Origin of the sequence: Marinomonas sp. 5E14-1 (assembly GCF_039939215.1) — a bacterium.
In the GTDB taxonomy this organism is placed as follows: Bacteria; Pseudomonadota; Gammaproteobacteria; order Pseudomonadales; family Marinomonadaceae; genus Marinomonas.
In genome coordinates this window covers 1-57,671 of the sequence record NZ_JBDXMW010000014.1, presented here as the reverse complement: position 1 = coordinate 57,671, position 57,671 = coordinate 1, and the positions used below count along the sequence as shown (strand labels likewise).

General features: G+C 42.0%; 59 protein-coding genes and 1 tRNA gene (1 of these 60 running past the window's edge). 22 read left to right on the top strand and 38 right to left on the bottom strand.

The annotated features are described in order from the left end of the window. Both mutS and fdxA read left to right on the top strand, forming a co-directional pair. Window positions 1-1,472, top strand: the 3' portion of a protein-coding gene (mutS, locus tag ABFY09_RS12805; protein WP_347984707.1) for a DNA mismatch repair protein MutS. Its footprint begins 1,126 nt before the window's first position; only the last 1,472 of its 2,598 coding nucleotides appear in the window; its start codon lies off the left edge, out of view; the stop codon is at window positions 1,470-1,472. Window positions 1,473-1,625: 153 nt separating this feature from the next. Next, window positions 1,626-1,949 carry a ferredoxin FdxA gene (gene fdxA, locus ABFY09_RS12800; RefSeq protein WP_347984706.1) on the top strand — a complete coding sequence of 108 codons (324 nt, stop codon included), beginning with the start codon at window positions 1,626-1,628 and terminating at the stop codon, window positions 1,947-1,949. A gap of 484 nt (window positions 1,950-2,433) precedes the next feature. Here the strand turns inward: fdxA and ABFY09_RS12795 are convergent, their stop codons facing one another. Beyond that, entirely contained in the window at window positions 2,434-3,654 is a 1,221-nt protein-coding gene (locus ABFY09_RS12795) for an HDOD domain-containing protein (RefSeq protein WP_347984705.1), read from the bottom strand. A 149-nt stretch (window positions 3,655-3,803) separates the two neighbouring features. Between ABFY09_RS12795 and ilvD the strand changes: the two genes are divergently transcribed. From ilvD to ABFY09_RS12780, 3 genes are all read left to right on the top strand, one after another. Then, window positions 3,804-5,651 (top strand): dihydroxy-acid dehydratase, encoded by a 1,848-nt coding sequence (gene ilvD / locus ABFY09_RS12790; protein ID WP_347984704.1) that lies wholly within the window; start codon window positions 3,804-3,806, stop codon window positions 5,649-5,651. Between the two features lie 97 nt (window positions 5,652-5,748). After that, a complete protein-coding gene (gene rlmJ, locus ABFY09_RS12785; protein ID WP_347984703.1) occupies window positions 5,749-6,591 on the top strand; it encodes a 23S rRNA (adenine(2030)-N(6))-methyltransferase RlmJ in 843 nt (280 codons plus the stop codon). A 24-nt stretch (window positions 6,592-6,615) separates the two neighbouring features. Then, window positions 6,616-7,839 (top strand): PAS domain-containing protein, encoded by a 1,224-nt coding sequence (locus tag ABFY09_RS12780; protein ID WP_347984702.1) that lies wholly within the window; start codon window positions 6,616-6,618, stop codon window positions 7,837-7,839. A gap of 71 nt (window positions 7,840-7,910) precedes the next feature. Here ABFY09_RS12780 and ABFY09_RS12775 read toward each other — a convergent pair whose 3' ends face one another. Together ABFY09_RS12775 and folA are read right to left on the bottom strand one after the other, a co-directional pair. Continuing rightward, entirely contained in the window at window positions 7,911-8,330 is a 420-nt protein-coding gene (locus tag ABFY09_RS12775; RefSeq protein WP_347984701.1) for a secondary thiamine-phosphate synthase enzyme YjbQ, read from the bottom strand. 6 nt (window positions 8,331-8,336) lie between these two features. Next, entirely contained in the window at window positions 8,337-8,846 is a 510-nt protein-coding gene (gene folA / locus ABFY09_RS12770) for a type 3 dihydrofolate reductase (protein ID WP_347984700.1), read from the bottom strand. Between the two features lie 117 nt (window positions 8,847-8,963). Here folA and ABFY09_RS12765 point away from each other — a divergent pair, with 117 nt between their 5' ends. Beyond that, window positions 8,964-9,815, top strand: a complete 852-nt coding sequence (locus ABFY09_RS12765; protein ID WP_347984699.1) for a thymidylate synthase — start codon at window positions 8,964-8,966, stop codon at window positions 9,813-9,815. Window positions 9,816-9,877: 62 nt separating this feature from the next. Here the strand turns inward: ABFY09_RS12765 and ABFY09_RS12760 are convergent, their stop codons facing one another. After that, window positions 9,878-10,198: a multidrug efflux SMR transporter gene (locus ABFY09_RS12760; protein ID WP_347984698.1), complete on the bottom strand. Its 321-nt coding sequence runs from the start codon at window positions 10,196-10,198 to the stop codon at window positions 9,878-9,880. Window positions 10,199-10,567: 369 nt separating this feature from the next. Here ABFY09_RS12760 and pseB point away from each other — a divergent pair, with 369 nt between their 5' ends. The 4 genes from pseB to pseI are packed head-to-tail and all read left to right on the top strand — an operon-like array spanning window position 10,568 to window position 14,527. After that, complete coding sequence (pseB, locus tag ABFY09_RS12755) at window positions 10,568-11,581, top strand: UDP-N-acetylglucosamine 4,6-dehydratase (inverting) (RefSeq protein WP_347984697.1); 1,014 nt, start codon at window positions 10,568-10,570, stop codon at window positions 11,579-11,581. 6 nt (window positions 11,582-11,587) lie between these two features. Beyond that, window positions 11,588-12,751, top strand: coding sequence for a UDP-4-amino-4,6-dideoxy-N-acetyl-beta-L-altrosamine transaminase (pseC, locus tag ABFY09_RS12750; RefSeq protein ID WP_347984696.1), 1,164 nt, complete (start codon window positions 11,588-11,590; stop codon window positions 12,749-12,751). Next, window positions 12,751-13,446, top strand: coding sequence for a pseudaminic acid cytidylyltransferase (gene pseF / locus ABFY09_RS12745; protein WP_347984695.1), 696 nt, complete (start codon window positions 12,751-12,753; stop codon window positions 13,444-13,446). The genes pseC and pseF overlap by 1 nt, the downstream gene beginning before the upstream one ends. 25 nt (window positions 13,447-13,471) lie before the next feature. Then, window positions 13,472-14,527 carry a pseudaminic acid synthase gene (gene pseI, locus ABFY09_RS12740; protein ID WP_347984694.1) on the top strand — a complete coding sequence of 352 codons (1,056 nt, stop codon included), beginning with the start codon at window positions 13,472-13,474 and terminating at the stop codon, window positions 14,525-14,527. 79 nt (window positions 14,528-14,606) lie between these two features. Here the strand turns inward: pseI and nhaC are convergent, their stop codons facing one another. The 5 genes from nhaC to ABFY09_RS12715 form a co-directional block, all read right to left on the bottom strand. Beyond that, entirely contained in the window at window positions 14,607-16,025 is a 1,419-nt protein-coding gene (gene nhaC, locus ABFY09_RS12735; RefSeq protein ID WP_347984693.1) for a Na+/H+ antiporter NhaC, read from the bottom strand. Between the two features lie 375 nt (window positions 16,026-16,400). Further along, the gene (locus tag ABFY09_RS12730) at window positions 16,401-16,874 is read right to left on the bottom strand and encodes an Lrp/AsnC family transcriptional regulator (protein WP_347984692.1); all 474 of its coding nucleotides are present in this window, start codon (window positions 16,872-16,874) and stop codon (window positions 16,401-16,403) included. Window positions 16,875-16,965: 91 nt separating this feature from the next. After that, on the bottom strand, window positions 16,966-17,775 hold the full coding sequence (gene lgt, locus ABFY09_RS12725; RefSeq protein ID WP_347984691.1) for a prolipoprotein diacylglyceryl transferase: 810 nt from the start codon (window positions 17,773-17,775) through the stop codon (window positions 16,966-16,968). 20 nt (window positions 17,776-17,795) lie between these two features. After that, a complete protein-coding gene (gene ptsP, locus ABFY09_RS12720; protein ID WP_347984690.1) occupies window positions 17,796-20,081 on the bottom strand; it encodes a phosphoenolpyruvate--protein phosphotransferase in 2,286 nt (761 codons plus the stop codon). A gap of 32 nt (window positions 20,082-20,113) precedes the next feature. Further along, the gene (locus ABFY09_RS12715) at window positions 20,114-20,617 is read right to left on the bottom strand and encodes an RNA pyrophosphohydrolase (RefSeq protein WP_347984689.1); all 504 of its coding nucleotides are present in this window, start codon (window positions 20,615-20,617) and stop codon (window positions 20,114-20,116) included. Window positions 20,618-20,752: 135 nt separating this feature from the next. On the opposite strand from ABFY09_RS12715, the gene ABFY09_RS12710 reads away from it, so the two are divergent. Further along, on the top strand, window positions 20,753-21,409 hold the full coding sequence (locus ABFY09_RS12710) for an HAD family hydrolase (RefSeq protein WP_347984688.1): 657 nt from the start codon (window positions 20,753-20,755) through the stop codon (window positions 21,407-21,409). A 63-nt stretch (window positions 21,410-21,472) separates the two neighbouring features. Here the strand turns inward: ABFY09_RS12710 and ABFY09_RS12705 are convergent, their stop codons facing one another. Beyond that, window positions 21,473-22,669 carry a class I SAM-dependent rRNA methyltransferase gene (locus tag ABFY09_RS12705; RefSeq protein ID WP_347984687.1) on the bottom strand — a complete coding sequence of 399 codons (1,197 nt, stop codon included), beginning with the start codon at window positions 22,667-22,669 and terminating at the stop codon, window positions 21,473-21,475. A 121-nt stretch (window positions 22,670-22,790) separates the two neighbouring features. Here ABFY09_RS12705 and ABFY09_RS12700 point away from each other — a divergent pair, with 121 nt between their 5' ends. Next, on the top strand, window positions 22,791-23,657 hold the full coding sequence (locus tag ABFY09_RS12700; protein WP_347984686.1) for an HDOD domain-containing protein: 867 nt from the start codon (window positions 22,791-22,793) through the stop codon (window positions 23,655-23,657). 22 nt (window positions 23,658-23,679) lie between these two features. Here the strand turns inward: ABFY09_RS12700 and ABFY09_RS12695 are convergent, their stop codons facing one another. From ABFY09_RS12695 to ffh, 19 genes are all read right to left on the bottom strand, one after another. Then, window positions 23,680-24,747, bottom strand: a complete 1,068-nt coding sequence (locus ABFY09_RS12695; protein WP_347984685.1) for an ABC transporter ATP-binding protein — start codon at window positions 24,745-24,747, stop codon at window positions 23,680-23,682. Window positions 24,748-24,755: 8 nt separating this feature from the next. Beyond that, the gene (locus ABFY09_RS12690) at window positions 24,756-26,420 is read right to left on the bottom strand and encodes an iron ABC transporter permease (RefSeq protein ID WP_347984684.1); all 1,665 of its coding nucleotides are present in this window, start codon (window positions 26,418-26,420) and stop codon (window positions 24,756-24,758) included. A 30-nt stretch (window positions 26,421-26,450) separates the two neighbouring features. Then, window positions 26,451-27,524, bottom strand: coding sequence for a Fe(3+) ABC transporter substrate-binding protein (locus ABFY09_RS12685; protein ID WP_347984683.1), 1,074 nt, complete (start codon window positions 27,522-27,524; stop codon window positions 26,451-26,453). A gap of 199 nt (window positions 27,525-27,723) precedes the next feature. Beyond that, window positions 27,724-28,551 carry an HDOD domain-containing protein gene (locus tag ABFY09_RS12680; protein ID WP_347984682.1) on the bottom strand — a complete coding sequence of 276 codons (828 nt, stop codon included), beginning with the start codon at window positions 28,549-28,551 and terminating at the stop codon, window positions 27,724-27,726. Window positions 28,552-28,644: 93 nt separating this feature from the next. Beyond that, window positions 28,645-29,850 (bottom strand): UbiH/UbiF/VisC/COQ6 family ubiquinone biosynthesis hydroxylase, encoded by a 1,206-nt coding sequence (locus tag ABFY09_RS12675; protein ID WP_347984681.1) that lies wholly within the window; start codon window positions 29,848-29,850, stop codon window positions 28,645-28,647. A 42-nt stretch (window positions 29,851-29,892) separates the two neighbouring features. Next, on the bottom strand, window positions 29,893-31,197 hold the full coding sequence (locus ABFY09_RS12670) for an aminopeptidase P N-terminal domain-containing protein (protein ID WP_347984680.1): 1,305 nt from the start codon (window positions 31,195-31,197) through the stop codon (window positions 29,893-29,895). Between the two features lie 40 nt (window positions 31,198-31,237). Then, entirely contained in the window at window positions 31,238-31,843 is a 606-nt protein-coding gene (locus tag ABFY09_RS12665; RefSeq protein ID WP_347984679.1) for a UPF0149 family protein, read from the bottom strand. A gap of 83 nt (window positions 31,844-31,926) precedes the next feature. After that, window positions 31,927-32,769, bottom strand: coding sequence for a bifunctional methylenetetrahydrofolate dehydrogenase/methenyltetrahydrofolate cyclohydrolase FolD (gene folD / locus ABFY09_RS12660; protein WP_347984678.1), 843 nt, complete (start codon window positions 32,767-32,769; stop codon window positions 31,927-31,929). 122 nt (window positions 32,770-32,891) lie between these two features. Continuing rightward, window positions 32,892-34,622, bottom strand: coding sequence for a single-stranded-DNA-specific exonuclease RecJ (recJ, locus tag ABFY09_RS12655; protein ID WP_347984677.1), 1,731 nt, complete (start codon window positions 34,620-34,622; stop codon window positions 32,892-32,894). Window positions 34,623-34,691: 69 nt separating this feature from the next. Beyond that, a complete protein-coding gene (locus ABFY09_RS12650; RefSeq protein ID WP_347984676.1) occupies window positions 34,692-35,798 on the bottom strand; it encodes a GGDEF domain-containing protein in 1,107 nt (368 codons plus the stop codon). Window positions 35,799-35,918: 120 nt separating this feature from the next. Further along, window positions 35,919-36,638: a 16S rRNA (uracil(1498)-N(3))-methyltransferase gene (locus ABFY09_RS12645; RefSeq protein ID WP_347984675.1), complete on the bottom strand. Its 720-nt coding sequence runs from the start codon at window positions 36,636-36,638 to the stop codon at window positions 35,919-35,921. Between the two features lie 89 nt (window positions 36,639-36,727). Next, window positions 36,728-38,113 (bottom strand): threonine synthase, encoded by a 1,386-nt coding sequence (gene thrC / locus ABFY09_RS12640; protein WP_347984674.1) that lies wholly within the window; start codon window positions 38,111-38,113, stop codon window positions 36,728-36,730. A 13-nt stretch (window positions 38,114-38,126) separates the two neighbouring features. Then, window positions 38,127-39,428, bottom strand: a complete 1,302-nt coding sequence (locus ABFY09_RS12635; RefSeq protein ID WP_347984673.1) for a homoserine dehydrogenase — start codon at window positions 39,426-39,428, stop codon at window positions 38,127-38,129. A gap of 148 nt (window positions 39,429-39,576) precedes the next feature. Next, entirely contained in the window at window positions 39,577-40,296 is a 720-nt protein-coding gene (locus ABFY09_RS12630; RefSeq protein WP_347984672.1) for a thioredoxin fold domain-containing protein, read from the bottom strand. A 101-nt stretch (window positions 40,297-40,397) separates the two neighbouring features. After that, window positions 40,398-40,760, bottom strand: coding sequence for a 50S ribosomal protein L19 (gene rplS / locus ABFY09_RS12625; protein ID WP_317005060.1), 363 nt, complete (start codon window positions 40,758-40,760; stop codon window positions 40,398-40,400). Window positions 40,761-40,829: 69 nt separating this feature from the next. Then, window positions 40,830-41,582, bottom strand: coding sequence for a tRNA (guanosine(37)-N1)-methyltransferase TrmD (gene trmD, locus ABFY09_RS12620; protein ID WP_347984671.1), 753 nt, complete (start codon window positions 41,580-41,582; stop codon window positions 40,830-40,832). 22 nt (window positions 41,583-41,604) lie between these two features. Next, a complete protein-coding gene (gene rimM / locus ABFY09_RS12615) occupies window positions 41,605-42,150 on the bottom strand; it encodes a ribosome maturation factor RimM (RefSeq protein ID WP_347984670.1) in 546 nt (181 codons plus the stop codon). 15 nt (window positions 42,151-42,165) lie between these two features. Then, window positions 42,166-42,414, bottom strand: coding sequence for a 30S ribosomal protein S16 (rpsP, locus tag ABFY09_RS12610; RefSeq protein ID WP_191595974.1), 249 nt, complete (start codon window positions 42,412-42,414; stop codon window positions 42,166-42,168). Window positions 42,415-42,591: 177 nt separating this feature from the next. Next, window positions 42,592-43,974: a signal recognition particle protein gene (ffh, locus tag ABFY09_RS12605; protein ID WP_347984669.1), complete on the bottom strand. Its 1,383-nt coding sequence runs from the start codon at window positions 43,972-43,974 to the stop codon at window positions 42,592-42,594. 128 nt (window positions 43,975-44,102) lie between these two features. Here ffh and ccsA point away from each other — a divergent pair, with 128 nt between their 5' ends. From ccsA to ABFY09_RS12590, 3 genes are all read left to right on the top strand, one after another. Beyond that, the gene (gene ccsA, locus ABFY09_RS12600; protein ID WP_347984668.1) at window positions 44,103-44,870 is read left to right on the top strand and encodes a cytochrome c biogenesis protein CcsA; all 768 of its coding nucleotides are present in this window, start codon (window positions 44,103-44,105) and stop codon (window positions 44,868-44,870) included. A gap of 82 nt (window positions 44,871-44,952) precedes the next feature. Then, a complete protein-coding gene (locus ABFY09_RS12595; RefSeq protein ID WP_347984667.1) occupies window positions 44,953-46,209 on the top strand; it encodes an HlyC/CorC family transporter in 1,257 nt (418 codons plus the stop codon). Between the two features lie 9 nt (window positions 46,210-46,218). Next, complete coding sequence (locus tag ABFY09_RS12590) at window positions 46,219-46,767, top strand: NUDIX hydrolase (protein WP_347984666.1); 549 nt, start codon at window positions 46,219-46,221, stop codon at window positions 46,765-46,767. Here ABFY09_RS12590 and ABFY09_RS12585 read toward each other — a convergent pair. The 9 genes from ABFY09_RS12585 to dinB all read right to left on the bottom strand — a co-directional run bounded on the left by ABFY09_RS12585 (window position 46,759) and on the right by dinB (window position 53,131). Continuing rightward, window positions 46,759-47,022, bottom strand: coding sequence for a DUF72 domain-containing protein (locus tag ABFY09_RS12585; protein ID WP_347984715.1), 264 nt, complete (start codon window positions 47,020-47,022; stop codon window positions 46,759-46,761). The two genes, ABFY09_RS12590 and ABFY09_RS12585, sit on opposite strands and share 9 nt — an antisense overlap. A 14-nt stretch (window positions 47,023-47,036) precedes the next feature. Next, window positions 47,037-47,546, bottom strand: coding sequence for a transcription elongation factor GreB (gene greB, locus ABFY09_RS12580; RefSeq protein WP_347984665.1), 510 nt, complete (start codon window positions 47,544-47,546; stop codon window positions 47,037-47,039). A gap of 120 nt (window positions 47,547-47,666) precedes the next feature. Then, window positions 47,667-48,488, bottom strand: coding sequence for a mechanosensitive ion channel domain-containing protein (locus ABFY09_RS12575; RefSeq protein WP_347984664.1), 822 nt, complete (start codon window positions 48,486-48,488; stop codon window positions 47,667-47,669). A 30-nt stretch (window positions 48,489-48,518) separates the two neighbouring features. Then, window positions 48,519-48,830: a hypothetical protein gene (locus ABFY09_RS12570; RefSeq protein WP_347984663.1), complete on the bottom strand. Its 312-nt coding sequence runs from the start codon at window positions 48,828-48,830 to the stop codon at window positions 48,519-48,521. A 56-nt stretch (window positions 48,831-48,886) separates the two neighbouring features. Continuing rightward, entirely contained in the window at window positions 48,887-49,300 is a 414-nt protein-coding gene (locus ABFY09_RS12565; RefSeq protein WP_347984662.1) for a DUF2489 domain-containing protein, read from the bottom strand. A 125-nt stretch (window positions 49,301-49,425) separates the two neighbouring features. Beyond that, window positions 49,426-50,241: an inositol monophosphatase family protein gene (locus tag ABFY09_RS12560; RefSeq protein ID WP_347984661.1), complete on the bottom strand. Its 816-nt coding sequence runs from the start codon at window positions 50,239-50,241 to the stop codon at window positions 49,426-49,428. Window positions 50,242-50,265: 24 nt separating this feature from the next. Then, entirely contained in the window at window positions 50,266-50,934 is a 669-nt protein-coding gene (locus ABFY09_RS12555) for a dienelactone hydrolase family protein (protein ID WP_347984660.1), read from the bottom strand. Window positions 50,935-51,015: 81 nt separating this feature from the next. Beyond that, complete coding sequence (locus ABFY09_RS12550) at window positions 51,016-51,996, bottom strand: hypothetical protein (RefSeq protein WP_347984659.1); 981 nt, start codon at window positions 51,994-51,996, stop codon at window positions 51,016-51,018. A gap of 76 nt (window positions 51,997-52,072) precedes the next feature. After that, window positions 52,073-53,131, bottom strand: coding sequence for a DNA polymerase IV (gene dinB / locus ABFY09_RS12545; protein ID WP_347984658.1), 1,059 nt, complete (start codon window positions 53,129-53,131; stop codon window positions 52,073-52,075). 344 nt (window positions 53,132-53,475) lie between these two features. Between dinB and ABFY09_RS12540 the strand changes: the two genes are divergently transcribed. From ABFY09_RS12540 to ABFY09_RS12510, 7 genes are all read left to right on the top strand, one after another. Beyond that, window positions 53,476-54,135, top strand: a complete 660-nt coding sequence (locus ABFY09_RS12540; protein ID WP_347984657.1) for an LPP20 family lipoprotein — start codon at window positions 53,476-53,478, stop codon at window positions 54,133-54,135. Between the two features lie 11 nt (window positions 54,136-54,146). Then, entirely contained in the window at window positions 54,147-55,331 is a 1,185-nt protein-coding gene (locus ABFY09_RS12535; RefSeq protein WP_347984656.1) for a flagellar assembly protein T N-terminal domain-containing protein, read from the top strand. A gap of 57 nt (window positions 55,332-55,388) precedes the next feature. Next, complete coding sequence (locus ABFY09_RS12530) at window positions 55,389-55,619, top strand: cell division protein ZapB (RefSeq protein WP_347984655.1); 231 nt, start codon at window positions 55,389-55,391, stop codon at window positions 55,617-55,619. 23 nt (window positions 55,620-55,642) lie between these two features. Continuing rightward, window positions 55,643-56,095, top strand: a complete 453-nt coding sequence (locus ABFY09_RS12525) for a hypothetical protein (protein ID WP_347984654.1) — start codon at window positions 55,643-55,645, stop codon at window positions 56,093-56,095. 197 nt (window positions 56,096-56,292) lie between these two features. Continuing rightward, a complete protein-coding gene (locus tag ABFY09_RS12520) occupies window positions 56,293-57,249 on the top strand; it encodes a ProQ/FinO family protein (protein WP_347984653.1) in 957 nt (318 codons plus the stop codon). Between the two features lie 51 nt (window positions 57,250-57,300). Next, a tRNA-Tyr gene (locus ABFY09_RS12515) sits at window positions 57,301-57,384 on the top strand. Window positions 57,385-57,476: 92 nt separating this feature from the next. Beyond that, the coding region (locus ABFY09_RS12510) for a hypothetical protein (RefSeq protein WP_347984652.1) at window positions 57,477-57,671 on the top strand (195 nt) is incomplete at its 3' end.

Genomic DNA, 57,671 nt, shown 5'->3' with positions numbered 1-57,671 from the left:
CTTTAGAAGCGACTCCAGAAATAAACAGCTTGTTAGAGAATGCAACCTCAGTTCGCCTTATTGAGCTTAATCAACGTATTCTTGCGCAACCAGAAATCACCTGCACTTTAACGAAAGCCTTAGTTGAAAACCCACCTTCGGTTGTTCGTGACGGTGGTATTTTTGCAGAAGGATACGATGAAGAATTAGATGAGCTTTTCTCGCTTTCTACTAACGCATCTGACTTCCTAGCGGAAATGGAACGCAGTGAAAAAGAGCGCACAGGCATTAGCTCATTAAAAGTCGGATTTAACCGAGTTCATGGTTACTACATCGAGATAAGCCGACTACATTCGGAGCAAGCGCCGGTTGAATATATTCGCCGTCAAACATTAAAAAATGCTGAGCGCTTCATCACACCTGAACTAAAAGCTTTCGAAGACAAGGCGTTAAGTGCAAAATCAAAATCCCTTGCGCGAGAAAAAGAACTCTATGAAGCACTGTTAGATAAACTTAATGAAATTTTGGGCGAACTGCAAACCACCAGCCAAGCCCTCGCTCAATTAGACGTTCTACATAACTTCGCAGAACGAGCTGACACATTGAATTTCGCTTGCCCTGAACTCCATAACAAAGGCGGAATTGAGATATCAGGTGGACGTCATCCAGTTGTCGAATCCGTAATTTCAGAACCATTTGTCCCTAACGATCTTCAACTAGACGACAAACGCTCATTATTGATGATCACAGGTCCAAACATGGGCGGTAAATCCACCTATATGCGCCAAATAGCTTTGATCACGCTGTTAGCTCATACCGGCTGCTTTGTACCCGCTGAAGCCGCATCGATTTCAGTAGTGGACCGCATTTTTACGCGCATGGGGTCTTCAGATGATCTCGCCGGTGGTCGCTCGACCTTTATGGTCGAAATGACAGAAACCGCAAATATTTTAAATAATGCGACCAAAAACAGTTTAGTTTTAATGGATGAAGTAGGACGAGGTACAAGCACCTTTGATGGTTTATCTTTGGCTTGGGCGGCTGTGGATTATTTAGCGAAAGAATTAAAATGCTACGTGCTTTTTGCAACTCATTACTTTGAGCTAACGGCGTTAGCCGACCAATTAGATAACGCAGCTAATGTTCATCTAACCGCGACCGAATACGAAGATGAAATTGTGTTTATGCATAAGGTTCATGAAGGCCCTGCAAGCCAATCTTATGGACTTCAGGTGGCTCAGCTGGCTGGCGTCCCACGAGACGTGATTGGTCACGCAAAACAAAAGCTAAAAGAATTGGAAGTGATAACGGGTGTCGCAGAACAAGAAAAGACGTTCACTTCAAAACCTATTCCATATCAACCTCAGCAAACAGACTTATTTGCCTTCACAGAGCAAGACAAATTAAAGAGCAGCATAGAAGAATTAGATTTAGACAATATGACACCATTAGAAGCGATGAACGCCCTTTATCGACTAAAATCTCAGCTTTAAGAAGAGCGAGTCTCAGTCAAGCACCTAGATCCATGATGGATATAAGCTAATATCAGATAAATGTAGGGGATTCGCGATTGTCACTTGCCGCGAAATAGCCTATACATCTAAAATAGTGCGCAATTATTTTTATAGCTTGTAAGGAGAAGTCAAATGGCTTTCATCGTTACCGATAACTGTATTCGCTGCAAATACACAGACTGTGTCGAAGTTTGCCCAGTTGACTGCTTTTACGAAGGCCCGAACTTTTTGGCCATCAACCCTGATGAATGCATTGACTGCGCATTGTGTGAACCAGAATGCCCTGCCAATGCCATTTTTTCTGAAGACGAATTACCTGAAGAGCAAGAAGTCTTTGTTGAACTAAACAGAGACCTTGCTTTAATTTGGCCAAACATTTCTGAAAAGAAAGACGCCCTTTCTGATGCAACCGAATGGGACGGCGTCGAAGACAAGCTAGAACACCTAGAGCGCTAAGCTAGTTCTTAGAAAAATCCCACAAAAAAGGGCGACTTCAAAGTCGCCCTTTTTTGTTTACTTCCCTTTAAACTACTCTTCCTATGAGTGAACTTCACTGTTGGCTTAATAATTAAGCACCCAAACCTTTTTAATACCATAGTCTGATCCATTCAACTACGTCGTCCATTCAAGCAATCCTTTACTCATAAACATCCCAGTTCAATCCATCACACCGTCTGTGGCGTTGTATTAATTTTCATCCGATCTACATCCATGAATGTCGTTTGGGTATAGATAATTTATCAACTTTGGATTTATTTTCAAAAACACACAAAAGACCAAAAAAATATTTTTCCTTATTAAATCAACACCTTAAAAATAAAATACAATAAAAGTAACAGTTATCTACAAAACAAACAGCAAACACTGACAGGAATGTAAGAAAAGGATGACAAGATAACAGGAAATGCAGTAGCCAAATCGGGCCATTCCAAGCTTTCATCTATATCACAGAAATAAACTCATCAGTCCATTTGATTGCATCTAGGTAGGTGGACTTTAAATCTTCGAGATCTTTGGCGTCATTAATGACAAGACCATTACTATAACTCTCTACCAAACTTAAAGTGTTTCCAACTCTTCCAGAGCGGTGCACAATCGCATTAATAAACTCTGCAGGCAAAGGTAATTCTCCAAGTACCACTTCTAGTTTCATCCCAGTACAAACATCCATCATAGACAACATGCCTGCTAAGAAGTATTTATCTTGATTATCATAGCCTCGCGCTCCAGCAAGTAACTCAGCGTGTTTTGCTCTGACCATAATATTTTCTAACAAAACATATTTGTCACTGATCATTTCAGACATTAGCAAGATATTTGTCAGAGACTTAAGGTGCTCAATACCAACCAACATGATAGCCAATCGCACAGAGTCAACCGAAGCGACAAGGCCTGTTATAGGAGAATTCAAATAGCGTAATAGTTTATGAACCAGACCAGCATCTTGACTAATAATGCGCTCCACTTCCTCAATACTCATGTCTGTAGCATTCAGTAATGAGGACATCAGCTGCAACAGTGTCATGCTGTTAACTTTTGACGCTTTACTAGAAATGACTTCAGGCTTTTCAAAGAAGTAGCCTTGAAAATATTCAACGCCTAAGAGTCGGCAAAATTGATAATCTTCCCAAGTTTCTACTTTCTCAGCGATGATCTTAAGGTCAAAACCTCGTAAAGCCGCTACTTGCTCATGAAAACTATCATGGCCTAAAGTCAGAAGATCCAACTTCACGTACTCAGCCAACTCAACGAAAGGCGTCAATTTACTTTCAAAAACAAAGTCATCCAAAGCAATCGAACAGCCTGCCTTCACCCAACGTCGTAACGAGGACAACAAAATAGCGTCGTAGCCAGCGTTCTCAAGCACCTCAATAACCACATTATCCTTGTTAACAGGCATGCTTTTTGAGTTCAGAAGATAGGCTCTTGGGTAGTTAATAAACGCCTTATTGGAACCAACAATGTTTTCCATACCCAATTCTAAAAGGCTAGTGGAAAGCACTTGTGCCGTTGCTCCCACCTCATCGAAAACATCTGCCTCAATTGCGTCTGCACTTTTCCTATACAGCAACTCATAGCCCATAACAGCAAGACGACTGTCGATAATCGGCTGCCTAGCTAATGAAACACTGAAATGGGCTGATACTTTATTTTCCGTCATCTTTTTTATCCAGGATTGAGGCACTAGTTTCGTATTTATATAGTGTCTCAATATTACCTTAAAATTGCCATTGGGCGCAGCCAATAAACTTGCTAATATAAGCAGCTATATATAGAAAAAATAAAAGCATAAATCTGTGGGGAAAAACAATGCCAGTATATCGTTCCAAAACAACCACCTCAGGCCGTAATATGGCGGGTGCTCGTGCCTTATGGCGCGCAACAGGAATGAAGGATGATGATTTTCAAAAGCCAATCATTGCCGTCGCTAACTCTTTTACTCAATTCGTTCCGGGCCACGTTCATCTAAAAGACATGGGGCAGCTTGTTGCTCGCGAAATTGAAAAAGCCGGCGGTGTTGCTAAAGAGTTTAATACTATCGCTGTTGATGACGGTATTGCAATGGGGCACGACGGCATGCTTTATAGCTTGCCATCACGAGATTTGATCGCTGATTCTGTTGAATACATGGTAAATGCCCATTGTGCAGACGCGTTAGTTTGTATATCCAACTGTGACAAAATCACACCTGGAATGTTAATGGCTGCGATGCGCCTTAATATCCCAGTTATTTTCGTATCTGGCGGCCCAATGGAAGCGGGCAAAACTAAACTTTCAGAACACAAACTTGACCTAGTCGATGCCATGGTTATTGCCGTTGATTCAGAAGCGAGTGATGAAAAGGTTGCTGAATACGAGCGTTCTGCTTGCCCTACTTGTGGTTCTTGCTCTGGTATGTTCACTGCGAACTCCATGAATTGTTTGACTGAAGCCCTAGGTTTAAGTTTGCCTGGCAACGGCACTACATTGGCAACTCACGCGGATCGTCGTCGTTTATTTGAAGAAGCAGGTCATAGAATCGTAGACATCACTCGTCGTTTCTATGAGAAAGATGAAAGTCATTGGGCACCAAGATCTATTGCTTCCTTCCAAGCTTTTGAAAATGCAATGACCCTTGATATTGCGATGGGTGGTTCTTCTAACACCATTCTTCACTTGCTTGCTTTGGCAAATGAAGCTGGCGTTGATTTCACTATGAAAGACATCGACCGATTGTCTCGAAGTGTCCCTCAATTTTGTAAAGTAGCCCCGAACTCTCCGCTGTATCACATTGAAGATGTTCACAGAGCAGGTGGGATTTTTGGTTTGTTAGGTGAAATAGACCGCGCAGGTTTACTGCATAATCAAGTTCACACTGTACATTCCAAAACAATGGAAAAAGCGCTAGAGAAGTGGGACATAATGCGTACACCGACGCCTGAAATTATGGAATTCTACAAAGCAGGCCCTGCTGGCATTCCAACACAAACAGCATTCAGTCAAGCGACTCGCTGGCCAACATTAGACGGCGACCGCGAAAATGGTTGTATCCGCTCTATCGAACATGCGTTCTCTAAAGAAGGCGGTCTGGCTATTCTTTACGGAAACATCGCTCTAGACGGTTGTGTTGTAAAAAGTGCTGGTGTTGATGAGTCTTGCCTTGTATTTGAAGGTCCTGCCCACATTACTGAATCTCAGGATGAAGCGGTTAAAAACATCTTAGACGATAAAGTAAAAGCGGGTGAAGTGGTCATTGTGCGTTACGAAGGACCGAAAGGCGGCCCAGGTATGCAGGAAATGCTTTACCCAACCTCTTACATCAAATCAAAAGGTCTAGGCAAAGCTTGTGCCTTACTAACAGATGGTCGTTTTTCAGGCGGTACATCAGGTCTATCCATTGGACACGTTTCTCCAGAAGCGGCTTCTGGTGGTGCTATTGGTCTTGTTGAGAACGGTGACATTATTCGTATCGACATTCCAAATCGTACTATCAATGTGTTGCTTTCAGACGAGGAGCTTGATGCTCGTCGAGCAATAATGAACGCCAAAGGCAAAGCGGCATGGAAACCAGTTGAGGTACGGCCAAGAAAAGTCACACCAGCACTAAAAGTTTATGCCCACTTTGCAACCAGCGCTGACAAAGGCGCAGTACGTAACTTGGACTTGTTAGAAGATTAAGCTCATTTAGTCAGTACAAAAACGTAATAGCACCTCAAAATGGCTATGAAACCCTTCGTTTCATAGCCATGTTTTTTTCATTATTTAAAGAGAATTTATGCTTAGCTATCGCCATATTTATCATGCTGGCAATCACGCCGATATATTAAAGCATTTGACTGTTAGTCAAATATGCCGTCATCTAATCAAGAAAGAGACGCCTTTTTTCTACTTAGATACACATGCAGGCATTGGACAATACTCTCTTAATTCTGAACAGGCACAAAAAAATAAAGAGTTTCATTCTGGTATTGCTCGTCTATTAACAGAAGACAATTTGCCTGAGTCAATTGATGCGCTACTCGATATCGTTAGAGAAATGAACCCTAATGATAATTTAGAGTATTACCCTGGCAGCCCAAAAATTGTCGATTACTACGTGCGTCAAAAAGATAAGCTGCATCTATGTGAGTTACACCCAAACGATTACCCAACACTGGCAGACTTATTTCCAAACAAACGAAAAGCGAACGTAGTAAAGGAAAATGGATTCACTGCAGTAAAAGCCATGCTACCGCCACCACAAAAGCGTGGGTTCGTATTGATGGACCCACCTTATGAAGTCAAAAAAGACTATCAGTATGTGGTTCAAGCGCTAGAAGACGGACATAAGCGTTTTCCTCAAGGTACTTATGCTATTTGGTATCCTGTATTAAATCGTAAACAGGCAAACGACCTAATACGAGATGTGAAAAACACAAAAATTCGCAATGTACTTTTACTTGAGCTATGTATTAGAAACACAGAAAACGAGCGAGGCATGGCTGGAAGTGGCATGATCATCGTCAATCCGCCTTGGACACTCGAAAAAGAAGCACAAGAGTTTTTACCTGTACTAAGCAAACTGTTAGCAGAAGATCATGAACCAAGCTGCCAAGTAACTTGGATCACACCTGAGTAATCTACACTACACAAGGAGAGCGTCATGAACACCCCTTTTGAATTGGCCTTTAAGCACATGCCAACACCTGCTTTTATAGTAGAAAGTAGTACAGGTAAACTGCTCTCGTATAACCAAAACTTTGCAGCCTTTTTCGATAAGTTTCACGCCACACCCGCTATGACTTGGGATGCACTTTGTGAAGATGCCTCTATATCTGCTAACTGGCAAACCCTCAATGAAACGATTAAAGCAGGAAAAATCGATCGCTGTGAAAGCTTAATTCGAGTCGGTGACAAGCTTGTTAATATGCAACTAGAATTGCAACATCTTGGGGAATCCGTACTCGTTTGCATATATGACACGGACCACATGGATCTTTCTGCTGCAGAAAATACCTTACTGAAATTTGCCCTTACTGAATCATCTGCCGGCCTTTGGATTTGGGAAACACATTCCGATCTGGTTTCCTGCTCCAAGTCTATCGCTATACTACTTGGCTGCACACCAGAAGAAACTCCAAGATCAACTCCCGACTGGCATAAGCGTGTTCACCCTGATGATGTGAAAAGACTAGATAAATTGGTAAATGAGCACATTGACCACAGCCAAGATTACTATGACGTGGAATATCGCATCCGCAAATATGACCAAAGCTACCTTTGGGTTAAAGAGCGAGGCCGAACCTATACGCGAAATGCAGACGGAAAAATCAAAAAGATCATTGGTTTTATTGTCGATATTAGCCACCAAAAGGCATTAGAAGAACACCTTAGAAACCAAGCGACTTTTGACGAATTAACAGGTTTATTAACAAGAGGCGCTGCGATTACCCATTTCACCAAACAATTAGGCTTAGCAAAGCGTCAATACACGCCGCTCACTATGGCTAAAATACACCTTGATTCCAATAACCGCCTGGCAGAACTACCGATGGAAGAACGTAATATTGCGATTCAAACCTCTGCCAGACACGTCTATAAAAAGATCAGGGAAGCCGATGTTTTAGCCCGCGTGGAAAGTGACAAACTACTGCTGCTTTTACCCAACACAAGTGTCAGAGATGCCAAGCAGCTACTTAACCATATAATCAATCCGAATGAAAAAGAGCTATCTACCTTATTAAACGGAAACGCTGACCCAATGGACTTATGCATTGGTATTGCGACCTTCCCTGAAGATGGAGAAAACATTGAAGAGCTTGCATTAAGTGCAAACCAAGCAGTAGAAGAAGGCCAAGCCAAACAACAAAAAATTGTTGTTAACTAAAACAGGGGTGGTAATGCCATAGTCTATATGGCGTTACCCTCTACAATAATGACTGACTAGCAAAAATCGAATCATTCTCCCTGTAGCGTTAAAACCATACATCTAGCACCGCCATAATCACGATGCTCTCCAAGGTAAATTCCTTGCCATGTCCCTAGATGTAATCCGCCATTTTTAATAGGAATCGTCAGAGATGAGCCAAGCATACTGGCTTTGATGTGCGCAGGCATATCGTCACTACCTTCATAAACATGCTCATAGTAAGGTTGGTCTTCTGGCACCATATATGCGAAATGACGCTCCATATCTCGACGAACAGAAGGATCTGCATTTTCATTGATGGTTAACGAAGCAGATGTATGAAGAAGCTGTATATGCAATAAACCAATCGATACTGGCTTCATATCGTCCAACGCCTTCTCTATTTGCCCAGTAATCAGATGAAAACCACGACGCATCGCTGGTAATTGAAGTTCAACTTGTTGCCACATTACTTGTTACTCTGCACTAACACGTTGATAAACGGAAAAACGGTAATCGTAAGGATTCGGTTCTTGCGCAGCAAAAGCCTCTTCGCCTATTAAAGAGTAAGATGACCAATCTACTTCTGGAAAAAACGCATCACCTTCTACATTGGCATCCACATGAGTGATGTAAAGACGATCTGCTTTTTCTAATGCCAACTCATAAATTTGTGCGCCACCAATCACCATGACTTCTTCTTGCCCATTCACCAGACAAATGTCTTCACCAAGTGAAATGGCATCTTCAAGCGATGTCACTACATCAATTCCTTCTGCCTGATAAGATGAGCCCCGACTAATCACTATATTGCGTCGACCAGGCAAAGGCTTACCAATGGATTCAAATGTTTTTCGCCCCATTATAATAGGCTTCCCCATGGTCGCTTGTTTGAAATACTTGAGATCATTCGGCAAATGCCAAGGCAGCGAGTTATTAATACCGATAGTTCGGTTAGTAGACATGGCGACAATAAGTGAGAGCATATAAAGGCCTTATTTCGAGTTTCAATTCTGATATAATTGGAATCATTTTATTATACCTATCGCGAGTCAGATTGCATTTGCTCTATCTGCCACATTCGCACTCAAAAAAGGCATCACATGAAACAATACTTAGACTTATGCCATCGCATCATAAATGAAGGCGGATGGGTAAATAACGAGCGTACTGGCAAGCGTTGTCTCACCGTCATTAATGCTGACCTAACCTACGACGTTGGCAAAGGAGAATTTCCACTCGTAACGACTCGAAAAAGCTTTTATAAATCTGCCATTGCTGAAATCATAGGCTATTTAAGAGGCTACGATAACGCCGCAGATTTCCGTGCGCTTGGCACAAAAACATGGGATGCGAACGCGAACCAAAACGAAGTCTGGTTAAACAATCCTTATCGCAAAGGTGAAGATGACATGGGACTGTGTTACGGAGCCATTGGGCGTAACTTTCCAAAGCCGGATGGCGGCCACATCGATTTATTAAAGCAGATCATCGACGACTTGAGTCAAGGTGTGGATAACCGTGGGGAAATCCTTACCTTTTATCACCCGGGCGCATTCCATATGGCCTGCTTACGCCCTTGCATGTACAGTCATCACTTCTCACTGCTTGGCGACACATTGTATCTAAACAGCACTCAACGAAGCTGTGACGTACCTTTAGGCTTAAACTTCAATATGGTTCAAGTGTATGTATTACTGGCTATTGTGGCTCAAATTACAGGAAAGAAAGCAGGTCAAGCTTTCCATAAGATAGTGAATGCTCACATTTACGAGGACCAACTGGAACTAATGCGTGATGTTCAACTTAAGCGTGAGCCTTACCCTTTACCTAAACTCAAAATAAACCCAGAAATAAAAACGCTAAAAGACATAGAAACTTGGGTCACAATGGACGATTTCAAAGTCGAGGATTATCAATTCCATGAAGCAATTGCTTATCCTTTCTCAGTGTAAGAAAAGCCGCTAAATCAAAGCGGCTCTAAGAAAGAGCTGTTTTTCTATGTGTTTGATGAAGATCAGCTCTCACTAACTAACTGCAATCCAACAACACCCCCAACAATCATGCATAAGCAAACAATCCTAGCCGCACTTGCTGGTTCGTTCATAAATATCATACCGAATAGCACCAAAGTCGATGCACCAATACCAGTCCATACGGCATAAGCAGTTCCGACAGGGATAGTCCGCATGGCTAAAGATAGCAAAACGAGGCTCACTACAATTAATATGGCGCTGATTATGGAAGGCCATAACTTAGTAAAACCATCACTCTGTTTTAATCCAATGGCCCACAGAAATTCCAGCACACCAGCTATCACCAAATACACCCATGACATAAACTTTTCCTCAGTATTCTATTTGTATTAAACCTACCCCCCCCCATTCAAATAATATTATTTCAGAGAAAAGCCAAAACACCCTTGAGAATATTTTTTTCCTATCAAGAAGTGCAAAACATTGGCCAACATTCCGTTAAAGGCTATATTTTACAAATAGAACAATGAAGTGTCTTAAATTCAAAGGATTTTTATCTCTGTAAAGTTATTAGCTCTACAAAGCAAAAATCAGAAGACATAAAGTAGCTAGGTAAGCGCACTTAACCAGAGCATAAGCAGCATTTGTGCTCTTTACAATTTCATTTGAAATTGCACTTCTCAAGGGAATAAAGGAATATAAGAAAATATTGATCATTAGGTAAGTACTATATGTTGAATGGTAAAGCGGTATTAATCACTGGCGGCACAGGCTCGTTTGGTAAAAAGTTTATTGAAACGATTTTAGACAGATACCCTGACGTCAAAAAAATTATCATTTACTCTCGTGACGAGTTAAAACAATTCGAGATCAAACAAAAATACCCTCACAATGAGTTCCCACAATTACGCTTTTTTATCGGCGATGTGCGTGACCGTAACCGCATGATTCAAGCTTGCGAGAATGTTGACGTAATCATTCACGCAGCAGCCATTAAACAAGTCGATACCGCCGAGTACAATCCAACAGAATGCATACGTACCAACATAGACGGTGCTGAAAATGTCATTCAAGCCGCGCTATCTTGTGGCGTAAAAGATGTTGTTGCTCTCTCTACTGACAAAGCCTGTGCACCAATCAATCTATATGGCGCAACTAAGTTAGCATCAGACAAGCTTTTTGCTGCAGCGAACAACATCAAGGGTTCTAAAGACATACGCTTTAGTATTGTTCGTTATGGCAACGTCATGGGTTCTCGTGGCTCAGTCATCCCTTTCTTTATGGATAAAAAAGCAGAAGGCGTATTACCTATCACACATGAAGAAATGACACGCTTCAATATCTCTCTGCAAGATGGCGTAAACATGGTGATGTATGCATTAGGGCATCATTTAGGTGGCGAGATTTTCATTCCTAAAATCCCATCTTATAAGATTTTAGATATTGCAGAAGCCATTGCACCAGAGTGTGAAATCAAAGTGGTTGGTATTCGCCCAGGTGAAAAGCTACATGAAGAGATGATCACAGATACAGACTCACTTAACACCATAGATTTAGGTAAATACTACGCTATCTTACCTTCTGTTTCCTTTGTGTATACTGAAGAAGATTACATAAAGCACCATAAAGCCCAAAAAGTCCCCTTTGGCTTTCACTACAGCTCCGGCACGAATACCGAGTGGGAAACAATCGACAGTTTGAGAGCTCAAATCAAAGAACATGTTGACGCCAATTTTAAGGTGTAAAAAAGCATGATTCCATACGGCAAGCAATCCATAACTCAGCAAGATATCGACGCTGTTGTTCAGGTTTTACAATCTAACTTTTTAACGCAAGGCCCACAAGTTCCCGCTTTTGAAAAAGCCCTAATAACATCAACGGGAGCAAAACATGCTCTTGCGGTAAACAGCGCAACCTCTGCCTTACATATTGCTTGCCTTGCCCTTGGTTTAGGGAAAGACGATATTCTCTGGACCACGCCAATTACCTTTGTGGCTTCCGCCAACTGTGGCTTATATTGTGGTGCTAAAGTCGATTTTGTCGATATTGCCCCTCATACATACAACTTATGCCCGAAGAAACTGGAAGAAAAACTGATCGCGGCGGAAAAAGCAGGGAAATTGCCAAAGGTTGTCATTCCCGTTCACTTGTGTGGACAACCTTGTGATATGCAAGCCATCTCTCTTTTGAGCAAAAAATACGGCTTTAAAATTATAGAAGATGCTTCACACGCCATTGGTGGTCGTTATTTAGAAAGCCCTATTGGTGCCTGTAAATATTCTGACATTACTGTTTTTAGCTTTCATCCGGTCAAAATCATTACCACAGCTGAAGGTGGCGCCGCGTTAACCAATGATGCAGACCTTGCGGAAAAGATGAATCTATATCGCAGTCATGGTGTTACTCGTGATGACCAACTGATGGAAAATACACCTCATGGCGGATGGTATTACGAGCAAGTGGCTCTGGGCTTTAACTACCGCATGACCGAGCTACAAGCCGCATTAGGTGTTTCTCAAATACAACGACTGGCTGAATTTGTCAGCGCACGCCACCAGCTTGCAGCTCGATACAATTCCGAGTTAAAAGCGCTTCCCATCACACTCCCTTTTCAGCTTGATGACACATACTCTGGCCTACATTTATATGTTATCCGACTCCAACTCGATAAGATAAACAAAAGCCACAAACAAGTGTTTGATGAATTACGAGCAAACGGTATAGGCGTCAACCTTCATTATATTCCTGTGCATACTCAACCCTATTATCAAAAACTTGGGTTCAAGCAAGGAGACTTTCCAGAAGCAGAAAAATATTACACCGAGGCCATCTCAATCCCTCTTTTTCATGGCATGACGGAAGATCAACAGAGCGAAGTCATCAAGCAACTGACCCAGGTATTGGTAGAGCGCTAATGAACATAGCCATCATTCCTGCACGTGGCGGAAGTAAACGAATACCACGTAAAAACATTAAACTTTTTCATGGTAAGCCGATGATAGCTTACTCAATTGAGGCCGCAAAAAAGTCAGGCTGTTTTGATCGCATTTTGGTTTCTACTGACGATGAAGAAATTGCCAAAGTGGCAAAAAAATGGGGTGCGGAAGTCCCTTTTATGCGACCTGAACACATTGCAGATGACTTTTCCACAACAATGGATGTCATGAAGCACGCCGTTGATTGGTGTGTTGAAGCAAAATGGCAGGTTGATAAAGTGTGCTGCATCTATGCCACCGCACCTTTCCTATCCAGTGCGGCATTACAAGAAGGCTTAAGCAAACTAACAGACCCAAATGTACATTATGCTTTTAGCGCCACCACGTTCGCCTTCCCTATTCAACGTGCGCTACTGGTGAATAAAAGCGGCCATGTTGAAATGATACAACCTGAACATAAAAACACGCGCTCTCAAGACTTACCAGAAGCCATCCATGATGCCGGACAATTTTATTGGGGAAAAATGAGTGCTTACCTCCAACAAAAAGCGTTTTTTGGTGAGTCTTCAAAGGCCGTTGTTTTACCGAGAAAGACTGTTCAAGACATAGACACTCAAGAAGATTGGGAACTGGCAGAAGCCTTGTTTTCAGCCATGAAGTTGGAATCTTGCTAACCATTATTACTGAGCTGAACCTACTATGAATCCATTTATTACAATAGACAATCGAAAAATTGGCGCGGACTTCCCGCCTTATATCATTGCGGAATTATCCGCCAACCATAACGGTGATATTGAACGCGCTTTCGCCATCATGGAAGAAGCAAAAAAAGCCGGTGCCGATGCGATAAAACTACAATCTTACACTCATGAAACCATTACTATTGACGGTGAAGGTGAAGAGTTTCAAATTCATGGTGGTTTATGGGACGGACAAAGCTTATATGACCTTTATAAAGGCGCTCACATGCCATGGGATTGGCACCAACCTTTATTTGAAAAAGCCAAAGAACTCGAGATAACCATTTTCAGTTCACCTTTTGACTTTAGCGCTGTCGATTTATTAGAAGAACTGAACGCACCAGCCTATAAAATTGCCTCGTTTGAGCTTGTAGATTTACCTCTGATCGCGCGTGTTGCCAAAACAGGCAAACCAATGATCATGTCCACAGGTATGGCGAATCAAATTGAGATTCAAGAAGCCATCAATACCGCACGTGACAACGGCTGCAGCGAATTAGTCGTATTGCATTGCGTTAGCGGCTATCCCGCACCTGCTGACCAGTATAATTTAAGAACCATACCTGATATGGCGTCGCGCTTTAATGTTCTTGCAGGCCTTTCTGATCACACCATTGATAATGCAACAGCCGTTGCCTCTGTGGCACTTGGTGCTTGTTTAATAGAGAAGCACGTCACATTGGATCGCACTGGCGGCGGACCAGACGATAGTTTCTCCCTTGAGCCAAAAGAGCTAACTCAATTATGCCAAGACACGAAAACCGCATGGCAATCTCTAGGTCAAGTAAATTACGAAAAAACCGAAGCCGAGAAAGGCAACATTAAATTCCGCCGTTCACTGTATTTTGTTCAGGACATCAAGGCAGGTGAAGTCATTACTGATGAACATGTCAGAAGCATTCGTCCAGGCTACGGACTCGCACCAAAACATTTAGATGACATACTAGGAAAAACAGCCTTGCAGGATGTCAGTTTTGGCACACCAGTAAGTTTTGAGACAATTCAAGAAAAGTAAATTGACATCATAAAACGGCGTAGTAATAGATTATTACCACGCCGCTTTATAAAACATCACGATCTTTTATTGATAAAGATTAACGCTTTTCTTCTTCCGCTTCCGTTGTATCAAGCTTCTTAATCGTCCAGCCCATAACACCAAACAATATGGTGACTAAAGGTGATATCCAACAGAAGAAAGCGAATGGTAGATAAGCAATGGTAGCGACGCCCAATGTAGCGGCTTGATAAGCGCCACCTGAGTTCCAAGGTACTAAGTTGGCTGTCACAGTGGCGGAATCCTCTACCGCTCTGGAAAGATTTTCTGGTGCTAACCCCCGATCACGATACGCTTGAGCATAGGTTCTCGCTCCCATCACAATCGACATATATTGGTCACATAGAATCATATTAGAGCCAATACAAGTTAGTACCGTGGACACAACTAAAGAGCCATTAGATTTCGCCAGAGTAAGCACTTTATCAGCGATGGCTTTTAATTGGTTGGTTCTTTCCATAATGCCGCCAAACATCATAGCCGCAAAAACAAGGCTAATGGTGTACATCATAGAATCCATACCGCCACGAGTTAATAAAGCGTCCACGTCTTCATTACCTGTTGCTCCTTCAAAACCACCAAAAGCAGCGTTTATCAGTGATTCATAATTCGCATCCTGCAAGCCCACGGCAATCACCACTGCGGATAAAATACCAATGGTAATACCTGGAATCGCTGGCATTTGACGATAAGAAACGAACATTACTAATAAAGGCGGTAAAAGCATCACAATATTGATGGTGAAATTCTCATCCAATAGTGTGCGAATAGTATTAATACGCTCTATATTACCTGCAGTACCAGCGTATTGAAGACTAATCACTGTTTCAATAATAAGAGTCAGAACAATGGAAACACCTGTTGTGTAGGACATGTGTTTGATATGCGTGAATAAATCTGTTCCTGCTAAGGCTGGCGCCATATTGGTAGTATCAGAGAGTGGTGACATTTTATCCCCAAAATAGGCGCCCGATAACACAGCACCGGCCACCAAAGGCAGAGGAAAACCTAAACCAGAACCAATACCCATTAAGGCCACACCAATGGTTCCTGTCGTCCCCCAGCTTGTTCCTGTTGCCAAAGAAGTAATAGCACAAATAATCACGGTTGCAGGCAAGAAGAAGCTTGGAGATAACACACTCAACCCATAGTAAATCAGAGTGGGAACCACGCCAGCCAAAATCCATATACCAATTAAGATCCCTACAAGAATCAAAATAATCGTGGCGGGAAGTGCATTAGTGATACCGCTCACCATGCCGTTTTGAATTGCGCTCCAACTAAAGCCACAACGCATAGCCACGAGCGAAGCAACTACAACCCCCATTAACATTGGGATTTGCGGATCGAGACCATAAATAACGATAGACACACTTATCCCTAAAACCAGAGATACTAAAGATATTATGGATTCCCAGAAATACGGAGCGCGGGCTCCAGAAGGAATATCAGTATTCATTGCTTTCCCCTTTTTTATATAATTTTTATAGACAATTATCCCGAAAACTATAGAAGCTATCGCAATTAAAATGCCAATATTTCAATGATTTAGGAAAAACGAAAGATTAAATTAAATTAGAAAAAAGAGAATAACCTTGAATTATGTTTTAGATTTTTCAAGAAAACCGAGGAAAATTAGACAGCTTTAAGAAAACGAAAAATGAGTAATGAAATAATGAATCCTTTTAGGTCGAGCGGCCTGAGGTTTGCTTTTATTTAGTGCGACTTAACAAAAGCATCCATGCTGTTCGCAGCTTTTATCAACACGTTCGAAGAAAATGAAAACACAGTAAATACAATCCCAAAAAAAGTGTTATCGCTATCTCGTCTTCTTTTAAATTAGTGTATCTAAATCGACGTGAGTGAAAGGCTTATTTTCTTCCATCACAACATAACTATTAATTGTTGCAAGATAGTTTGAGCTACTAATAAGCTTGTTGTTGATCTGTAAATACTCGGGCATATCTCGACAAACAATCTTTAGAATCAAGTCACATTCACCACTCACTGTATAGTATTCAACAATTTCGGGGATTGACTCGACTATTTCTTTAAAAGCTATAAATTCTTGATGTGTATGTCCCTTGAGATACACACTAGCAATGCAGGTCACAAAACGGCAGATTTTAAAGAGGTCTACTCGAGCATGGTAATTGCTGATAATCCCCTCTTCTTCAAGGTGGCGTAAACGTAACAAGCAAGAGCTCGGTGCTAAATCTACTTGGCGAGCCAGCTCCTGATTCGTCACCCTACCGTCTTTTTGTAAGATATCTAAGATTTTATAATCGATATGATCAAGCTTCTTCATGCTTAGCAAACTCCCATACTAAATTTGTTGAAATACATTTCAGGCAAAAAAGCTAATCTCGGCCTATCATGAAAGCCTTATCGTCATAAAGTTAACTTGCCGTCTGCACTTTAGGATAAATCTTGAATTTAAAACCAGCGAGAATCAATGCTAAGCCAGCCGCCACCATAGGCAAAGACAACAACTGCCCTTGGGTAAACCAATCAAAAGCAAGGTACCCAATTTGCGCGTCTGGTTGACGAACAAACTCTACAAGAATCCGGAAGATGCCATAACAAAGTAAAAACATTCCCGAAACACAGTAGCGAGGCTTGGTCTTTTGAGAGAAAAACCAAAGAATAATGAAAAGTACGACACCTTCTAATGCAAACTGATAAAGCTGCGACGGATGACGCGCCAATTGCAAAGGGTCATTTGGAAAAATCATCGCCCAAGACACATCTGTTGATTTGCCCCACAGCTCTCCACCGATAAAGTTACCTAAACGTCCAGCACCGAGCCCTACTGGCACAAAAGGCGCAAGGAAGTCAGTCACATCAACGAGGTGCTTATTGTAGCGTCGAGCAAAAATAACCATGGCAACAATGACGCCAATTAGCCCGCCATGAAAAGACATACCACCTTCCCAAATTCTGAATAAGATCAAAGGGTCAGTAATCAGGCCAGAGAATTGATAAAAGAAAACATAACCAATTCGACCACCTAAAATCACACCTAAAGCACCATAAAAAATGGCATCGCTGACCATTTCAGAGGTCCATAATTCACCAGATTTTTTGGCTCTATAGTTACCAAGCAAGTAAGCACTTGCAAAGCCAATGAGGTACATAATGCCGTACCAGTGAATGGAAATTGGTCCAAGTGATACTGCAATAGGATCAATATCTGGGTAAGCAATCATGTACAGGCCTTAAATAGAAATTATTGTATTGTCGTTTTAGTTGGACGAATTAAGCGCTCAATATTTGCTTCGCGCATTAATCGACTCATGGTTTGCGTTACTGCTTCAGCATGAGATAAATTCATTACTTCATTCAACATGCTTTGCGCTTGCTCCAAAGTAATGTTGCGTATGACAGCTTTCACTTTTGGCAAACTCGTAGAGCTCATGGATAGCACGTCATAACCCATTGCCATCAACAAAATAGCGCCCATTGGATCACCGGCCATTTCGCCACAAACGCTAAGCCCTACACCTTCATCTCTCACCTGATCAACAATGCTGTACAAGGCTCTTAAAACAGAAGGGTGAAACGAGTTATACAGGTCTGCAACCCGTGGGTTGTTACGATCAACTGCCAACAAGTATTGAGTTAAGTCATTACTACCAACAGATAGGAAGTCCACCAAGGCTGCAAGCTCTTTGACTTGATAAACCGCTGCGGGAACTTCTATCATCACACCAACGGTTGGCATCTTGACGTTGTAACCTTCTTCTTTCACCTCAGCATAACCACGGCGAATAAGAGCTAAGGCTTCTTCAACTTCTGCGACATTAGAAATCATTGGTAGCATGATTTTTAAATTATGCAGATCCGCACTAGCTTTTATCATGGCACGAATTTGTGCCATAAATATTTCCAAATGGTCAAGCGTTACTCGAATACCACGCCAACCTAAGAACGGATTTTCTTCTTGAATAGGGAAGTATGGCAACGCTTTGTCACCACCTATATCAAGCGTCCTGACCGTAACTGGGCTTGGCGCAAAGCCTTCCAATTGCATACGGTAAATCTGCACTTGCTCCGCTTCAGTCGGGAAACGATCACGAACCATAAACGGCACTTCTGTACGATAAAGACCAATACCTTCTGCACCACGATCCAATGAGCGAGTAATGTCGGCCGATAAACCCGTATTCACATACAAGGCTAAGCGATGGTTATCTAGTGTCTCACAGGGCAAATCTTTGAGTGTTTCATATTCTTCTTCTAGCAAACGCTCTTCATCAACGATTTGCTGGAAGTTTTCTTTAAGTGCTTCAGATGGCGAAGTAAAAATCTGCCCTAGATAACCATCTACAATCAGCTCAACTTTATCTAATTGAGCGTAAGGCAAATCCAAGGCTCCCATCACGGTAGGAATTCCCATAGCACGAGCTAAAATCGCCACATGAGAGTTCCCCGATCCCATAACAGAAACCAGACCTTTGATTTTATTGATTGGAATTTCGCCTAACATAGATGCAGTGAGTTCTTCACCTACGATAATCGAAGGTTCACTAAAACGTTCAGCCAGATTAGGAGCTTTTTCTTGTAAATGAGACAAAATTCGGCGACCAAGGTCACGCAGGTCAGATGCTCGCTCGCGTAAATATGGGTCGTCCATACGATTGAACTGACTTATATGAGCTTGAATAACTTGCCTTAATGCACCTTGCGCCCAGTTGCCGTCCTGAATCTTACGAACCACTTCTCCTGCAATAGAGTTGTCATCTAAGATTTTAAGGTACACGTCGAATAGTGCTTTTTCGTCAGCGGAAAGGTGTTGGCTAATGCGGTTACTTGCCTTACGAATATCCTGCCTAACGGCCTCTAAGGCTTGATAGAAATCTTCAATTTCACCATCAAAATCGCTAATTAATCGGTCTGGGATAACATCCAAATCAGCAGGAGGAAACACCACAACGCCACGACCAATGGCAACACCAGAGCTGCCTGACACTCCTTTGTAGCGGAAGTCTGCGCCGCCTTGCATTGTGTTTGCACTGAGACTCGCAATGGCACCTGTCGCTTCAGCATGAGCAATAACACCTGCTAGCTGTGCAGACAAAGTAATAAGAAAGGCTTCTTCCCCTTCGTCAAAGCGTCGCTTATCTTCATGTTGAACAACAAGCACACCTAAAACTTGACGATGGTGAATGATTGGTACACCAAGGAAAGAGCGATAACGTTCTTCCCCAGTGCCACTTAGATAATGAAAAGAAGGGTGAATATGTGCGTCTTCTAGGTTAACTGGCTCTGCTCTGCGACCAACTAAACTTACCAAACCTTGGTCCGCTTTCAAGCTCACGCTGCCTGCCACATTCTCATTCAAACCGCGCGTTGCCATTAAAACATATTCAGATGTATTGCTGTCTACTAGATAAATAGAACATACTTCAGCACGCATAGAACGGCGAACACGGCGGACAATAATATCCAACGCGGCGGACAAAGACTCCGCAGCCGTCACTTCTTGCGTAATACGTCTTAACAAACTTAACATAGTTTTCCTGTCAATTTATAGACCCAAAAAGATTAGGTCCTTGGCTTTGTCTGCTTATCTAACCAGCTGTGTGCACTTGGGATTAACTCTTTCAGCGCCCTTCTATAAACATCTTTTTTAAACGCCACTACTTGGCCTAGCGGGTACCAATAACTCACCCAACGCCAACCATCAAATTCTGGACATTCTGTTCCATCTACGCACACAGAGGCATCAGGGCAACGAATAGACAAAAGAAACCACTTTTGTTTTTGCCCTATACATAAAGGCTTACTATTGTGTCTTAGCATACGTTTAGGAAGACGATAACGCAGCCAACCGCGAGTTTTCCCTACAATTTCTACCTGATGAGGATCCAGCCCTACTTCTTCTTTTAATTCACGAAATAAAGCTTCTTCAGGTGTCTCGTCTGATTTAATGCCACCTTGGGGGAACTGCCATGCGTTTTGTCCAACACGCCTCGCCCAAAGAAGCTGACCACGCTCGTTCATCAGAATGATGCCCACATTCGGTCTGTATCCGTCTGCATCAATCACGAGCTTTTACCTTCCAATATAAGAATAAATTAGATTCATTGTTCCATAATTCGCCCACTCGCACAATTAAGACTAATGTTATTTATTATCGTCAGGGCTATAATCCATGCATATTTGAAGAATTGAGGAAAGCTTGTGACACTTGCAATATTTGATCTAGATGGCACTTTATTGAGCGGCGATAGCGATTATGCTTGGGGACAATTTTTAGTTGAAAAAGGGCTGGTTGATACACAAGTTTATCAAGAAGCCAATGACAGGTTTTTCCTAGAGTACCAAGCTGGCACATTAGACATTCATGAATACCTCGCTTTCAGTCTAGCTCCACTGACTCAATTTACCAGAGCACAACTCAATGAGCTTCATAGCACCTTTATGGAAGAAAAAGTCCGTCCTATGATGCAAACAAAAGCCACAGATTTACTGAAGCATCATAAAGAGCAAGGGCATTTCTTGCTAATGATCACAGCAACTAACCAATTTGTTACTCAGCCAATCAGTGGCGCATTAGGCATGGATCATATTATTGCGCCAGTGCCTGAAATTATTGATGGTTACTACACTGGAAAAATCGTTGGTGTACCAAGCTTCCAAGACGGCAAAGTCACGCGCTTAAATGATTGGTTAGCCGAAACAGGAAATTCGATGGAAGGCAGTTATTTCTATAGTGATTCACGCAATGACCTACCATTGCTAGAGCTTGTTACTCATCCTGTTGCGGTTGATGCTGATAAAACTCTGTCTAAGCTAGCCGAAGAACGAGATTGGCCACATATTTCTTTACGTAATTAAATTAAAAACGAATCTAAAAAAATGGGAGCCGATTCCTATCTGCTCCCATTTTTCGTTTTGCCCCTACAACCCCATATTATTATGGATTCTGTAAAATAAGGCTTTTAAGTATTCAGTCTCATCAATGGCTGGATGAACCGGATGATCTGGCGCTTGTGTACCACGATAAATCAATTGAGAAAAACGTTCTAATTGACGACTGTTACTGCGAATAATCTCGTGTAAACGCGCTGTTTCTAAATGCATAGAACATGAACCTGTAACCAAGATGCCACCTTTCGCGACCAATCTCATCGCCAATTGGTTTGCTCGGTGATAAGCCCCTTCTCCTGCTTTAATGTCTTTTCGACGAGCAATAAAAGCTGGAGGATCCATCACCACAACATCAAAGCGCTCTTTATCTTCAATCAAAGATTGCATCGCTTCAAACGCATCGCCATGCATTAAGTTTGCATCCCCTTCATATTGATTTAGTTTTAAGTTTTCATCAACATGACTTAATGCGCTTTCAGAAGCATCAATGAAAGTCACATCTGTTGCACCTGCGGAAGCTGCCTGAACGCCCCAACCACCAACATAAGAAAAGACATCCAAGACGCGCTTACCATCACAAAAACCTTGCATGGTTTTGCGGTTTTCTCTGTGATCATAAAACCAACCTGTTTTCTGACCATCCCAAACTGGCGCTTGGAATAAAACATCGTTTTCCTGCAAGAAAACTGTCTCAGGCACAGTTCCGAAAGCTTCTTCAACATAGCTTTCCAGACCTTCTATTTGGCGCATCTTGCCATCGTTTTTCATAAGAATAGCAGATGGTTTGACAACATCTTGCAGCGCTTCAATGATTTCATCTTTAACACGTTCCATACCTGCGGTTGATATTTGAACCACCAAAATGTCAGCAAAGCGGTCTACAACCAATCCAGACAAGCCATCAGAATCACCAAAAACCAAACGATAATAAGGCGAAGCGTAGGTCATTTCACGTAACGACAACGCAATTTTAAGACGGTGAACCAAAGTCGACTTATTTAATACTGTGTCTGTGCTACGGCTAATAAGGCGTCCACAAATCAATGCATTCGGATTAATCGTCGCAATACCAAGCGGTTTACCTTGTGCTGTTTCAACCACAACCTGATCACCTGGGGTAAATTGTTTTAATGGCGTTTCTGAAGTATTTACTTCATTACTATAAATCCATTGATGCCCAGCTCGAATACGACGATCAGTCTGACCTTTTAGTCGAATAACACTCACAATTATCACCCAGTAAATTAAAATACGTTATTATAGTGACTCTATACTCAATTGCTATGAATTACATACTTAGTGTAAAACTAGTTAAAGAACAGTTATTGGCTTTGAACGACGTATCTTTATGACAAACCTCTTAAACGAAAGCGAACTTAAACACATTCTGCAAGGCATCAGCATTCCACCTCAGCCTCAAATTTTGGTGGATTTACAAATGGAATGGGCCATGCCAGATCCCGATATGGGCTTTATTTCGTCCGCTATATCGCAAGATGTTAGCCTTTCTGCCGCTGTTCTTAAATTCGTCAATTCAGCGCACTTTAACCTCACAACAAAAATTACTTCCATCCAACAAGCCGTCATGATGCTAGGAACAGATCGCTTAGCAAGCATACTGAATAGCATTGCGGTTAAAAGCGAGTTATCTGACGACAACATAAAATCACTGCATAACTTTTGGGATACAGCAACAGACGTCGCAACAATCAGTGCAAGTATCGCAGATCAGCTCAACTTTAAATTTAAAGACGAATGTTACGCGCTAGGGTTATTCCACAACGCAGGTATTCCTTTGATGCTAAAGCGCTTTGACGGTTATAAAGAAGTTTTACAGCAAGGTTACCAAGATCCAAACTTCTTACTAACTGACCTTGAGAATCAAGCCTTTAAAACCAACCATTCTGTGGTTGGCTATTTTCTGGCGAAGTCTTGGGGGTTACCAAAAAGCTGCTGCTCCGTCATTGCAAAACACCACAGAATAGATCGTCTGTTCAACAACCGCGTGCCTGGCGATGGGCTTTATCTTACCTTTGCAGCCATCCTAAAAATGGCGGAACACATTGCATCTGTTCATAAACACATAGGAGAAGCCAACAAGGATTACGAGTGGCAACAAGTTGGCCACTACGCATTAGATCACTTAGATTTAACGGAATATGACTTCGAAGGGATGATAGAAGTATGCCACGAGCAAGGCATGGGAATAGCCTAATAAACTAGCGACAGAATTGACGCTAGCGGGGAAACATCACAAGATGGTCAAGGTGTACCGTCAAACCAATTTCTTGCCCTATATGATGATTGTGATGTGACGACGCAAAACAATACACAACTTTACCAGAAGACAACTTTACTCGGTACAGAAAGTGCGACCCTCTAAACCATTTACTCACAATAACACCAACAAACTCACTGTCGTCATCATGTAGAATATCATCTGGTCGAATCAATAAATCCACATCCGTATTGTCTGCAAAGCCATGATCTAAATCACCATGAATGTTGCCTAAATCAGAATGGACACAATCTGGACCACAAACCGTCGCGGGTAAAAAGTCACCGTGTCCAATAAAACTCGCCACAAAACGCGTTTCTGGTTGATGATAAACTTCATAAGATGAACCTGTTTGATGGATCTCACCGGCATCCATGACAGACACTTGATCCGCCATCGCAAAGGCTTCCATCTGATCATGCGTTACCAACAATGCACTCATCTTCTCGTGCTGTAATATTTCACGAATATCAGGCACTAGCTCTTCTCTTAATTTAGCATCGAGGCCAGAAAAAGGCTCATCCATTAAAAGCAGCTTTGGTTTCGGCGCCATAGCACGAGCTAAAGCCACACGTTGTTGTTGACCACCTGAAAGAGAATGCGGATAGCGGGCTTGAAAGCCAGATAAGCCAACCAAATCTAATAAATAATTCACTCGTTCGCTTGCCGCTTTCTTTGGCCAAGTCGTCAAACCAAAAGCGATGTTCTGGGCAATAGTCAGATGGGGGAATAAAGCAATATCCTGAAACACCATACCAATATGACGCTCTTCCGGATTAGTGGTAATAGATGGACTAGAAATAATCTCTCCATCTATTTTAATTTCACCAGTCATCAAAGACTCGAAGCCAGCAAGAGCACGTAATAATGTCGATTTCCCGCAACCACTTGGTCCAAGCAAGCAACCGATTTGGCCTTCTAAAAGTTGAAATGACGCCCCTTTAACAATCGCGCCACCGTCATAACCCACAGTCACATTGGTTAAGGTCATTTCTTTTAATTTCTCATGGACAGGTAACGATGTCATATACAAACCTATTTAGAAAATTCAGCACGAGAGGAAATGGAACGGCTCAAGAGTATGACTGGCGCCAGTCCTACCAGCACTATCATTAAGGATGCTGGCGCAGCATCAACTAACCTTTCATCCGACGCTAATTCAAATGCTCTAACAGCCAAAGTGTTAAAATTAAAAGGTCGCAACACCAAAGTTGCAGGCAACTCTTTTAATACATCAACAAAAACAATCAACATAGCCGTTAGTACAGAACCTTTCAGCAAAGGCACATGGATTCGAACCAATACTTTTGCAGGCGTCGTACCTAATGAACGCCCAGCCATATCCATACTCGGCTTTATCTTACCAAGCCCATTTTGTACAGCGCCTAATGACACCGCCATGAAACGTACTGTATAAGCAAACAAGAGTGCGACCAATGTACCAGAGAAGATCAGACCGACTCTTTGGTCTGTATACTGTTTCATGAAATCAATAATTCTATGGTCAAGCCAAGCCAATGGCACAATTGTTCCGATTGCGATAATGGTCCCAGGCAAGGCGTAGCCCATTCCAGCAATACCAATAGAGGTTCTAACACTCACACCTCGGTTTAGACGTATTGCATAGCTCAAAACCAGTGCAAGCCCTACGGCAATCATGGCAGCTAAAGCGGCTAAATATAAAGAATTCCACGCCAACTGAACAAATTTTGAATCAGGCACTTCTGCCTTAAACAGCGCCCAATACAACAAGATCCCCGTGGGAATAAGAAAACCAAACAAAATTGGCAACCAACAAACAAGGTAGGTGAAAAAAACACGACTCCCTGTTAATTGAATTCGTCGATTACTGGCTTTCCTTAACCCTGAAGCATGATAACGAATACGACGACGTGAGTGCTTCTCTAATAAAATCAGCACAATCACAAATAACAGTAAAATACCCGCTAATTGTGAAGCCGCCATTACGTCACCAAAGCCGTAGAAAGTACGCAGAATTCCCGTCGTAAAAGTATTCACACCAAAGAACTGAACCGTTCCGTAATCAGCTAATGTTTCCATCAATACCAGAGTAAGCCCAGTCACAATGGCAGGACGAGCGAGAGGCAATGCCAGCTTAAAAAACGCAGCTCGACTTGAATAGCCAAGCGTACGACTTACTTCTAAAGTATTTTCAGATTGCTCTAAAAATGCCGCGCGACTCATCAAATAAACGTAAGGATACAAAACTAAAGTGAGCATGACGATCGCACCACCTAAGGAACGAACTTCAAAAAACCAATATTCTCCGTAACTCCAGCCAGTTACAGAACGAATAAAAGTTTGCACAGGTCCAGCGAAATCAAAAATCCCCGTATAGGTGTAAGCAATAATATAAGCCGGCATGGCCATTGGCAGAAGCAAAGCCCAAGACAAGAGTTTACGGCCGGGGAAATCGCACATACTGGTTAGCCAAGCGCAAGGAACGCCAATTGCAAAAGCGCCAATCCCAACACCTAACATTAATAGAAGAGAGTTTTGAATGTAATCAGCTAGAACCGTTTCATAAAGGTGACGCCACACATTGCCATTACCGATCAGGACATTCACTAATACAACTAAAATAGGTAATGCTAAAATCGCCGCAATCGACACTGCAGCGATTTTTAACCAGTTACATTTAAGCCTACGGGCTGCACTGGGAGAAGTGGAGTCAACCATTAATAATATAAGCTCACTTTAAAGAGGACGTTATTTCCAACCGCCTAGATCCATTAACTCAACTGCCGTTCGATTATTCACACCTAACGTACTCAGAGAAATCGTATCTGCACGGAACTCGCCAAATGGCTCTAACATTTCTGGCGCGCTTGCTCCCTCCACAACAGGGTATTCATTGTTTACATGAGCATACCATTCTTGTGACTCATGGTTGGTTAGAAACTCTAGCAATAAAGTTGCATTCTTTACATTCGTTGCCGCTGCAGTTAAACCAGCACCACTAACATTCACATGAGCGCCACGATCGTCTGCCGCTTGGTTAGGCCAGAATGGTTTAACGTTTTGATAAACTTCTCTTTCGCTTGCATCTGTGCTTTGACCAAGACGGCCATAATAGTAAGTGTTCGCTAACGTCAGATCACAAACCCCAGCATTAACTGCTTTAAGAAGGTCAACATCACCACCGAATGGAGGACGAGCTAAATTAGACACCAAACCTTTAATCCAAGCCTGTGTTTTTTCTCGGCCATCCACTTCTAACATTGAAGCAACCAAAGACTGGTTATAAATATTTGCCGATGAGCGAACACAAATACGCCCTTTCCATTTTGAGTCAGCAAGATCTTCATATGTTGAAAGATCAGCTGGGGAGACTTTTTTAGGGTTATAAAATATCACTCGAGCACGTTGTGATAAACCGTACCAATAACCATCTACATCACGTAAATGACTCGGAATGTTCGCGTTAAGCACTTCACTGTTAATTGGCTTCAACACACCAGCTGTTTTCGCTCGGTACAAACGACCCGCATCCACGGTAATAAATACATCGGCTGGGCTAGCATCACCTTCAGCTCGTAATCGGCTAAGCAAGGCATCCGCAGAACCAGTAATGAGATTTACAACAACGTCATGTTCTTTTGAAAAGTCATCTAAAGCAGGTGCAATCAACGACTCTTTACGAGCAGAATAAACATTCACTTCACCTTGAGCCTGAACATTGGCAGCAAACACTAAAGAAGATGTGAGAGCGAGACAGCTCATACTATTTCGAAAGGATGTAGAACCTATTTTTTCGACTATTGCGCGTAACTTTGTTGGCATAAAAATTTCCACCTAGCTCAATATTCACCCCAGAATTGAGCCGTTTAAAGGTCAATCAAGAGTGTATAAGTCATTAAATTTGAGACAAGAAATTAACACAGGCTAAGAATGAACACTAGCGATTCTCATTTGAGAATGAGAAAAAATGTTGCGTTGTTGTGTTCTAAATTTGAAGATAAAAAATCTCTTAATTACACACTTAATCAAGTAACTGATTCAGTCCATCACTAATAATAAGTGCATCATCAAGCTCGTAAATAATACCTTCTGAAAGACCAGCCGCCTTTGCAACGGCAACCGGGAAACCTTCACGAACCAGGTCCGAATCACGTTCCGCACGAATACAGGCATTTAAATAACAAGCCAAATTCAAAACACACGATAAAGGCTGTGGAGGATCAAGTTCAAACGGTCTTGAATGATGTTTCACTGTATCGCCAATCGAAGACGGGAATTTCCATAAATCCATCAATGCTTTACCTGCATCTTGAGAAGTAAAGCCCAACAAATCTAGCTCGGCTTTCACAAAGCCTGCCTTACGATTCACAACCAGCTGTCGAATTTCTCGTGCTGTGTCTGGAACAGTAAGGTGCAACAATAAGCGTCCGATGTTATGAACGATACCTACCGTAAAAGCTTCATCCGCTTCAACCAAAGAAGTACGTTTAGCGAACCATTGAGATAGTTCTGCGACACGGAACGAATCAGCCCAAAACTCTGGTAGCTTAATACCATCTACTTTTGACACGGAATTTGAGAAGCCAGACGCAATAACCAAAGTTTTAAGCTTATCAATTCCCAATAAAACCGTTGCTTCATCAATCGATGAGATTTTTCTCGATAAGCCAAAATAAGCAGAGTTGACAACACGCAGAACTTTCAAAGAGATAGTTTGGTCATGAGTCACTTTTTCTGAGATTTCTGCATACTTAACATTAGGGTCGTTAAGCATTTGAATCAATTCACGCACAACATGGGGCACATTAGGTAACTTATCAGTGTTCTTTAAAAGTTCTTGGACTTGCATACTTCTGCACCTTTGTTTTCATTGATTTCATGTCAAAAACGCGATTGATTTATTCTGCCAAATACCGCAGTCAAATACTTTATTTAATTTACGTCAGGAAAAAGACGCTAAACCTGCAGCACGGGCAATCAATTTTTTCTTCAAGGATGTGTTGCAATCGAAGCTTTTCATTCCAGTATTTCTAAGCTGAACGACAAATGGATGCTGAGTCGAAAACAGACGTTTAAAGGTTTCCATTCCTGCTGCCATAACAACATTATCCAACATGCGCGCTCGCTGATAGCGCCTTAAGACTTTGCTTGAGCCAAGGTTCTCACCTCGTTTATGCGCTTTACTTAGAACATCCACCAAAGCTTTAACATCTGAGAAGCCTAAGTTTGCTCCTTGTCCTGCCAGCGGATGAATGGTGTGAGCCGCATCGCCAATCAAAGCAATGCTGGATTTAACATATTCTTTAGCATGCCTTTGACGAAGAGGGATGGCTTGACGAGATCGAGTAACCGACAGCACATCAAAACGCCTGTTAATAGCATAGTGTACACGCCGACAAAATGTATCATCCGATAACGCCTTGAGAACACTTGCTTCTTCAGGTGGCACACACCAAACAATTGAAACAAAGTGTCGATCACCTACTGAAGGCAAAGGCAAAAAGGCTAAAACCCCCTCCTCACCAAAACTTTGCCATGCAGTGTTGTTATGAGGCTTATCTATTTCAATAGTTGCGGCTATCGCAGTATGACCGTAATCCCATTCCACTGTCGCAAAGTCATTTTCTGAACGAAGTTTGGAGCCGCCGCCATCGGCAGCGATCAAGACTTGCGACGCCAGTCGGTCACCTGATTGTAAGACTACTCCTGCTCCATCCTCACTTAATTCATGCGAGACCAACGCATTGTTAAAATACAAATCGATATTTTGGTTATTTTGTATTTGCACCAGCATTTGGTGACTCAAGACGGTGTTCTCAACCAAGTCGCCTAACTCAGGCATGGCAGCAGAACCAGCATTAAAATCGATATAACCTGAGCCTAATCCGTCCCAAACCACGATATTGTCGTAGGTTGCCACCCGCCCTTGAGGAATGTTTTGCCAGACGTTAGCGAATTCTAATAAAGCTTTTGATTGGCTGGAAATAGCACTTACTCTGGCATCGTAAGCTGGCGGGACAGACAAAGCGTAATCGCCGTTGTGTTTATCAATCAACGCCACTCGCAAAGAAGATTTAGCCAAAAGAATCGCCGATAGTGCGCCAACCATTCCAGCACCAACTATGATTACATCGTACGATTTAGCCATGTGTCTAACACTCCACTCTATTTTTCTCACAAGCCAAGACAGTTAGTCTTGCGCCATTAACGCCTCAATGTCTGCAATCTCTTTTGCTAGCCCATGAGTTAAAACATACGGACCTTCAGCGCGAATAAGCACATCGTCTTCTATTCGAATGCCGATACCGCGCCATTTTTCGTCTACAGATTCATTATCAGCTGAAACATACAAACCCGGCTCGATGGTTAACACCATGCCTTCTTCAAGCAAACGAGACTCGCCTGCCACTTTGTAAGCGCCGCAATCATGTACATCCAAACCTAACCAATGTCCTGTATTATGCATATAAAAATCTCGATAAGCCTTGTTTTCGATCAGCAAATCCACATTGCCACTTAATAAACCGTGAGTAACTAGGCCTTCTGTTAACGTTCGCACTGCCGCATTATGAAAGGCTTCATAAGGCGCACCAACGACAAGTTTTTTCATGCCAGTATGATAAGCGTCGAGCACAACTTGATACAAAGCTGCTTGAGGTTCACTAAACTTACCATTCGCGGGAAAGGTACGGGTAATGTCTGCGGCATAACAACCGAGCTCAGCACCCGCGTCGATAAGAATCAAATCACCGTCTTCAATCGGTTCATCATTTTTAATGTAGTGTAAAACACAGGCATTACTTCCTGATGCAACAATGTTGTTATACGCAGGTTGGCGCGCGCCGGATTTCATAAAGACGTAATTCAATTCAGCTTCTAGCTGATATTCCATCATGTCAGGTCTAACTGACTTCATGGCTTGTTTATGAGCCTCTACGCTGATTTGCGCAGCCGCTTCCATAATGGCAATTTCTTCTTTGTCTTTGATTAAACGCATTTCAGAAACAATAGGCTCAACATTAAGAAACAACGTTGGCGCAACGGCTCCTGCTCTTGCACGAGCAGACAATCTATCGCGACACTCAGCCACTTTTTCACGTAAGACACCATCATCAAAAAGATAAGCCACATTAGTTGTGCCATCTAAAGCTGAAAACAAAGCGTCGTCTAATCCATCAAGATCTAGCGCATCCATTGCTCCGAAACTTTGAATAGCTCCAACCGACCCAAATCGAAAACCTTCCCATTGCTCTTTTTCAGGGTCTTTCGGCAAGGTTATCAATGTCATTTCACCACCAGTACGAATAATGGCGTATGCACTTGGCTCAGGAAAACCTGTCAAATAAAAGAAGCTGCTATGAGGCCGAAACTCGTATTCACAATCATTATTACGAGTCGACAGCTCGCCAGTACGGATAACCACCACACTGTTCTCGGGTAAAGATTGCATCAAACGCTCGCGACGCGCTTGATAAGTTTGAGTTTCAATTTTCATAAAATGCCTCACTTAATACCAAAAACTGTCAGTGTAAAAACTAGTGCAATGGATTTTTCTTTGTATGATCGGCGTCTGGATTTACATCATGGTGCTCTGAATACATCATCATGGCAGACAATCTAACATATTCAACCAACTCTGTAAGATCAACTTCATTGTCATTGTTGTCTTCCAGCGATCGCATTTCAGCTTGCATACCAGAGATATTGGCGAAATCGCGAAGAATCTGTTTTGTCTCATCAGAAAGTGTATTTTTCTGACCAGACAAACCATAACCCGCTAGGAAGCCATGGGCCCATTGGGACAAGGTAACGCCTCTTTCACAAAGCTCTGCATCGTCGTCAGAAATACTCGGCACCAATGCGTATTCGCCATTCTGGAATAAAGTAAGCGTTGCTGTATAAAGTTCGACAATGGCAGCACGGCTAGCGTCCTCTTTCCAGCCTTCTATATCGCAAAATTCAGCTACCATAGTCAGCCAGTCTTCTAGTAACAAAATCACACCAGAAGCAAGATAACCACAAAGTTGGCCGTGTAGTTCAGCAGGGGATGCCGTAATAGATTCAGAAACAAAAACATCGGCGATTAAATCAAAGTCCAATGCGTCTTTTAGCATTTCTGTGGACGTAGCCGTTCTGGACATAGTCTTCCTACCTAATCTTGTTCAATTCGTTATAAAAAAGAAGCCGCACCTAATGGCGCGGCTTTTCGTTTCAATCTTAACAACTAGCCTAGCTGCTTTAGGCCAGACTCCAAGGTTTGTAAAATCAGAGTATTGATTGTCATTGGCCCAACCCCACCAGGAACGGGCGCGTAAGCAGCAACACGTTCAGTTAATGGAGCTAGCTCGATATCGCCAACACCGCCAGGGTGATAACCAGCATCAACAACAACTGCGCCGTCTTTAATCCATTCTGCTTTAATAAATTCTGGCTTGCCCACAGCACCAACCACCACATCCGCTTGTTTTATCAAGTCCGGTAGATTCTTAGTACGCGAGTGGCAAATAGTAACGGTTGCATTCGCATTCAGCATCATCATTGCCATTGGCTTGCCTAAAATTGGACTACGTCCAACAACCACAGCGTGTTTGCCTTCTAGGTTTACATCGTATGCTTCAAGTAAACGCATAATCCCTGCTGGTGTTGCCGCGCCATATGCTGGCTCTTGCATCGCCATACGACCAAAACCAAGGCAGGTAACACCGTCTACGTCTTTGCGCGCTTCAATGGCATCAAAACAGAGACGCTCATCGATTTGCTCAGGCACTGGATGTTGCAACAAAATACCGTGCACATCAGGGTTAGCGTTTAACTCTTCAATTGTGTTTAGCAGCTCTTCTGTTGTAGTGGTTTCTGGCAGCTCAATCGCTCTAGAATCCATACCAACACGACGACAAGCATTGCCTTTCATTTTTACATAAGTGGCTGAGGCTGGATCAGCACCCACCAAAATAGTCGCTAAAATCGGCGTACAACCAGTACGTTCTTTAAGCTCAGCAACTTGAGTTTGTAAGCGGTTTTCAGTTTCTTTGGCGCAAAGTTTGCCGTCAAGAACCAATGCAGTCATGAAAGAGCTCCAATAATAATAGAGTGATATATGAGGGGCGTGTATTGTACCTCAAGTTTTGATTCGATAGACACTTTGAAGCACAGTTTGTTCTTCAAAATCACAATAAAAGCCTACTGTTTTTAGCTTGCAACTGATTCCAAATAATCCACAAGAAGCTGTAAGTTACGCTGCCCACGAAATTCATTAATATCCAGTTTGTATACTAAGCGAACCTTTTCCATCTTATCATTTGGCCATTTGGCTAAATCAACAAAGAAGCTAATCGCATCTAGAAGAAGCCCACTACTTGGTTCGCGCACCATGAGTTTCAGATGTTTTTCGCCGACTAAACGCTGTTGGAGCACATCAAAAACACCATCAAAAATAGGCTCTGGAAAAGCTTGCCCCCAAGGGCCGGATAATCTTACCTGCTCAGCAAAGCTCAAACTAAAGTCTTCCGCAGCAAGAGGGCCATCTGTCAAGATCCGCGCTTCCAGTAACTCTGGTGTCACCCATTCCGTGATGATGGCATCAAATGCCAAACAAAAAGCCTCATAGTGAGATTCTCGAATCGTCATTCCAGCAGCCATCGCGTGGCCACCGAATTTACTCAATAATTGTGGATAACGTTTGGCTAACAAATCCAGGGCATCACGGATATGAACACCGGCAATAGAACGAGCAGAGCCTTTTAATTCGCCTTCGCCAACTCGAGCAAAGGCAATAACAGGTCGATGGCATTTCTCCTTCATTCGAGAAGCTAAAATACCAATAACACCTTGATGCCAATCTGCATCATAAAAACACATGCCATTTGGGATTTCTTGTTCATCGTCCAACAAGTCTTCCAATACTAGCTCTGCCTGCTCTTTCATGTCGGACTCAATGGCTTTTCGTTCACGATTAAATTGATCGAGCTGTTGAGCATACTCGCGCGCCTGATGAGGATGAATGGCAAGCAAGCACTCAATACCAATCGCCATATCATCAAGCCGCCCTGCCGCATTTAGCCTAGGGCCAACAGCAAAACCTAAATCGGACGCTTTTAGCTGCGTATGATCTCGGTGCGCAATATCCAATAAAGCCAAAATACCCGGTCGTGCTAAGCCAGCTTGGATACGCTTAATCCCTTGTTGCACAAGAATGCGATTATTCGCATCCAAGGGCACAACATCCGCTACGGTTCCCAAAGCTACTAAGTCTAAGTAATCAGCCATTTTAGGCTCAGGAATATGTTGTTCAGCAAACCAATTTCGTCGGTTTAACTCCGCTCGCAAAGCCGACATCACATAAAAAATCACCCCGACGCCCGCTAGGTTTTTACTTGGGAAACCACAGTTTGGATGATTAGGATTCACGATTGCATCGGCTTCTGGCAAGTAATCGCCAGGTAAGTGATGATCTGTCACCACGACTTTCATTCCATAGGATTTAGCTGCCAGAACACCATCAATACTGGCGATTCCGTTATCCACCGTCATTAATACTGTTGGCTCTTTTTTCTTAGCAACGTCAACAATTTCTGGGGTTAAACCGTAACCAAACTCAAATCGGTTGGGTACTAAATAATCTGGCGCAATCGCTCCCATCGCCTCTAACGCCAAAATACCAAGACTGGTACTGGTTGCGCCATCAGCATCGAAATCACCAACAATTAGGATCTTTTGACCTGCCATTATGGCATCCGCAAGAATAGAGCCAGCTGTTGTGAGATCAAATAAGGAGTCTGGACGAAGTAAGTGAGGAAGACGGTAATCTAAATCCGCTTCAGAGAAGACACCGCGAGCCATAAAGACTCGCTGCAATGTCGCAGACATATTGTTCGGAAAATAATGTTCTTCGATAGGAAGGATCCGACGTTCGATGCGCATATAAAATCTCAGGAATCAAAAAATGAATCGAGAAAGGATACCACGAATTAGAGAACCTATTTAAAAATGCTAGCCTGTACAAACTTGGTTACGGCCAGAATGCTTTGCGAGATACAACCGGCTATCAGCTAAAGTAATTGCTTCTCTTAAAGTCACAGATGGAGCAGTACTTGCCACCCCGACACTGATCGTTACAGTAAAAGATTGCTCTTCATACGAAAACTCATAGCCGTCTATACGTTTACGTATCAATTCCGCTAGTGTATTGGCTTCTTGAACGTCGCCTTCAGGCAGCGCCATTAAAAACTCTTCACCACCCCAACGTGCAGTAAAAGCATGTTCAGGTAAAGATTCTTGGATAATTTCTGCTATTTTTGTTAACGCATAATCCCCTGCATCATGACCATATTGATCATTGATACGCTTAAAAAAATCCACATCTGCCAATAACAAATGAATGATTTCTTGCTCTTTAGTTTCTAGACGCTGCAACATACCTCGACGATTCAACACCCCTGTTAAACTATCAATATAAGCCAACAGCTTTAACTTTCCTGTCGTCTCTTTTAATTCATCGTTAAAGCGAGACATGGAATATTCGTAAATCCCAGATAAAAAGATCACCACCATAAAAGAAAACAAAATTCTAGAAGGCAATGTTTCATGATACCCAAATTCAGCAAAATAATTATCGGTAAAGAACATAACAACAATTAAGGCTACAGTGAAAACGCCTAATTCAGTTAGTCCTTGTTTCATTCCATGTAAAAATAAAGAAACAGCAGGAACACAAAAGATCCACACATGACCAGTACCATTCATACCACCGGTATACACAAGATAAATCATCAAAGCATAAAGGGGGTAAATGACAAAACTACCAGAAAGAGAATGATTCTGAAAAAAACGAAGAAAAGCATGATTCGCCGCATACAAAATAGCGATAAAAACCAAACTCCAACCTAATGTGGCTTTACCTGTAAAAAGAGAAATAATACCCAGTGGAAACGTAAAAAAAATGCCAACTAGAGTAAATAAATTAATAATAAGAATCCGGCGAGCATCTTCAGAAAAAGACTCATTTTCGACTCCAACATAAAGAAACTTCAACCAAGCTGATTTATTTTGTATTTTGTTACTAGGCTTTTCAGGCTTAGTTTTATTTGAGTTGCTCATGAGATCGACCTAGAAGCTACCAAAGCTATTTATACTAACATTACACTAAAACCCAAACGGACTCTCTTAATATTGCCCAACTGTTACAAATTACAACATTAAGGTTTCTTAAAAAGAGCGTTAAGCAGGGTATAAGCGAGACAAGAGCACTGGTACAACAGTCTCTACTTTCAAGATTCGCTCACCTAAATGGACTGCCTCCATACCTGCTTCAAGCCATTTCTCCACTTCAAATTCATTCCAGCCACCTTCAGGGCCTAAAGCTAAAACGCAAGGTTCTTGAATATTGATAGGGCAAGGTTTCGCTAGATAAGGATGCGCCAATAAACCTATTTTATTTTCTAAAAGGTCCGGCAATTGATCTTCAACAAAAGGACGAAATCTTGGTATCAAAGACCATTTTGGCATCAAGGTGTCTTTCGCTTGTTCAAGTCCTTGCATAAGGCATTCATTAACAGAATCCTTTTGCAAAACAGGGCTTTGCCAATAGCTTTTCTCCACCTTGGCAGAATGAATCAAATACAGCTCTTTCACTCCCATTGCCGTAATATTCTGCAATGTACGCTTCAGCATATTCGGTCTAGGTAACGCCATCACCAAGGTAATTGATAATGGTTCAGGCGCAGATAAAAATAGATTCAAGGAATGAATATAACCTGGCTGATGATCGCTCGGTGGCTCGTATATTCCTTCACCTATTTTGCAATTCAACAGACCAACTTTTAACACATCTCCTTGCTGAGCTTTTATTACTTTGGACACATGAGTTTGCTGACGGTCTGTTAACGCGTATTGATCTGTGCCTAATGTGTTTTCAGAGTCAAGCAGAATAAGATTCATATAAAGTAGCGCTTTAAAAAGAAAAAGTGGAAGGGCAAACAGAAACGGCCAATCATGGATTGGCCGTTTCATTGGTTCAATTAACTTAGTTAGATTTTCTTAGCAACAAAAGCCTGAACATCACTTAAGCTATTATCCAAAACAGAATAAGACTCTTCACGTTCGAAAAGATCTTTCATATGTTCAGGTAATTTTGGTGATTCACAGCCTGCTTTTTTCACTGCTTCAGGGAACTTGACCGGATGAGCGGTAGCCAAAGTAATCATAGGAACAGATTTATCTTTCCAACAATTACGCGCCGCTTCTAAACCAATTGCTGTATGTGGATCAAGCAAGTATTGCGTCGATGCAAAAACGTCAGCGATGACTTCACACGTCTTCTCATCATTCACTTTATAACTATCAAAGTTCTCTTTTACAAAAGACCAAGCATCATTATTTAGAGACACATCACCTTGATTAAAGCGCGCCATTAGATCGTCAATTTGAGCGCCATCACGGCCATGAGCATCAAACAACAAACGTTCGAAGTTACTGGATACCATGATGTCCATACTTGGCGACAAGGTCACATTCAATGATTGACGACTCATATCATTCTCAGCAATGACACGGTGTAAAATGTCATTTTGGTTCGTAGCAACAACCAACTGATCAACAGGTAAACCCATTCGTTTTGCTAAGTAGCCCGCAAAAATATCTCCAAAGTTACCAGTAGGAACAGAGAAAGACACTTTACGATGAGGAGCACCAACAGACAAAGCTGAAGAAAAGTAATAAACAACCTGAGCCATGATTCGCGCCCAGTTGATCGAGTTTACTGCACCCAATTTAGCGCCTTTCAAGAAAGATTGGTCAGCAAAACTTGATTTCACCATACCTTGGCAATCATCAAAGTTGCCTTTCACTGCAATATTGAAAACATTATTGTCGATTACTGTCGTCATTTGACGGCGCTGCACTTCGGACACTCGCTGATAAGGGTGCAAAATAAAAATATCTAGATGCTCTGAGTGACGGCAACCTTCAATTGCGGCAGACCCAGTATCACCCGATGTAGCACCTAAAATAACCAGCTTTTCTTTACGCTCAGCCAAGACGTAATCCATCAAACGACCAAGCAATTGCAAAGCGAAATCTTTAAACGCTAAAGTCGGGCCACGGAACAACTCAAGAATCCACTCGTTGTTGCCAACCTGAACCATTGGAGCAATAGAAGAGTGATTAAAACCAGCATAAGCTTCATTAATCATTTTCTTGAAAGCTGTTTCAGGAATATCACCCTCAACAAAAGGCCACATCACTTTAAACGCCAGCTCTTGATAAGAAAGATTCGCCCACGAAGCAATCTCTTCTTTAGTGTAATGAGGCAAGCTTTCTGGCACGTACAAACCACCGTCATTTGCCAAACCAGCCAACAGAACATCACCAAAAGACAATGCAGGCGCTTTACCTCGAGTAGAAATGTATTTCATCTTTGATTCTCTCTTATGCCAAATTTTCGACACGGATTCGTTGAACAGTACCTACAACATCCGGCAAGGCTTCAATTGCCGCAATTGAAGCATTCATATTACGTTCTTTCACATCATGAGTCATAACGACAAGCGGCACTAAATCACTGCCCTCTCTCTCTCGTTGAATCAGAGACTCAATGCTAATGCCATTCAAAGACAAAATTTGAGTAATATTTGCTAGCACTCCCGCACGATCTTGAATCGTCATATTTAAAAAGAAGCCACATTCGATTTCTTCAATTGGCAACACTTCCATATCAGACAAAGCGTCTTCTTGGAAAGCCAAATGAGGCACTCGATTGGTTGGGTCAGCAGTAAGTGCACGAGCAACATCAATCACATCAGCCACAACAGAAGAGCCTGTTGGTAAAGCACCTGCGCCTGCACCGTAACTTAACGTTGGCCCAACGACATCACCTTGAACCATAATCGCATTCATTACACCATTCACATTGGCAAGCAACTGCTTGTGGGAAATCAAAGTTGGATGGACACGTAACTCGATGCCACTTTTAGTGCGACGAGCAATACCAAGGTGTTTAATCGAGTAACCAAGCTGGTCTGCGAAAGCCACATCTTCAGCCGTAATTCGGCTAATTCCTTCTGTGTAGGTTTTTTCAAACTGTAGAGGAATACCAAAGGCAATAGAGGCAAGAATGGTTAACTTATGAGCAGCATCAATCCCTTCTACATCAAATGTAGGGTCAGCCTCGGCATAACCAAGCGCTTGCGCTTCAGCCAAGACATCATCAAAGTCGCGCTTCTTCTCACTCATTTCAGAAAGAATAAAGTTACCCGTACCATTAATAATACCAGCCAACCAATCGATCTGATTGGCAGACAAGCCTTCACGCAAGGTTTTAATGATTGGAATACCGCCAGCGACAGCAGCTTCAAAGGCAACGATAACGCCTTTCTCTTGAGCAAGTGCAAAAATTTCATTGCCATGTTCCGCAATTAACGCTTTATTAGCTGTTACAACATGCTTACCGTTTGCTATAGCCGTTAAAACCAAGTCTTTTGCAACCGTGGTGCCGCCAATTAACTCCAGTACAATATCAATTTCTGGATTGTTAACGACATCGAAAATATCACGTGTAACATTCATACCGGTGGTGTCGCACATATCATTATCACGACGAGCGCCAATTTGCTCAATCACAATGCTGCGACCAACACGTCGTGTAATTTCTTCCGCATTATTCCGAAGAATATTAAAACTGCCAGACCCAACAGTTCCTAGTCCACAAATTCCGACTTTTACCGGTTTCAAAACAATACCCCACAGAGATGGTTTAATTTTTATTTATAAGCGATTCAATTAAATGTAAAACCGATACATTATACAGAGAGAACGGCGCAAACCCAACGAACAAAAGGCTGAAGTAGGCCTATGTTTGGTAAAATATTTTGCGATAAGGCTATAACCCAAGACGTTCAACCAATTGCGCAGCAGGTAAATACCCTGGCAAAAGCGTACCATCGCCTAAAATGATACTCGGTGTACCACGCACACCAACTTCATTACCTAACTTATATTGATCTGCAACTGGATTCACACATTTATTCACCGGGATACTTTTTCCTAGTTTTGCATCGGTAAGCCATTCTTTTGGATTATCTGAACACCAAACACTGACCATTTTTTGATAAGACTCTGAACCGACACCAGATCGAGGATAAGCAAGATAACGCACTGTCACACCGGACTCATTTAGCTGAGCTACTTCTTTATGAAGCATACGGCAGTAAACACAATCAACATCTGTAAAAACAGTAATATGCGCTCTTTCATTAGACGCTTTGTAGACAATCATATCCGATTCAAGTATCGCTTCGACTTTTGCCAATTTAGCTTTCTCTGTTTCATTCTCAAGCAACTCGCCTTCGACACGATACAAATCACCCGCAACAAAGTATTTACCGTCCTGAGTGACATGCAGCACAGGTCCACCAGCCAAGGTCACAACATATAAGCCAGCGCCATTATGCAATTCGACACTTTCGATTTCATATTGAGGTAAAACGGCTTGTATAGACGATACAACACTGACCTCATCCGCAAAAGAAACACTAGACAACGAGAACAACACTGCACTCACAACAAAGCTACGAGACAGTGAACTGAAAATTTTACTCATGAAGGACCTCAAAGACAGAAATAGTCTCTATTAGGCCATATAGAAGGGAGTTAGTTCCATAAAAAAAGGCGACTTACGTCGCCTTTTTTAGATAGAGAATATTAACGTTTAGTTAATTTCTCTTTAATACGTGCGGACTTACCAGAACGATCGCGTAGGTAGAAGATCTTAGCTTGACGCACGTCACCGCGGCGTTTCACTTCAATGCTCTCAACTAGAGGACTGTATGTTTGGAAAGCACGCTCAACACCAACACCACTAGAAATTTTACGAACAGTGAATGCTGAGTTAAGACCGCGATTACGCTTAGCAATTACAACACCTTCATAGGCCTGTAGACGCTCGCGTGAACCTTCTTTAACTTTAACTTGAACGACAACTGTATCACCAGCACCGAATGCCGGAACTTCTTTTGTCATCTGTTCAGCTTCTATTTGCTGAATCAGTTTAGTTTTATTGCTCATGGATGTGACTCCTAATGATATGGTTTCTTATCAGTACGAAGGTTCTTCTTCCTGATAAGCTCGCAATTCCTACTCTGCCGAGGTTGAATCTTCAGTTTCGCGAATAAACTCTTCTAACAACTTCTGCTGTTCCTTGTCCAACTCAAGTTCATGCAGAAGGTCTGGCCGGCGCTCAAAAGTTCTTACGAGCTTCTGCTTTAAACGCCAACGTCTAATCTCCTCATGGTTGCCACTAAGCAGTACAGGCGGCACAGGCACACCATTCAGTACTTCTGGGCGAGTATAATGCGGGCAATCCAACAAACCATCCGCAAACGAATCTTCGTCTGCTGAAGCCTGCTTTCCTAATACTCCCGGAACCATACGAAATACAGCATCCATGAGCACCATAGCCGGCAACTCGCCACCACTTAGGACAAAATCGCCAATCGACCATTCTTCATCAACTTCAGATTGAATCAAACGCTCATCGACTCCTTCATAACGACCTGCTACCAGAATAAATTCTGCTTGTTTAGCAAGTTGTTGCACGCCTGCTTGCGTTAGCGTACGCCCTTGAGGGGATAGATAAATAACTTTTGCATTGGGCACCATTTTCCTGGCACACTCAATCGCATCTTTGAGAGGCTGAACTTTCATCAGCATCCCAGGGCCGCCGCCATAAGGGCGATCATCTACAGTCTTATGCTTATCATGAGTAAAGTCGCGGGGATTAAAGAAATCCACTTCGACCAACCCTGATTTAATGGCTCTGCCTGTTACTCCATATTGAGTAATGGCTTGAAACATTTCCGGAAAGAGCGATATAACGCTAACCTTCACGTTGTGACCTCAGCTTATCTGTTTAAAATTCGGGATCCCAATCTACTACCATTTCCTGCTGTTCTAAATCAATGTTCAAAACATAAGTTCCTGGAGCATACGGAATCAATCGTTCTTCTCGATCAAAACTGCCTTCACACGCGCGGATAACAACAACATCATTCGCACCGGTTTCCATAAGTTGAGAAACCTTCCCCAAGAGGACACCCTCTTTGGTTATAACCCTTAGACCTTCCAGCTGACTCCAGTAATAATCACCTTCCTCTAATGCTGGTAGATCTTTGCCATCAATATAAATGTCCATACCACAGATTTCTTTAACTTGATCTCTGTCGGTATAACCTTTTACCGATGCCACCAAACCACGCCCTTGCAAGCGCCCTTGGCTTAATTCTACAGCTTTCCACCCACTAGGGGTTTTCAACCACCAACGCGCATAATCAAAGATTCCTTGCATTGGGTCAGTGTGTGAATATAACTTCACCCACCCTTTAACACCGTAAACTGATGTAATGCGTCCAACAACAAGGGCTTGCTCAGGAGCGGCCGCTTGTTTCAATTTAGACATAGCACTACCTCAGTATTAAGCGTTTTTGCTAGCATCTTTTACAAGCTGCGCAGCACGGTCAGAAAGTTGAGCGCCTTGGCTAACCCAATGATTTACGCGATCTAAATCGATGCGTAGACGTTCTTCTTGACCACGAGCAATAGGGTTAAAGAAACCCAAACGCTCGATGTAACGACCATCACGCGCACGACGGCTATCAGCCACGTTCAAGTGATAGAATGGGCGCTTTTTAGAGCCACCACGAGAAAGACGAATAGTTACCATTTGATTGGCTCCTTATTGCTTAACGAAACCCTCTTGCCGAGTCGGATTTTAGACTCATACTACAAGAAGGCGGCATATTCTAGTCGATAAACTAGAAAAACAAAAGGGCGATTTGCTCGCCCTTTCAATTAAAGTAGTAGTTTTTTAAAAACCACCTGTAAAAACAGCTAATTAGCTCTACATTCTAGGGAAACCGCCACCACCTGGCATACCACCACCCGGCATCATTCCACCTAATCCACGCATCATTTTCTGCATTCCGCCTTTAGAGCTGAATTTCTTCATCATCTTTTGCATTTGTTTGTGCTGTTTCAACAGGCGATTCAAATCTTGAATCTGCAAACCTGCGCCTGCCGAAATACGCTTCTTACGAGAGCCATTTATCACATCTGGATTACGACGTTCCGCTGGCGTCATAGAATTAATCAAGGCTTCCATCTGCACGAACATTTTGTCATTCACTTTATCTTGAATATTACCCAGCTGCCCCATGCCTGGAAGCTTATCCAACATAGAGCTCATTCCACCCATGTTTTTCATTTGCTGAAGCTGTTCTTTAAAGTCTTCTAAATCAAAGCCTTTACCTTTCTTAAGCTTACCAGCTAATTTTTCAGCCTTATCCTTGTCGATTTTCTGCTCAGCTTGCTCTATAAGAGAAAGCATATCGCCCATACCAAGAATACGAGAGGCCAAACGATCAGGATGAAATGGCTCTAATGCTTCAACTTTTTCACCAACACCTAAGAATTTAATTGGCTTACCAGTGATATGTCGCACAGATAATGCGGCACCACCACGAGCATCACCATCCGTCTTCGTTAAGATAACTCCTGTGAGCGGCAACACATCACCAAAAGCTTTCGCTGTATTCGCAGCATCTTGACCTGTCATCGAATCGACAACAAACAAGGTCTCAATTGGATTAACAGCGGCATGCAACTCTTTGATTTCCGCCATCATGGCATCATCAACAGATAAACGACCCGCCGTATCAACAATCAATACATCTTTATGCGCTTTCTTAGCATAATCGATGGCGCCATTTACAATGTCGATTGGCTTTTGAGACAAATCACTCTGAATGAAGTCAACCCCCACTTCACCCGCAAGCGTTTCAAGCTGCTTAATCGCAGCCGGACGATACACATCGGCACTAACAACAGAAACAGATTTCTTTTCTCGTTCTTTTAAATATTTTGCTAACTTAGCCGCAGAAGTGGTTTTACCCGCCCCTTGTAAACCAGCCAACAAAATAACTGCTGGACTCGCAACACGAAGGTTCAGGCCATCATTCGCCTGCCCCATTACATTTTCAAGCTCTTGCTTTACTATCTTAAGGAAGACTTGGCCAGGACTTAGGCTTTTTGATACTTCAGTGCCAATCGCTCGCTCTTTTACAGCGGCAATAAAATCTTTTACAACAGGTAATGCGACGTCAGCTTCAAGGAGCGCCATACGCACCTCACGCAAAACATCTTTTACGTTGTCTTCTGTCAGTTTGGCTCGACCTCGAATATGATCAAGCGAGGAAGTTAAGCGATTCGATAAATTGTCGAACATATTGCCCTCAAATTTGGTTCTAAATGGAAAAAACCTACGGTTTCAGTTTATCCAAGGTGAAATTGGCTCTATTATAACGGATAAATGTTTTTCACCCTATACCTTTACTCAGCGGAACCTTTAGTTTCATGATTCAATTATCGCTTTGGTTTGCCTGTCTCGCTTCTATAATTGCCGGAGCGACTTATTTCGCCCGTCCTCAAAGCCGTCTCACACAACACATTGGCGCATTAGCTCTCGCTACCCATACATCTTCTTTGATTCAACTTTTACTCAATAAAGACGGTTTTAATTTTTTAACCATCGGCCTTTTAATTGCGTTTATTGGCAATAGCTTACTTTGGTTTAGTAATCGCGATAAAGATCTCTCTCTATTATTGGGCGCTGCTTTCCCTCTTGGCGCCATCATTATTGCCCTCAACGCCATAGAGCCTTGGGATTTAATGCAATTGCATAGCAACTCCTGGGGCACCAGCGCCCATATATTAATTGCTTCTGCTGCTTATAGTTTGTTTACTGCCGCTTGCGGAGTTGGCATTTTATTGGCAATTCAAGAGTACCAACTCAAACACCACAAACTAAAACAACTGCTAAGAGTGCCGCCTCTGCAAGTTTTAGAACAACTTATGTTTGAGTTCATTTGGGCTGCCTTTGTCCTGTTAACCATAACTATAGCGACAGGATTTTACTTCATCGAAGACATGTTCGCTCAACACCTTGCTCATAAAACCTTCTTTACCATTATGTCTTGGTTTGTTTTTGCAGGACTTTTATTAGGTAGGCACATTGTAGGGTGGCGCGGGCAACTAGCGGTGAAACTTACGCTAAGTGGTTTTTTTCTGCTAATGCTTGGCTACTTTGGTAGTCGTATTGCATTGCAAATCTTGCTTCATTAATCACAATTAGATCAAAGTAGTTTGACAGTCAGATCTTAAGAACTAATAATCCATTTATCTAAATAATTGAGGCGATCCCTTTTTGAACGAAGTACCCTTAGGTATTCTTGGTGGAATACTTTTCTGTCTTATCTTACTTTCCGCTTTCTTTTCGAGCTCTGAAACAGGAATGCTGTCGATTAATAAGTATCGCCTAAAGCATCTGGTTAAAAGCAAGAATCGATCTGCAATAAAGGTAAACACCCTCCTTGAACGCCCTGATAGACTTATTGGCGTTATTTTAATCGGCAACAACTTTGTTAATATTCTAGCTTCCGCAATAGCAACTATTATTGCTGTTCGTTTATGGGGGGACGCCGGTGTAGCAATAGCCACAGCAGCACTTACTATGATCGTATTGATTTTTGCAGAGGTTACGCCGAAAACATTAGCCACTATCCACCCAGAAAAAATTGCCTTCCCAGCCTCTTGGGTCCTCGCTATTTTATTAAAAGCTCTCTACCCACTTGTATGGTTAGTCAATGGCTTGTCTAATGGCCTGTTGCGCTTAATTGGCGTTCACGCCTCTCAAAACAAACAAGACACACTGGATTCCGAAGAACTAAGAACGGTTGTAAACGAAGCCAGTGGACTGATTCCCGCAGCCCACCAAGAAATGTTAATTTCCATTCTTGACTTGGAAAAAGTCTCTGTTGAAGACATTATGATTCCTCGGAATGAAGTTGTCGGCATAGATATTGAAGACTCAATCGAAGAGATCATCGAACAAATTTGCCAAAGCCGACACACACGCATGCCTGTCTACAATGGCGAGATCAATAAAATCATTGGTATTCTTCACGCACGACATGCTGCAATATTCTTGCGCGACCCTACACCGTCCAAAGCCGCATTATTAAAAGCGACACTTGAGCCGTATTTCATCCCTGAAAGCACCCCTCTAAACACAGTGCTTCTCAATTTCCAAAAAGACCATCAACAAATGGGCGTAGTGGTAGATGAGTATGGTGATGTCCAAGGTATTGCCGCTTTAGAAGACGTATTAGAAGAAATTGTTGGCGAGTTCACCCCACCGACTCAAGATGAAGAAGAAGAAATACAAACACTAGATGATGGCTCCTTCCGAATAGAAGGCTCGACTCACATCCGCGAGATCAACAAAACACTCGACTGGCATCTACCCACTGATGGACCGAAAACGCTAAACGGCCTAATCATAGAAACATTAGAGCTTATCCCAGAACATCCTATCAGTTTATGGGTTGGCCACTATATGATTGAGATCCAAGAAATTGAAGATAAAGTTGTGAAATACGCTAAGCTCCAACTTAAGCGATAAGGAAACATAATGAGATTTTGTTCCCAATGCGGCCACTCAGTCAACATGGCGATACCGGCCGGAGATAACCGAATGAGGGCAATGTGCCCAAGTTGCGGGAACATTGATTATGACAACCCAAATCTTATTACAGGCACCATTCCTCTTTATGAGGAAAAAGTTCTGTTGTGTCGACGCAATATTGAGCCTCGTCTAGGATTTTGGACTTTACCTGCAGGCTTCATGGAAAACCAAGAAACCACCAGCGAAGGCGCATTAAGAGAAACCCTAGAAGAAAGCGGCTCAGTTGCCAAATGCTTACAACTCTTTAGCATGATAAGCATCCCTCATATCAATCAGATTCATTTGTTCTATTTAGCTAAATTAGAAAAAGACGACTTCCATCCGACAGAAGAAAGCTCGGAAGTAGCACTGTTTGATTTAAAAGACATTCCTTGGGATGAGCTTGCGTTTAGCAGTGTTAGCAAAACATTAAAGCTCTTTATTCAAGATCATGAAGTTGGGCACTATGGTTTTCATGACGACGTAATTCTAGTCGATCAACTTTGTTCAAAATAAAAAGCAAATACCCCCTTCCAAAGAACGCTCATTGAAACGATGAGTTATCTCTTGAAACACCCTAATACAAAAACAGAAGTCGTCATTCAGCATTTCACACCAACGCTGCAGCTGAGCTTGATTGACTTTGGTATAAAAAGCACTACTGACTTCAACTGTGGAAAAAACATCCGAATAGCGCCCCATTCTTTCAGAGGCTGGAAGCGAACTTGAATAGAGCCAATTTTTCCACGCAGGATGTTGCCACTGCACCATGCCATAATGGATTTTCACAACGTCATAGAACGATATTCAATCGCCTCAATAAAATACACTTTATCCCCTGCAGCGAGACGAATGACCACTTCATCCCCCTCTTGCTTCTTTAATAAAGCCCGAGCCACAGGTGAATCAATACTAATGTAGCCAGCATGATGATCCAACTCATCAGGACCGACAATACGATACTCTTTAATTTCGCCATATTCGTCTTCTAAGGTTACCCATGCACCAAAGAACACTCGACTTTGATCACTCGGAAAACGGTCAACGACCGTACAGGCATCTAGACGTTTCTCAAGATAGCGAACTCGCCTATCTATCTCACGCAACTGTTTCTTACCGTAAATGTACTCAGCATTTTCAGAGCGATCGCCTTGCGCAGCAGCCTCACGCACCGTTTCAGTAACCGCCGGACGTTTCTCTTTCCACAAATACTTCAGTTCAGCCAATAGGGCCTGAGCACCTTCTTGGGTAATATAAGCTGATTTTGGGGAGGATGGGGGACGATAGCGGCTCATTAGCAACAACCTAAAAAATACAGTTTTTTAATCGAAAGAAAAGCAGCTTTCTTGAAAAGCAAAATGCCGCCAAGCAACCGTAATCACTTGGCGGCATTTTAAAAGAAAAGAGTTTAAATATTACGACTCTTTCTTATGAAGATGAACATCCATTTGTGGATAAGGAATTCCAACACCACGCTCATCAAATGCATATTTCACTTTCTCTAAAACATCTGCACGAACAGTCCAATAGTCTGCTGCATTTACCCAAGGGCGCACAACAAAATTAACAGAACTGTCAGCCAACTCAGATACTGCAATAGTACACTCAGGATCTTTTAAAATACGCTCATCAGCGGCGACAATCTCTTCCATAATCTGCTTAGCCAGGCGAATATCTGCGTCATAACTAATACCAACAACTAAATCTACACGACGAGTTGCTTCGCGAGAAAAGTTGACAATTGAACCGCCCATCATCGCTGAGTTAGGAATAATAACAACACGATTATCTGTTGTTTTTAAATAAGTGTGAAACAACTCAATACGATCTACTGTACCCATTTGACCCGCACCATCGATAAAATCACCACTTTTAAAAGGACGCAAGATAATGATCAAAACACCTGACGCAAAGTTAGATAGAGAGCCTTGCAAAGCCAAACCAACAGCCAAACCTGCAGCACCAAGAATCGCAATAAAGGAAGTGGTTTCAACACCAACTTGACCTAATGCCATTAAAGTTACCGCTGCAAACATCAATGCATAAAGAATACTTGACGTAAAGCCAGCCACCGCCTTATCAACGGAGGACTTCAACATACGCTTCTCACACCACTTAGCTACCTTAGAGGCAATAAATTTACCAATAAAGAATATAACCAAACCAAAAGACAGGTTAATTAACCCGTCAGTAATAAGTGGCAACCACCCAGAACCTTGATCTAATAGATCTTGCATACCATGAACTCCTTCTTTATATAAAATATATTAGGCCACATAAGAAACTTTATGACGCCACTCATCTAATAACTTTTGCAACTGTATCTTTGCCTCATCATCAAAAGCCAAACACTTTCGACTGTGCAATAAATGCGTACGTTTTACACAATATTCATCGATAAATAAACAGCTTTTTCGTAACTTTTCTAATTCCTCATCCCCTCTCAACGCCACCCCCACAAAAGCATGCCACTCATGCTCTAACAGCTCACCTTTTATTGCCTTCGTTAAAAATTCAATACAATCTTGGGGCGAAAAAATATAATAAGGCAGTTTTTCAGGACGTTTTATATAAAACAAAACAAGCCCCAGCAAGAGCAAGCACAAAAGAGCGGATGAGACGATAAGCTGAACAATCATTTGGAGAAGGAGTAACAACTCAAGCTTTTCTGAGCCCGCAATAAATGCTCGGTATTATCCGCTTCGCATTTTGCCATTTCATTACGGAGTTTCTTTTTCGCTTCTTTAGGCAACAAATTCCATTGCTCATGGGTTGGAATATGCATTGTGTTCTCTGTCACTATATAAAAAGCTGAAATGTCTTCATGATCAGATAAATCAACACCCAACTGATCTAGAAGATTTTTAATTCTAATACTGGCTTCAATCCACCCCATCTCATCTGTATTAGCCACTTTCAATAAAACGTCAATACTATCTATTCTCTTCTGACGCTCAGCAATAATCCGAGCTTCACCATCAAGGATGCGCTGCTTACGCATTTTATTAAGTTTAAGCTGACGAAAAATAAACCAAAGTGAAACTGCCATTATGCCGACAGCTATAAAAAGAAAAACAAAGAACACTGTTAAAGACATAGTAAATTCTACTCGCAACCTATATATCAAGCAGTTACACCCACCTGATTTTATAAAACAACCAACTTACCTCTTTATTACAGCGAATGTTCAGACTGCAATAAAGCATATAAGTCATCAAATAGAGCTGGTGATGACACTAATAACGAGTCGCCATTGATCGCTTCTGGCCAATCATTCTGAGGTACAGAATAACGCCCAACTTTTGCGCCAGCTTCCTCCGCAATAAGAGCACCTGCTGCCATATCCCAAGGCTTTACCACTTCAAAATACGCATTTAAACGACCAGAAGCTACCCAACACAAATCCAACGCGGCAGAACCATTGCGCCGTATATCCTGACAAGCATGCAAAATACGCGAAACACGCTCAAGTATTGGTTTCAAAGCATCTTTTTGATAAGGAAAACCTGTTGCAACCAGCGCATTACGTAATACAGAATTACCAGACACACTCAGCAATTCATCATTACAATACGCACCATGCGACCTTCTAGCCCAATAACATTCATTAAGAAATGGCGCATTTACCACACCAACAACTCGCTCTCCATTTAAATACAAACCAATCGACACAGCGACATGCGCATGACCATGTGCAAAATTCACCGTGCCATCAATCGGGTCAATTACCCAAACAGGTGTATCGGTAGAGATAAACTGAATATCTGGCGAAGACTCCTCAGATAAAATGAGGTGCTCTGGATAACGCGTCGCAATACTCGAACATAGAAACTGATCAATCGCTAAATCCGTACTCGTCACAAGTTCGTGATCACTTTTATAATCACGAACAAACGCCGCTTTATTTCTCGCCTCAATCATCATTTCACCAGCGCTTGCAGCAAGCGACTTAGCAAAATCTAACCATTCGATATCAAAACCACTGATCATAAGATCCACCAAGCTTTTTTTAAATTAAGCCAATCGTTCATTAAGCCAGACTGAAATATCGTTAACCTGTTCAGGGCACACCGAATGAGGCATTGGATAAGATTGATAGGAGACACTGAAGCCTTTTGAGACCAACAAATCTCTCGCTTGTGTACCTAAAACAGGTGCAACAATCGGGTCTTGCGATCCATGGTGAATTAAGATCGGAGTTTGGCCATTAGTGCAATCTACTGATTCAGACACGGCATCACCGTTTACCAGATAAGTCGATAAGGCAAGCACGCCTGCCAGTGTGCGTTTTGTTCGCAACATTGCCTGATAAGCAATAACACCGCCCTGAGAAAAACCTGCAACAATGATGCGATCAGCCAAAATTCCCTGTTGAACCTGATCTTCAATCAAGGCTTCAATCTGATGATAAGATTCATCGATATTAGCCATATCCACCTTGCGCTCTAGTGTCATTTCATAAATGTCATACCAGGCGCGCATTTCCATACCACCATTAATGGTTACTGGCCGTTTAGGTGCATGAGGAAACACAAATCTCACACCAAGATCTGGCGATAAAGACAAAGTTGGCACTAAAGACTCAAAGTCATGGCCGTCCGATCCAAGACCATGCAACCAGATAATCGCAGCATCAGGCTGAGGGTTAGTTTCTACGATGACAGAAGGCAACAAATCAGTCATTCTTTCTCTCTCCAAAAAAATAGGCTATGTCAATCGCCATAGCCTATCACAATGAAGTTTCTCTCTCGATATATCTAGACACTAATGCTCAGTTGGATAGCGTGTCTTAATCACTTCTTGCGCCTCATTTAAAGTAAAAAGTACATCTGCTTGGTCTGGCATAACAGCCAATAAATGGCGAGTAAGACGCTCGTAATATTGCATAAATCGCTTCAACTCAGCTTCAGACATGACTTTTAAATCAATTGTATCCAGCAAAATGCCATGAATATCGTGAAGATGGCTTTCCAGCATACGCTCCTGCTTATTGCGCCATTCATATACCACGTCATAATGAGGCGCCTGCATCCAAACCATTAAATCAATTTTTGAAAACAGCTCTTTATAATCCTGCGCCAAACGCTGGTTCATCGTTTTTCGCCATAAACCATCCGTATCCAATTCTTCTTCAAGTGAATTAATTGGATGATTTAACCCCTCTTTCATCGGAGGAGCACCCACACACCAACCTTCAAACAACACAACATCAACTGGCCCCTGAACCTCTTGCCACAAATGAACCGCTTTACGATCATCGATCGACTTATCAAAACAAGGCAGTCGCATCACCTCTCCTTCTTTAAGACTCTTCAAACGCTCAAAAAGAATCATGGCTAGCTCAATATCATGAGTACCTGGCACACCTCGGACGGAAAACAAATTTGTTGTTTTATTAGCGAACTTAAGTCGATCATATCGAGTGCTGTATAAATCATCCAAACTCAAAAGCACACAATTCAAGTCAAACCCTTTGTGTAAAACTCGGCGAACAACACTACAAAAAGTCGTCTTACCACAACCTTGCGCACCTCCAACACCAACAAACAAAGCACCTTGTCCTGCACTGGCTTTTTTATTAACCCAACTGGAGAAAGGTAAATACAAACTATCAAGTAGGTCTACTAAGGAAGAATCGGCATATAAAGAAGACAAAGTTTGCTCAACTTCAAAGCGCAGTCGATGAGACAAAGAGTCAGGCCGACTCATATGAACGTAATTATATTGATTATGTTGCTTAAACATTTGAACACCTCCCATAGAAGTTATTCTAATGAGTATAGTCAGCCGTACAAAAAACAATCAATATTTACACTGCACATCAAAATTCAAAATTCAATTGCAGCGGTTTTGGAGGGGAAAGCCTATAACCAACACCAATTAAGCGCACTGGACGTAGAGACCGAGAGCAAGCCTGCACCAGCAAAGAAAAAAAGATCTCATCAGTTAATTTGCTTTTAATCGGCTGTTCTATTGTCGTTTGCTTAAAGTTATCAAACTTCAATTTTAAATAATACTTACTTAACTGAGAATCAACGTCTTTACCCGCCATACGTCTTTTTAACTCAGCCAACAGCAGAGGTAGAGCATCTTGACATGCTTTCATATCCGACAAATCTTTATCAAAAGTGCGCTCGACTGAAATGCTTTTTCTTTCTCTAGAAACCTCAACAGAGCGTTCATCTACTCCCAAAGCAAACTGAGACAATCGAAACGCCATACTGCCGAATGCTTTCTGTAACACAGAAAAGTCCTGTCTTTGTAAATCGGCACAAGTATACACACCAAGCCCAGCAAGCTTTTCCTGTGCCACTCGCCCAATTCCAGAAATAGACTTCACAGGAATTCCTGACACAAACTCAAACTGATTCTCCGGCGAAACAACCGTTAAGCCATTTGGTTTTTTCCAATCAGAAGCGACTTTGGCAATAAACTTGTTAGTGGCAACACCAGCAGAAACAGTAATTCCAACCTCTTCAAAAATCCGAGCTCGAATCTTTTCAGCTATTCGAGTCGCACTACCTTGAAAATGCCCTGAGTCCGTCACATCAAGATAGGCTTCATCCAAGGACAAAGGTTCAATAATATGAGTAAAATCATGAAAGATGGCCTGCATTTGCTGCGAAGCTTCTCGGTATTTCGCCATATTTCCAGGAATAACAAGCAACGAAGGGCAAAGTCGCTTAGCTACAGAGGTAGGCATCGCCGATCGAACACCATAAACACGAGCTGCATAATTTGCCGTCGCCAAAACACTACGACGATCCACTGGCCCACCGATGGCAATGGGAATATCTCGCAAACTAGGATCGTCACGCATTTCGATCGCCGCGTAAAAGCAGTCAGCATCTATATGAATAATTTTTCGGGACGTTGGCATTACAACACCAAGAATAACTGTATAAAAAAACAGTATACACTCATTGGTCTGGTAATTTACATAGCCAATAAAAGCAAACAAACCCTCCCACTAAACCCTCATTAACACAAAAGACAATTAGCAGATTTTGCAAAAACCACCTTCAAATGATTTTTTTTACGCAGAAAGCCAAGAAAAGCACCTTTTTACACGAGCAAACATGGACGCTAGAGCGTAAAATGGTTTACATTTTATTGAATGAATTAAAGATATTGAAAAGCAAAGGTATTTTCTGAATAATTTATTTATGATGAATATCTCTATAGTCACATTTGCAGCAAGGACTTCCATTTAAAGGGCACACAATGACACTATCACTACGAATTCTATTAATAACCATGAGTGCAATCATCCTTGCTGGCTGCCAAAACCTTAATCAGCAAGGGTCAACCGAAACATGCACATCTGTTGCGCCTTGTAATGGCAATACTGTGGGAAATATTGGCACCAATACCAATACCAATACTAATACCTACAATGCGCCAACCACACAAAATGGCGCAGTAAATGCCAACAACACCATCGCCGTTATCAAACAAGAACCTATTGTCGTAACAGCGACGGGCTACGCTGCTTTAACAACCAACAAACGCTTATCGAAATCTCAAGCTCGCATAATGACACTGCGTAGCTCTATGCTGGATGCATATAGAAACCTATCAGAGCGGGTTTATGGCCTGAAAATCGACGGCTCTAGCTCCTTGAGCAACATGGTTATTCAAAACGATGAATTAAGAACTTATGTAGATGCCTATCTCGTAGGTGCAAAAGTGGTTTCTCAACGTGAGCATGAAGATGGCACCTTTGAAACCGTAGTCGAAATGGCACTGCAAGAAAACTTCCGCCAATGTGTGACTTCCTCCCAAGGCATTAACACAGACCCTAACTGTCAAGTGAACCCAGGCTATCGAGCAATTAATGTAGAAAGCTCTCGACCAACAACAAACTTCTACAGCATTGACTAACGGTATTTATCTTGAAGCATGTTCTGTTTGTTACACTAGGCCTCTTAATCTCCATTAACCTTTTTTCGAAAACTGTGGATGTTGCAGGCGAGGCCATCATCTACAATGATGACATTGCTGATGCAAGATACAGAGCAACCCAACAAGCTATCAAACAAGCTGTTCTTGAATCAGGCTCTCGAGTAAATGTAAAAGACGCACTCAATAATGGAGAACTAGAGTCTAATATAGAAATCCGGAGCTCTGGCCATGTTCAACGGGCAAGCATTCTGTCTGAAGAGGTTAATGGAGACTTTTTATCTCTTATTGCGAGAATAGAAGTTACTCCTGATTCACAGTGCAGCAGCGGCCCAACAAGTTATTATAGAAAAACCGTAGGCGTCACAGGATTCGAATTACAGAACCCACAACAAGCAAGACTGGGCGAACTCAGCAACATCGCAAGAGAACTCCCGAAACACCTCGCCGACGAAATCAACAAGCAAGGTTATATTAGAGCGATCACAGCAACCAACATCGCTATTTACCCTGATCTTATCAACGCACCCTCTTCAACAAACTTCGATGGCTCTCTCACAAACGTTACTAGAATAAGTGAACAACTAGGCGTTCAATATATTGTTAGTGGTGTTATTAGAGACATAGGTGAAATCTATCTCAGGCAACCGAATAACAAAGACGCAAAAGATCTTTTAGATGAAGGTATAGATAAAGAAAGAAGCTTTATAGTCGATATTTATATATACGATGGTTTTAGCGGCGCCTTACTTTTTGAGCACAGATACAATGAAATAGGTAATTGGGATATTTTAGATCACGCCAGAATAGGTTTTGGTAGTGCAAAATTTTGGACAGTTCATTATGGAAGAGTCGTACAACAAACATTAAAAGAAAGCGCGTTAGACACTAGTGAACAATTACGATGCCAACCTTTTATGGCAAATATTTTTCGCACAGAAGGCAATAAAATACATATAGCGGCCGGCTCATTATCAGGCATAAAGCAAGGCGACACATTTAATGTCTATCGTCGTTATGAAGTATTTAATCAAAGGCAGTCAACACAAACTCAGCTGAACAATGCCAACATCAGTGTTACAATTACACAAGTTCAGCCCAATTTTTCAATTGGTGAGCTCGTTGTTGACGCTCATATATTAAACGTACAACAACAGGATGTCGTCATTGCATGGTAGCCTATTACTACTTAGCTATTATATTATTTAACTGCTCTTATTTTTTAGGGAAGACCAATGAACAATAATCTACTTCAACATCTAGAACAACGCATTAATGAAGCTATAGAAGAAATTAGCTCTTTAAGAGCAAAAATTTCAGAATTAGAAATGCAAAACTACGAACTTACCGAAGAAAAAAACGACACCCTAAACACTTTAAATCAAATAAAGCAGCAACAATCAAACTGGGAATCTTCTCTTTCTCAAATGCTTAACCGTTTAAATCAGATGGATAACAAACAATGAAAACTTTATGGTTTGCAATCTTAATGTTACTAAGTATAAACGCCTTCGCAGAGATACCAGGAGGGCAAGTAGCAACCCTACTCAACTATGAGTCAACGGCGACTCGCCCAGACAGCAACGGCAATGAAAGTGTGACATCCATCATTAACTCTTACATGGAATACACAATGCCTACAAACATCTCCGTTTATGGCGGATTCGCATTTGTAATAGGAGAGGACTTCGAAAGTGGGGTTACAGTAGGGTCACGTTACTATAGTGCCACCCCTATTTTTCAATCGTTCTCTGGGTTAACCGCATGGTCATTTATAGGTGGCGGACTATCCTTTCTAGAGGGGACAGTCTATTACCCAGAAGCAGGCTTTCGAATAGCTATCTCCAACACATCTCGTCTAGATGTATACATGAAAATCTTAAACAGCTCAGATTCAAAGTATGATAATCACGTTATGATCGGTGCTGGACTCACTTTTTAAAAAATATGAAAACAATATTTTATTTAATCGCCACCTTATCTGTTTCAGCCCTCTATGGCTGCTATGCATGGCGGTATAACAATAATGAACCAAAGATCATCACACCAAGCAAGATTCAGCTAAATGAAATGGTTGGCATAAACAAAAAAACATCAACCATTCCACTAACACCAACATCAAACTGAGCCTTGTACTTTATGGAACAACTTATCGCTAAACTTGAGGCAAAAGTTAACTGGTTAACAAATCAACTAGAAGATGCCCAAAAAGAAATAGCAAAACTAAAAAAAGAGCATCATCTACCCATTGAATGCAGCGCCTCAATGGATTTGCTACAACATATGGCAGATCAACAACCAGCAGACCAGGTACAGCGCTATATAACAGACTCTCTAGGACTCCTCGACACCCCCTCACCTAGCAATAAACAACGAAAAGTAGTTGAACAACAGCTAGCTTTTGATTTATTAGACGAGCATGCTGATATAGATAACAGCGGCACCACAACCACAACCACAGAACAGATTAATGATATGAGCATACAACAACCTGAGCCTAAAAACTCATCAGAAGACACAGTAACAAATGAAAGCAACTCAAGCACACCAAAGGCCAATGACGCTTCAGCAGAGACCACAACTTTGACTCCAGAGCAAAAAAAACGTCAGAAAAATCAACGAAATAACCGCCGACTTATTAAGATGCTTGAAGATCGCTACCCAAAAGCATTTGATTGGAATCAACCAAAACCCCTAAAAGTCGGCATAGACCAAGACATGGTTCTAGATGACAACTTTAATGCCAGCAAACAAAAACGCGCCCTAGCCGCATACACTCGCTCAGACAGATACAAAAAGTGCTTAATGTCAGGTCAACCAAGAGTCGATTTAGAAGGTATTGCTATTAACGACGAGCCAGCTCTACCTAAGTCAATGATCCCTACAAAACCCAAAACAAGAAACACGAAGACATCGGACAGACTTGCTCGCGAAAACAACGCGCAACAACCAAGAAAATCCAAGCCAAAAAATCCAACCAAGATTAAGCAGAACAACAAACCTACAAATACGGCTCGCCAAGATGATGCTTATAACAATCTTTCTCCAGAAGAGCGCATGAAAGCGAAGCTGGAAAAATTATTAAATAAATCATAGAAAATTGTTTACATATCTTAGCGCGACATATAATATATGCCGCGCTGCTGTGGAGGGGTTCCCGAGTGGCCAAAGGGAGCAGATTGTAAATCTGCCACGAAAGTTTCGGTGGTTCGAATCCACCTCCCTCCACCATCTCTACTTTCCCTGTAGAAACAATCACTTATCACATCCAAAACAAACAATCTTCCAATTAAAAATAATATTGCATTAGACAAACTACTTACGTGCAATACAAGCCACCATACACGCCAGAAAAATTATATTTACATCACCAAAAAACCAAACCATTACAAACAAAAAAACTCAAGATAGACAAACATCGACGGCAGATGGCAGATGGCAGATGGCAGATGGCAGATGGCAGATGGCAGATGGCAGATGGCAGATGGCAGATGGCAGATGGCAGATGGCAGATGGCA

Bases quoted from the DNA above. Each gene is read 5' to 3' on its own strand.
- folA (WP_347984700.1), bottom strand. From the start codon at position 8,846: ATGCTCTCACTTATTGTCGCCATGTCTACTAACCGAACTATCGGTATT.
- ilvD (WP_347984704.1), top strand. From the start codon at position 3,804: ATGCCAGTATATCGTTCCAAAACAACCACCTCAGGCCGTAATATGGCG.
- ABFY09_RS12575 (WP_347984664.1), bottom strand. From the start codon at position 48,488: ATGCAAGATCTATTAGATCAAGGTTCTGGGTGGTTGCCACTTATTACT.
- pseI (WP_347984694.1), top strand. From the start codon at position 13,472: ATGAATCCATTTATTACAATAGACAATCGAAAAATTGGCGCGGACTTC.
- lgt (WP_347984691.1), bottom strand. From the start codon at position 17,775: ATGATTGCTTACCCAGATATTGATCCTATTGCAGTATCACTTGGACCA.
- ABFY09_RS12525 (WP_347984654.1), top strand. From the start codon at position 55,643: ATGTTACTAAGTATAAACGCCTTCGCAGAGATACCAGGAGGGCAAGTA.
- dinB (WP_347984658.1), bottom strand. From the start codon at position 53,131: ATGCCAACGTCCCGAAAAATTATTCATATAGATGCTGACTGCTTTTAC.
- ABFY09_RS12530 (WP_347984655.1), top strand. From the start codon at position 55,389: ATGAACAATAATCTACTTCAACATCTAGAACAACGCATTAATGAAGCT.
- ABFY09_RS12685 (WP_347984683.1), bottom strand. From the start codon at position 27,524: ATGCCAACAAAGTTACGCGCAATAGTCGAAAAAATAGGTTCTACATCC.
- ABFY09_RS12765 (WP_347984699.1), top strand. From the start codon at position 8,964: ATGAAACAATACTTAGACTTATGCCATCGCATCATAAATGAAGGCGGA.
- ABFY09_RS12645 (WP_347984675.1), bottom strand. From the start codon at position 36,638: ATGAATCTTATTCTGCTTGACTCTGAAAACACATTAGGCACAGATCAA.
- folD (WP_347984678.1), bottom strand. From the start codon at position 32,769: ATGACTGCATTGGTTCTTGACGGCAAACTTTGCGCCAAAGAAACTGAA.
- rplS (WP_317005060.1), bottom strand. From the start codon at position 40,760: ATGAGCAATAAAACTAAACTGATTCAGCAAATAGAAGCTGAACAGATG.
- ABFY09_RS12775 (WP_347984701.1), bottom strand. From the start codon at position 8,330: ATGTGGCAACAAGTTGAACTTCAATTACCAGCGATGCGTCGTGGTTTT.
- ABFY09_RS12555 (WP_347984660.1), bottom strand. From the start codon at position 50,934: ATGACTGATTTGTTGCCTTCTGTCATCGTAGAAACTAACCCTCAGCCT.
- ABFY09_RS12665 (WP_347984679.1), bottom strand. From the start codon at position 31,843: ATGTCCAGAACGGCTACGTCCACAGAAATGCTAAAAGACGCATTGGAC.
- ABFY09_RS12585 (WP_347984715.1), bottom strand. From the start codon at position 47,022: ATGGTGCAGTGGCAACATCCTGCGTGGAAAAATTGGCTCTATTCAAGT.
- ABFY09_RS12795 (WP_347984705.1), bottom strand. From the start codon at position 3,654: ATGACGGAAAATAAAGTATCAGCCCATTTCAGTGTTTCATTAGCTAGG.
- ccsA (WP_347984668.1), top strand. From the start codon at position 44,103: ATGATTCAATTATCGCTTTGGTTTGCCTGTCTCGCTTCTATAATTGCC.
- ptsP (WP_347984690.1), bottom strand. From the start codon at position 20,081: ATGTTAAGTTTGTTAAGACGTATTACGCAAGAAGTGACGGCTGCGGAG.
- fdxA (WP_347984706.1), top strand. From the start codon at position 1,626: ATGGCTTTCATCGTTACCGATAACTGTATTCGCTGCAAATACACAGAC.
- ABFY09_RS12680 (WP_347984682.1), bottom strand. From the start codon at position 28,551: ATGCAAGTCCAAGAACTTTTAAAGAACACTGATAAGTTACCTAATGTG.
- ABFY09_RS12550 (WP_347984659.1), bottom strand. From the start codon at position 51,996: ATGTTTAAGCAACATAATCAATATAATTACGTTCATATGAGTCGGCCT.
- rlmJ (WP_347984703.1), top strand. From the start codon at position 5,749: ATGCTTAGCTATCGCCATATTTATCATGCTGGCAATCACGCCGATATA.
- greB (WP_347984665.1), bottom strand. From the start codon at position 47,546: ATGAGCCGCTATCGTCCCCCATCCTCCCCAAAATCAGCTTATATTACC.
- nhaC (WP_347984693.1), bottom strand. From the start codon at position 16,025: ATGAATACTGATATTCCTTCTGGAGCCCGCGCTCCGTATTTCTGGGAA.
- pseC (WP_347984696.1), top strand. From the start codon at position 11,588: ATGATTCCATACGGCAAGCAATCCATAACTCAGCAAGATATCGACGCT.
- ABFY09_RS12700 (WP_347984686.1), top strand. From the start codon at position 22,791: ATGACAAACCTCTTAAACGAAAGCGAACTTAAACACATTCTGCAAGGC.
- ffh (WP_347984669.1), bottom strand. From the start codon at position 43,974: ATGTTCGACAATTTATCGAATCGCTTAACTTCCTCGCTTGATCATATT.
- rimM (WP_347984670.1), bottom strand. From the start codon at position 42,150: ATGTCTAAATTGAAACAAGCGGCCGCTCCTGAGCAAGCCCTTGTTGTT.
- ABFY09_RS12730 (WP_347984692.1), bottom strand. From the start codon at position 16,874: ATGAAGAAGCTTGATCATATCGATTATAAAATCTTAGATATCTTACAA.
- ABFY09_RS12565 (WP_347984662.1), bottom strand. From the start codon at position 49,300: ATGGCAGTTTCACTTTGGTTTATTTTTCGTCAGCTTAAACTTAATAAA.
- rpsP (WP_191595974.1), bottom strand. From the start codon at position 42,414: ATGGTAACTATTCGTCTTTCTCGTGGTGGCTCTAAAAAGCGCCCATTC.
- ABFY09_RS12780 (WP_347984702.1), top strand. From the start codon at position 6,616: ATGAACACCCCTTTTGAATTGGCCTTTAAGCACATGCCAACACCTGCT.
- ABFY09_RS12670 (WP_347984680.1), bottom strand. From the start codon at position 31,197: ATGAAAATTGAAACTCAAACTTATCAAGCGCGTCGCGAGCGTTTGATG.
- thrC (WP_347984674.1), bottom strand. From the start codon at position 38,113: ATGAAATACATTTCTACTCGAGGTAAAGCGCCTGCATTGTCTTTTGGT.
- ABFY09_RS12540 (WP_347984657.1), top strand. From the start codon at position 53,476: ATGACACTATCACTACGAATTCTATTAATAACCATGAGTGCAATCATC.
- ABFY09_RS12650 (WP_347984676.1), bottom strand. From the start codon at position 35,798: ATGAGCAACTCAAATAAAACTAAGCCTGAAAAGCCTAGTAACAAAATA.
- ABFY09_RS12675 (WP_347984681.1), bottom strand. From the start codon at position 29,850: ATGGCTAAATCGTACGATGTAATCATAGTTGGTGCTGGAATGGTTGGC.
- ABFY09_RS12760 (WP_347984698.1), bottom strand. From the start codon at position 10,198: ATGTCATGGGTGTATTTGGTGATAGCTGGTGTGCTGGAATTTCTGTGG.
- ABFY09_RS12690 (WP_347984684.1), bottom strand. From the start codon at position 26,420: ATGGTTGACTCCACTTCTCCCAGTGCAGCCCGTAGGCTTAAATGTAAC.
- pseF (WP_347984695.1), top strand. From the start codon at position 12,751: ATGAACATAGCCATCATTCCTGCACGTGGCGGAAGTAAACGAATACCA.
- ABFY09_RS12630 (WP_347984672.1), bottom strand. From the start codon at position 40,296: ATGAGTAAAATTTTCAGTTCACTGTCTCGTAGCTTTGTTGTGAGTGCA.
- recJ (WP_347984677.1), bottom strand. From the start codon at position 34,622: ATGCGCATCGAACGTCGGATCCTTCCTATCGAAGAACATTATTTTCCG.
- ABFY09_RS12560 (WP_347984661.1), bottom strand. From the start codon at position 50,241: ATGATCAGTGGTTTTGATATCGAATGGTTAGATTTTGCTAAGTCGCTT.
- ABFY09_RS12520 (WP_347984653.1), top strand. From the start codon at position 56,293: ATGGAACAACTTATCGCTAAACTTGAGGCAAAAGTTAACTGGTTAACA.
- ABFY09_RS12590 (WP_347984666.1), top strand. From the start codon at position 46,219: ATGAGATTTTGTTCCCAATGCGGCCACTCAGTCAACATGGCGATACCG.
- ABFY09_RS12695 (WP_347984685.1), bottom strand. From the start codon at position 24,747: ATGACATCGTTACCTGTCCATGAGAAATTAAAAGAAATGACCTTAACC.
- pseB (WP_347984697.1), top strand. From the start codon at position 10,568: ATGTTGAATGGTAAAGCGGTATTAATCACTGGCGGCACAGGCTCGTTT.